Source organism: Paenibacillus illinoisensis NBRC 15959 (genome assembly GCF_004000925.1).
Taxonomy (GTDB): domain Bacteria; phylum Bacillota; class Bacilli; order Paenibacillales; family Paenibacillaceae; genus Paenibacillus; species Paenibacillus illinoisensis.
In genome coordinates, this window is sequence record NZ_BIME01000009.1 from 173,015 (window position 1) to 230,685 (window position 57,671).

48 protein-coding genes (2 of these 48 running past the window's edge) are annotated in these 57,671 nt (G+C 48.9%); 32 read left to right on the plus strand and 16 right to left on the minus strand.

The features are described 5' to 3' along the window. The 4 genes from PIL01S_RS20835 to PIL01S_RS20850 all read left to right on the plus strand — a co-directional run. A protein-coding gene (locus tag PIL01S_RS20835) for a sulfate ABC transporter substrate-binding protein (protein WP_127539182.1) crosses the window boundary here: on the plus strand, nt 1–230 show its end. It extends 850 nt beyond the left edge of the window; the window shows 230 of its 1,080 coding nt (coding positions 851–1,080); the start codon falls outside the window, past its left edge; its stop codon occupies nt 228–230. A gap of 87 nt (nt 231–317) precedes the next feature. Next, nucleotides 318–1,154 (plus strand): sulfate ABC transporter permease subunit CysT, encoded by an 837-nt coding sequence (gene cysT / locus PIL01S_RS20840; RefSeq protein WP_127539183.1) that lies wholly within the window; start codon nt 318–320, stop codon nt 1,152–1,154. 230 nt (nt 1,155–1,384) lie between these two features. Further along, complete coding sequence (gene cysW, locus PIL01S_RS20845; RefSeq protein WP_127539184.1) at nt 1,385–2,260, plus strand: sulfate ABC transporter permease subunit CysW; 876 nt, start codon at nt 1,385–1,387, stop codon at nt 2,258–2,260. A gap of 222 nt (nt 2,261–2,482) precedes the next feature. Next, nucleotides 2,483–2,722: a YezD family protein gene (locus PIL01S_RS20850; protein ID WP_095291770.1), complete on the plus strand. Its 240-nt coding sequence runs from the start codon at nt 2,483–2,485 to the stop codon at nt 2,720–2,722. 134 nt (nt 2,723–2,856) lie between these two features. Here PIL01S_RS20850 and PIL01S_RS20855 read toward each other — a convergent pair whose 3' ends face one another. After that, on the minus strand, nt 2,857–4,410 hold the full coding sequence (locus PIL01S_RS20855) for an extracellular solute-binding protein (RefSeq protein ID WP_307720996.1): 1,554 nt from the start codon (nt 4,408–4,410) through the stop codon (nt 2,857–2,859). A 147-nt stretch (nt 4,411–4,557) separates the two neighbouring features. Beyond that, a complete protein-coding gene (locus PIL01S_RS20860; protein WP_127539186.1) occupies nt 4,558–6,867 on the minus strand; it encodes an AraC family transcriptional regulator in 2,310 nt (769 codons plus the stop codon). Between the two features lie 358 nt (nt 6,868–7,225). Here PIL01S_RS20860 and PIL01S_RS30065 point away from each other — a divergent pair, with 358 nt between their 5' ends. Further along, on the plus strand, nt 7,226–9,937 hold the full coding sequence (locus PIL01S_RS30065; protein ID WP_127539251.1) for an S-layer homology domain-containing protein: 2,712 nt from the start codon (nt 7,226–7,228) through the stop codon (nt 9,935–9,937). Between the two features lie 168 nt (nt 9,938–10,105). Here the strand turns inward: PIL01S_RS30065 and PIL01S_RS20870 are convergent, their stop codons facing one another. Next, nucleotides 10,106–10,993: a hypothetical protein gene (locus tag PIL01S_RS20870; RefSeq protein WP_127539187.1), complete on the minus strand. Its 888-nt coding sequence runs from the start codon at nt 10,991–10,993 to the stop codon at nt 10,106–10,108. A 111-nt stretch (nt 10,994–11,104) separates the two neighbouring features. Here PIL01S_RS20870 and PIL01S_RS20875 point away from each other — a divergent pair, with 111 nt between their 5' ends. From PIL01S_RS20875 to PIL01S_RS20895, 5 genes are all read left to right on the plus strand, one after another. Then, complete coding sequence (locus tag PIL01S_RS20875) at nt 11,105–11,518, plus strand: GNAT family N-acetyltransferase (protein WP_127539188.1); 414 nt, start codon at nt 11,105–11,107, stop codon at nt 11,516–11,518. A gap of 225 nt (nt 11,519–11,743) precedes the next feature. Beyond that, entirely contained in the window at nt 11,744–12,121 is a 378-nt protein-coding gene (locus PIL01S_RS20880; protein ID WP_127539189.1) for a ribbon-helix-helix domain-containing protein, read from the plus strand. Further along, nucleotides 12,102–13,385, plus strand: coding sequence for an MFS transporter (locus tag PIL01S_RS20885; RefSeq protein ID WP_127539190.1), 1,284 nt, complete (start codon nt 12,102–12,104; stop codon nt 13,383–13,385). Before PIL01S_RS20880 ends, PIL01S_RS20885 begins: the two co-directional genes overlap by 20 nt. Before the next feature lie 288 nt (nt 13,386–13,673). After that, complete coding sequence (locus tag PIL01S_RS20890) at nt 13,674–14,306, plus strand: NAD(P)-dependent oxidoreductase (protein ID WP_127539191.1); 633 nt, start codon at nt 13,674–13,676, stop codon at nt 14,304–14,306. A gap of 79 nt (nt 14,307–14,385) precedes the next feature. Beyond that, nucleotides 14,386–16,059: an NAD(P)H-hydrate dehydratase gene (locus PIL01S_RS20895; RefSeq protein WP_127539192.1), complete on the plus strand. Its 1,674-nt coding sequence runs from the start codon at nt 14,386–14,388 to the stop codon at nt 16,057–16,059. 284 nt (nt 16,060–16,343) lie between these two features. On the opposite strand, the gene PIL01S_RS20900 is transcribed toward PIL01S_RS20895, so the two are convergent. Continuing rightward, complete coding sequence (locus PIL01S_RS20900) at nt 16,344–17,954, minus strand: gamma-glutamyltransferase family protein (protein ID WP_127539252.1); 1,611 nt, start codon at nt 17,952–17,954, stop codon at nt 16,344–16,346. A 192-nt stretch (nt 17,955–18,146) separates the two neighbouring features. After that, nucleotides 18,147–19,046: an SDR family oxidoreductase gene (locus PIL01S_RS20905; RefSeq protein WP_127539193.1), complete on the minus strand. Its 900-nt coding sequence runs from the start codon at nt 19,044–19,046 to the stop codon at nt 18,147–18,149. A gap of 155 nt (nt 19,047–19,201) precedes the next feature. On the opposite strand from PIL01S_RS20905, the gene fosB reads away from it, so the two are divergent. Together fosB and PIL01S_RS20915 are read left to right on the plus strand one after the other, a co-directional pair. Beyond that, nucleotides 19,202–19,621, plus strand: coding sequence for a metallothiol transferase FosB (gene fosB, locus PIL01S_RS20910; RefSeq protein WP_127539194.1), 420 nt, complete (start codon nt 19,202–19,204; stop codon nt 19,619–19,621). A 136-nt stretch (nt 19,622–19,757) separates the two neighbouring features. Then, the gene (locus PIL01S_RS20915; RefSeq protein WP_127539195.1) at nt 19,758–21,575 is read left to right on the plus strand and encodes a S9 family peptidase; all 1,818 of its coding nucleotides are present in this window, start codon (nt 19,758–19,760) and stop codon (nt 21,573–21,575) included. A 117-nt stretch (nt 21,576–21,692) separates the two neighbouring features. Here PIL01S_RS20915 and PIL01S_RS20920 read toward each other — a convergent pair whose 3' ends face one another. The 4 genes from PIL01S_RS20920 to PIL01S_RS20935 form a co-directional block, all read right to left on the minus strand. Next, nucleotides 21,693–22,727, minus strand: a complete 1,035-nt coding sequence (locus PIL01S_RS20920) for an aminoglycoside phosphotransferase family protein (protein WP_127539196.1) — start codon at nt 22,725–22,727, stop codon at nt 21,693–21,695. Nucleotides 22,728–22,744: 17 nt separating this feature from the next. After that, entirely contained in the window at nt 22,745–23,716 is a 972-nt protein-coding gene (locus PIL01S_RS20925) for an SMI1/KNR4 family protein (protein WP_127539197.1), read from the minus strand. A gap of 154 nt (nt 23,717–23,870) precedes the next feature. After that, entirely contained in the window at nt 23,871–24,902 is a 1,032-nt protein-coding gene (locus PIL01S_RS20930) for a ribonucleotide-diphosphate reductase subunit beta (RefSeq protein ID WP_095361526.1), read from the minus strand. 371 nt (nt 24,903–25,273) lie between these two features. Continuing rightward, a complete protein-coding gene (locus tag PIL01S_RS20935) occupies nt 25,274–27,607 on the minus strand; it encodes a ribonucleoside-diphosphate reductase subunit alpha (protein WP_127539198.1) in 2,334 nt (777 codons plus the stop codon). Nucleotides 27,608–28,360: 753 nt separating this feature from the next. On the opposite strand from PIL01S_RS20935, the gene PIL01S_RS20940 reads away from it, so the two are divergent. Continuing rightward, nucleotides 28,361–28,687 (plus strand): MTH1187 family thiamine-binding protein, encoded by a 327-nt coding sequence (locus tag PIL01S_RS20940; protein ID WP_095291795.1) that lies wholly within the window; start codon nt 28,361–28,363, stop codon nt 28,685–28,687. An 86-nt stretch (nt 28,688–28,773) separates the two neighbouring features. Here PIL01S_RS20940 and PIL01S_RS20945 read toward each other — a convergent pair whose 3' ends face one another. Then, nucleotides 28,774–29,880 (minus strand): PsbP-related protein, encoded by a 1,107-nt coding sequence (locus PIL01S_RS20945; protein WP_127539199.1) that lies wholly within the window; start codon nt 29,878–29,880, stop codon nt 28,774–28,776. A 47-nt stretch (nt 29,881–29,927) separates the two neighbouring features. Further along, nucleotides 29,928–30,329 (minus strand): helix-turn-helix domain-containing protein, encoded by a 402-nt coding sequence (locus tag PIL01S_RS20950; RefSeq protein WP_127539200.1) that lies wholly within the window; start codon nt 30,327–30,329, stop codon nt 29,928–29,930. 391 nt (nt 30,330–30,720) lie between these two features. Here PIL01S_RS20950 and PIL01S_RS29770 point away from each other — a divergent pair, with 391 nt between their 5' ends. From PIL01S_RS29770 to PIL01S_RS20970, 6 genes are all read left to right on the plus strand, one after another. Continuing rightward, nucleotides 30,721–30,825, plus strand: a complete 105-nt coding sequence (locus tag PIL01S_RS29770; RefSeq protein WP_192262833.1) for a sporulation protein YjcZ — start codon at nt 30,721–30,723, stop codon at nt 30,823–30,825. A 50-nt stretch (nt 30,826–30,875) separates the two neighbouring features. Beyond that, complete coding sequence (locus tag PIL01S_RS29775; RefSeq protein WP_212677023.1) at nt 30,876–30,980, plus strand: YjcZ family sporulation protein; 105 nt, start codon at nt 30,876–30,878, stop codon at nt 30,978–30,980. 233 nt (nt 30,981–31,213) lie between these two features. Further along, on the plus strand, nt 31,214–31,531 hold the full coding sequence (locus PIL01S_RS29915; protein ID WP_246058503.1) for a hypothetical protein: 318 nt from the start codon (nt 31,214–31,216) through the stop codon (nt 31,529–31,531). A gap of 521 nt (nt 31,532–32,052) precedes the next feature. Then, nucleotides 32,053–32,649, plus strand: coding sequence for an RNA polymerase sigma factor (locus PIL01S_RS20960; protein ID WP_127539201.1), 597 nt, complete (start codon nt 32,053–32,055; stop codon nt 32,647–32,649). Beyond that, on the plus strand, nt 32,646–33,584 hold the full coding sequence (locus tag PIL01S_RS20965; RefSeq protein WP_127539254.1) for an anti-sigma factor domain-containing protein: 939 nt from the start codon (nt 32,646–32,648) through the stop codon (nt 33,582–33,584). The genes PIL01S_RS20960 and PIL01S_RS20965 overlap by 4 nt, the downstream gene beginning before the upstream one ends. Nucleotides 33,585–33,815: 231 nt before the next feature. Then, entirely contained in the window at nt 33,816–35,339 is a 1,524-nt protein-coding gene (locus PIL01S_RS20970) for an HD domain-containing phosphohydrolase (protein ID WP_127539202.1), read from the plus strand. Here PIL01S_RS20970 and PIL01S_RS20975 read toward each other — a convergent pair. Continuing rightward, nucleotides 35,332–35,985, minus strand: a complete 654-nt coding sequence (locus PIL01S_RS20975) for a phosphatase PAP2 family protein (protein WP_127539203.1) — start codon at nt 35,983–35,985, stop codon at nt 35,332–35,334. The two genes, PIL01S_RS20970 and PIL01S_RS20975, sit on opposite strands and share 8 nt — an antisense overlap. A 232-nt stretch (nt 35,986–36,217) precedes the next feature. Between PIL01S_RS20975 and PIL01S_RS20980 the strand changes: the two genes are divergently transcribed. The 4 genes from PIL01S_RS20980 to PIL01S_RS20995 all read left to right on the plus strand — a co-directional run bounded on the left by PIL01S_RS20980 (nt 36,218) and on the right by PIL01S_RS20995 (nt 40,152). Further along, the gene (locus PIL01S_RS20980; RefSeq protein ID WP_127539204.1) at nt 36,218–37,633 is read left to right on the plus strand and encodes an ATP-binding protein; all 1,416 of its coding nucleotides are present in this window, start codon (nt 36,218–36,220) and stop codon (nt 37,631–37,633) included. A gap of 205 nt (nt 37,634–37,838) precedes the next feature. Beyond that, nucleotides 37,839–38,999: an MFS transporter gene (locus tag PIL01S_RS20985; protein ID WP_246058507.1), complete on the plus strand. Its 1,161-nt coding sequence runs from the start codon at nt 37,839–37,841 to the stop codon at nt 38,997–38,999. 25 nt (nt 39,000–39,024) lie between these two features. After that, nucleotides 39,025–39,705, plus strand: a complete 681-nt coding sequence (locus PIL01S_RS20990) for an oxidoreductase (RefSeq protein ID WP_127539206.1) — start codon at nt 39,025–39,027, stop codon at nt 39,703–39,705. A 72-nt stretch (nt 39,706–39,777) separates the two neighbouring features. Continuing rightward, complete coding sequence (locus PIL01S_RS20995; protein ID WP_127539207.1) at nt 39,778–40,152, plus strand: RidA family protein; 375 nt, start codon at nt 39,778–39,780, stop codon at nt 40,150–40,152. A 103-nt stretch (nt 40,153–40,255) separates the two neighbouring features. Here the strand turns inward: PIL01S_RS20995 and PIL01S_RS21000 are convergent, their stop codons facing one another. Beyond that, nucleotides 40,256–41,014, minus strand: coding sequence for a tryptophan-rich sensory protein (locus tag PIL01S_RS21000; protein WP_127539208.1), 759 nt, complete (start codon nt 41,012–41,014; stop codon nt 40,256–40,258). Nucleotides 41,015–41,240: 226 nt separating this feature from the next. On the opposite strand from PIL01S_RS21000, the gene PIL01S_RS21005 reads away from it, so the two are divergent. Beyond that, complete coding sequence (locus PIL01S_RS21005) at nt 41,241–42,188, plus strand: arsenic resistance protein (protein ID WP_174818721.1); 948 nt, start codon at nt 41,241–41,243, stop codon at nt 42,186–42,188. 23 nt (nt 42,189–42,211) lie between these two features. Here the strand turns inward: PIL01S_RS21005 and PIL01S_RS21010 are convergent, their stop codons facing one another. The 3 genes from PIL01S_RS21010 to PIL01S_RS21020 are packed head-to-tail and all read right to left on the minus strand — an operon-like array spanning nt 42,212 to nt 46,156. Next, nucleotides 42,212–42,682 carry an AAA family ATPase gene (locus PIL01S_RS21010; protein WP_218029842.1) on the minus strand — a complete coding sequence of 157 codons (471 nt, stop codon included), beginning with the start codon at nt 42,680–42,682 and terminating at the stop codon, nt 42,212–42,214. Nucleotides 42,683–42,686: 4 nt separating this feature from the next. After that, nucleotides 42,687–44,321 carry a response regulator gene (locus PIL01S_RS21015; protein WP_127539210.1) on the minus strand — a complete coding sequence of 545 codons (1,635 nt, stop codon included), beginning with the start codon at nt 44,319–44,321 and terminating at the stop codon, nt 42,687–42,689. A gap of 5 nt (nt 44,322–44,326) precedes the next feature. After that, entirely contained in the window at nt 44,327–46,156 is a 1,830-nt protein-coding gene (locus tag PIL01S_RS21020; protein WP_127539211.1) for a cache domain-containing sensor histidine kinase, read from the minus strand. A gap of 143 nt (nt 46,157–46,299) precedes the next feature. Here PIL01S_RS21020 and PIL01S_RS21025 point away from each other — a divergent pair, with 143 nt between their 5' ends. The 8 genes from PIL01S_RS21025 to PIL01S_RS21060 all read left to right on the plus strand — a co-directional run. Then, nucleotides 46,300–47,181 carry a carbohydrate ABC transporter permease gene (locus tag PIL01S_RS21025; RefSeq protein WP_095361509.1) on the plus strand — a complete coding sequence of 294 codons (882 nt, stop codon included), beginning with the start codon at nt 46,300–46,302 and terminating at the stop codon, nt 47,179–47,181. Beyond that, nucleotides 47,182–48,018 carry a carbohydrate ABC transporter permease gene (locus PIL01S_RS21030; protein ID WP_095291844.1) on the plus strand — a complete coding sequence of 279 codons (837 nt, stop codon included), beginning with the start codon at nt 47,182–47,184 and terminating at the stop codon, nt 48,016–48,018. Nucleotides 48,019–48,328: 310 nt separating this feature from the next. Then, nucleotides 48,329–49,630 (plus strand): ABC transporter substrate-binding protein, encoded by a 1,302-nt coding sequence (locus PIL01S_RS21035; RefSeq protein ID WP_127539212.1) that lies wholly within the window; start codon nt 48,329–48,331, stop codon nt 49,628–49,630. A gap of 407 nt (nt 49,631–50,037) precedes the next feature. After that, nucleotides 50,038–50,658: a TetR/AcrR family transcriptional regulator gene (locus tag PIL01S_RS21040; RefSeq protein ID WP_127539213.1), complete on the plus strand. Its 621-nt coding sequence runs from the start codon at nt 50,038–50,040 to the stop codon at nt 50,656–50,658. A 60-nt stretch (nt 50,659–50,718) separates the two neighbouring features. After that, nucleotides 50,719–52,686: an alpha/beta fold hydrolase gene (locus tag PIL01S_RS21045; protein WP_127539214.1), complete on the plus strand. Its 1,968-nt coding sequence runs from the start codon at nt 50,719–50,721 to the stop codon at nt 52,684–52,686. A gap of 116 nt (nt 52,687–52,802) precedes the next feature. Further along, the gene (locus PIL01S_RS21050; protein WP_127539215.1) at nt 52,803–53,750 is read left to right on the plus strand and encodes an aminopeptidase; all 948 of its coding nucleotides are present in this window, start codon (nt 52,803–52,805) and stop codon (nt 53,748–53,750) included. A gap of 530 nt (nt 53,751–54,280) precedes the next feature. Beyond that, nucleotides 54,281–54,724, plus strand: coding sequence for a chemotaxis protein CheW (locus PIL01S_RS21055; RefSeq protein WP_164764300.1), 444 nt, complete (start codon nt 54,281–54,283; stop codon nt 54,722–54,724). A 219-nt stretch (nt 54,725–54,943) separates the two neighbouring features. Beyond that, nucleotides 54,944–57,671, plus strand: the 5' portion of a protein-coding gene (locus tag PIL01S_RS21060) for a DEAD/DEAH box helicase (protein ID WP_127539217.1). Its footprint extends 473 nt past the window's final position; the window shows 2,728 of its 3,201 coding nt (coding positions 1–2,728); its start codon is at nt 54,944–54,946; the stop codon falls past the right edge of the window.

The window sequence follows — 57,671 nt, forward strand, 5'->3', positions numbered from 1 at the left end:
AGGTCGCAGACGCTTATCTTAAATATCTGTATAGCGAAGAGGGGCAGACCATTGCCGCGGAAAATTACTATCGCCCGACGCTGGATAGCGTGAAGGAGAAATTCAAAGACCAGTTCCCGGATGTTGAATTGTTTACCCTGAATGATGTATTTGGCAATTGGCGGGATACGCAGGCCAAACATTTCAATGACGGCGGGATCTTTGACCAGATCTACGTTCCAGGCAGTTAATGTTGAACACAAAAAGAGCTCACCACCATGTAAGCGGCCAAGCGGCCAACCAGCCCTACCGGCTGAAGGCAGAGAGGATGAACGTCCATGAGCAAGGTGATGGTGGCCCGGAGACGCACACTGCCGGGCTTCGGATTGACAATGGGGTACAGCGTGTTCTACCTGAGCCTGGTTGTCCTTATTCCACTGGCAGCGTTGATCTTTAACTCCACGGGCCTGACCTGGTCCACGTTGATTGAGACAGCAAGTAACCCTCGGGTACTTGCTTCTTTCAAGGTTAGCTTCCTGACTGCAGGAGTGGCTGCCTTGATTAATCTGGTTCTTGGGCTGCTCCTGGCTTGGGTACTGGTCCGATATGAATTCCCAGGCAAGCGCCTGTTTGATGCGGTCATTGACCTGCCATTCGCCCTGCCTACTGCAGTGGCAGGTGTTGCCCTTACGGCCCTGTATGCCGGAAATGGATGGATAGGGCAGCTGGTGGAGCCTTTGGGTATCAAGCTGGCGTATTCGCAGGCAGGTATTACCCTGGCGCTGATGTTTATCGGTATTCCGTTTGTTGTACGTACGGTACAGCCAGTTTTGGAAGAGCTGGAGGCCGAAGTGGAAGAGGCTGCCGCCACGCTGGGAGCAGGAAGATGGCGCATTTTTCGGACGATATTGCTTCCGGACCTGATCCCTCCGCTGCTGACCGGGTTTGCACTTGCTTTTGCCAGAGGCATTGGGGAATATGGATCAGTCGTATTTATCTCAGGCAACATGCCGATGAAAACGGAAATTGCACCTCTGCTGATCATGGCGAAGCTGGAGCAGTTCGATTACGCAGGAGCTACGGCTGTAGCCTTGCTGCTGCTGCTGGTTTCTTTTGTCCTGCTGCTGGTGATCAACTCCCTTCAGCGCTGGAGCAGGAAGGCAGGCCGGGCTTAGGTTACGTAGGCTAACTTATATAAGTTGAACTTGTCATTTACACCATAACGGAGAGGACAGAAAAATCTGGAGAAGCGGAGCGTTCGCCTTTATCCCCGGATTTCTCCCTTTTAGGAGTGGTTCATAAAAAATCTGGGGATAACAGCGATCGGAAGATGTTCTGACCTTGCAGTGGTCCAGTGGAAAAATTATTAGTCCAACTTATATAAACCAAAAGGAGGTACATATGTATGGCGGGTTCCGTTCCAATAACGCCTGCTCCCCAAGTGCGAACCGGTCCGGGGCCAAACCGTGCAACTACGGAAGCTCCATGGGTCAAATGGCTATTGATCGGTCTGGCGAGTCTGGTACTGCTCTGGCTTCTCATTTTGCCATTAATCATTGTGATGATGGAAGCACTGAAGCAAGGGTGGGGTGTCTATATTGCAGCTCTTACCGAACCGGATGCCATGTCAGCCCTGAAGCTGACACTGCTGGTTGCAGCGATTACCGTACCGCTGAATACGATATTTGGTGTAGCTGCAGCCTGGGTCATCACCAAGTTCCAGTTCAAGGGAAAGGGAGTCATGATCACGTTAATTGATCTCCCCTTCTCCATCTCGCCAGTTGTGGGCGGGTTGATCTTTGTACTGGTATTTGGCTCCAATGGCTGGTTTGGTCCGTGGCTGGCAGAGCATGATATCAAAATTATTTTTGCCTTGCCTGGTATCGTAATCGCAACTTTGTTTATTACCTTTCCTTTTGTGGCGAGAGAGCTCATTCCGTTAATGGAGGACCAAGGTACGCGGGAAGAAGAGGCGGCAGTCACGCTTGGCGCTTCCGGATGGCGAATCTTCTGGAATGTTACGCTGCCCAACATTAAGTGGGGGCTGCTGTACGGCATCATTCTGTGTAATGCCCGCGCGATGGGCGAGTTCGGAGCTGTATCCGTGGTGTCGGGACATATTCGCGGAGAGACGAATACACTGCCGCTGCATGTCGAGATTTTGTACAACGAGTACCAGTTCTCGGCATCGTTCGCTGTCGCTTCCTTATTACTGATCCTGGCTCTGGCAACGCTGCTGATCAAGAGCTGGCTGGGACACAGAACCGTTTCAGAGAAGTAGTTGAGGGTCCGAATTTCGGCCCTCTTTCCAGCCTTTTTGGAAGTTCTCGCGAGTTCAATATAATTCATTTATGTTTCTTGAAAATACAGATTGACAGCTAATGGAAGCCCTGATAATGTATAAACCAAGTATATGGGTTGGATAAGAATGAATTATAAGTCGGACGGATGATCACGTTTCAATCATATAGCGGGCAGCAGCCCGGGAAGAGGAGGCGGCTCTATGGCTAAGCCGTTAAAAGTGGATGAGGTATGGATGGATCGAATTGCCGGACAGCTGAATGACATGGAGTTTGGCTCGCTTCACATCGTTGTACATGAAGGCCAGATTGTGCAGATGGAGCGGACTGAACGCAAACGATTTGAGAACACGCCCTCAGGCAGCACCTCCAAATCCGGCAGCACTGCACGAAGCAGCTCCCCCCGCTCATTGCGCGGATCGAACGCAAGTGCGAAGGGGTAGAGACTGAGGCGGCATCAGGGAGTACTAATTGAAGCATAGGCTTAGTGTGAGTTACCCATAAGTTTTCCAAAGAACACGTATTCTTTCGGAAACTCGTGGGTAATTCATGTTTTTAAAGGGATAATGTGGCCAAACTATTTCTTGGAACCCATTTGCCCGTTATACCATTCATTAGCTTCAGTCAGTACCTGCTGCCCGCCTGCTTCCATAAATTCCTCCACGAAGGTATCAAAACTTTCAACAGGCTGATCCCCGGTGATGATGGAGATGTATGCTCTGTCCCTCATATGGATCAACTCAGATGAATATTGAATCAGGGCAGGGGTAGCCACCTCCAGATGATTATAAATACCGTTCTCCGTCAATCCCTCAGATGCAGCCCACTGCTCCCGTTTGCCAGAGGTTGCACCTGGAACGGTCATGCCAATGCTGGAGCCGATCATATTGGTGTAATTCTCCATACGGTTATATGGGGGCAGAATGTGAAATTCCCCTGAAGATGAAGAGCTCCAGTTCCAGTGCTTTCCTGGAAGGCCATATTCCATTTTGATCTGCTCTGCCGGATCGGAGTTTGCACTGACATAATCGAGGATTTCAAGGATTTTTTCCAGTTTACCAGGCTCGTTGACTGTATCGGCCCCGATTGTAATGAAACTCATCAGCAGATTGTAGCCTTTGGAGCCACTAAGTCCATCAGGACCTGTAACAGGAGGACCGAATTTGACGCCTGCGGATGCATTCTTCTGCAGGAGTTCACGGACATTGAACATGGCTCCTACGGGAATTTCCTCGTCCTTTTCATTAAGAATGCTATAATCTCCGTCTTGAGTCCAATGATAATAATTGCCCATGGAGGTCATCCCAATTCTGCTATTAATAAACGCATGCGACAAATGCTTATAGCCACCTTTATTTTCTCCAGTTATGAATTCAGGATCGATAATCCCATCCTGATACCACTTCTGCAGATAAGCCAAGGCTTTCTTCATCTCAGGTTCCAATGCGCCGATCACGAGTCGGTCATTTTTTTGGTTAAAGTACAGCTGCTCGGTAAAAACGGATTGCCCAAAAGCACCAAAAACGACATTCATGCCCTCTTTGGATAACCCGTATGTATCTTTTTTTCCATTTCCGTCAGGGTCACCTTTGGCGAATGCATACATAACCTTCTCAAACTCCTCTAATGTCCGCGGAACATCGAGACCGAGTTTCTCCAGCCAGTCTTCCCGATATACGACAGGGGTCCGGTAGATGTTAGTCTGATTGATGACCGGGATTCCATATAAGGCGCCATTTATTTTTCCGTACTCCAAGTAACGTGAATCATAATCACGGATTCGCTTCACAATATGAGGCGCATGTTTTTCTAATACGTCCTCGGGAATTTCTGCTAACACCCCCTGCATCTGATATTTAAGCAGATCATGTGGCTGCCTGATCCGAAGAAGATCCGGTATGTTCCCTTGAGCGAGCTTCAAGTCCAGCAGGTCCTCATAGCGTCTGTTCTCCAGGTTCCACACCTCCAGATTCACATCAAAAAGATCCTCGATATAGGTAATCATCTCGGCATCCTCAGGAACAGGGGTATTCTGATGCATGGTCCAGGAAATCGTATATGGCGGCTCTGTATCCTTCTCAGACTCATCAGCAGGATTGTGCTGCTGCATTTGAGCGCGTTGTTCCCCCAAAACGGTGCAGCCACTCATACATATGATAAGGATAACGGTTGTGATCAATAGACACAGAGCTCTTGAAAGGTTGAGGTTCATAGCAGCTCCTTCTCATGATTTGATATCTGGATTAATGTCCAAGGTTAGGGGCAACCCTTCGGCCAATCAATTCATCAGACTGCGCATGAAGTTTTTCGGTGTACAGCCGTGAATTTCTTTGAACTTTTTAATGAAGTAGGCAGAGGTACGGTATCCGACCGTGCTCGCAACCTGCTCAATAGTAAATTCCTGTTGTGCGATGAGTTCGCGTGCGCGTTCCATTCTCTGATTCGTGACATACTCCGAATAGGCCATGCCGGTCTCTTCCTTAAAAATCTTACTAAGATACTTGGGACTGATATACACTTGTTCCGCGACATGATCCAGCGTGAGATCGCCCGAAATATGCTCGCGAACGTAGGCTTTGACAGCTGAAATGGTATCCGGGCTCCTGACCTCGCTTCGTTTCTCCATATGTGTGATAAATTCGGTTACCAGATGAGTCATCCATTCCGAATACCGGTTGATATTGTAGAAAGAGGAATACTGCTTGTACAAATTCATGGAGCTCACCTCGGCGGGCTGCCAGCGCACTTGACTGATGCAGTCAGCGTATATGGAAACCATTTTTAATAAAATAATGCGGCTGTATTCGGCTGAATAGAGGCCTTCCTTGATGGTCAATACCACATCCTGAATGGCCTCTACCGTACTGTCCATATCACGGGATTGCAATTTCTTCTCAAAACTCATGAGGTAAGCGTCCGGAAGCTCCAAACTGCTGGTTTCCCTTTGCAGAAGATCAAGGTCTTGAATGGCAGACAGAGCGGGGAAGAAATAGCTGTATTGAATCAAGGCTTTCGCCTCATGATAGCTTGTGTGAATCTCCGTGAAATGCTCTACCCAGCCGCCTAAGGACACTGCAAAATCAAGATCGAACCGGCTTCTCGCCTCAGAATGAATAAAGTTAACAATGTGATCCGAAACAGGCTCTTCGCGTTGGTTCGTACAGATGATCACGGCTATTTTGTGATCCTGCAATTCCTCCGCAAGCAGCTTGGTTTCAGCCATTTCTGCTGTCTCCAGCTGCTGAATCATTGTGTACAACGTATGCTGCAGCTGTCGTGGCTGCAACTCCTTCCACTTCTCGCTGACGGGGTCAATGACGATACAGCGATAGCGGGAATAGGCCACCGACACCTGAACAGACTGCAGCTGTTCCGTAAGTTCCTCGGGCGTAAATCGGTTATTTAACATATTCAGCATGATACTGTGCCTAATCATTTTGTGATTGGCCTGCAGCGTTTCTTCCAGACTATCGACTTTGATGGAAAGGCTGCTGATAGCCGAATCGATGAATCGATATTCATTCTGCTTCAGGCTGCTGGGGCTATCTACCCTGGCCTTGATATTATTCAGGATCCGCTTAAGAGGACTGTAATTGGCTACGGTGAAGCCGAACGACATGGCTATCCCAACCGCTACAGCGAGCAAACCAAGAAGCGCAGAGACCTCCTTTAAGCTATCCAGCTTATAATAGAAGCTTTTATTCGGGGTGGTTGTGTAAATTCTCCATCCATTTTCTTCGAATTGCTCCTGGGAAACAACATAAGCATCATGATTAAAGTTTTGCGTGAAGCTCTCGCCGGAAGAAGGAAAAGAGAGCAGCGACTGAAGCAGATTCTCGTTCGTGGAGCTGCCTAACATTGATTTATCAGCGGCAGATATGACGATTCCGTGCTGATCCACGATGTATGTATTTTCATAGTCGGCAGGGATCATATTACGAATCAGCTGACTGATCGTCGATTCTTTGATATCAATCGCAACCATGACCTTACTGTCTTGTCCAGAGGACTGAAATGGATAACTGTGAACATAGGAGATTAGAGGCATCGTGCTGCTCTGTTCGGGTAATTCGATATAAGTATCCTCAGGAACCATACGAGTCTGCATCCATAAGGAGCTTTTGTCACTCTTTTTCATCGCTTCAATCCAATCGTAGGCAGTATCTACGCTCGAAGGAGTGACTTCATGGAGCTGCAGCCCATATACAGAAGAGATCATGAAATGATTCTCTGTATCGTACACATGAATGGCCTGAATCAGGTCGGAATAATTCTGCACCTGACTTTTGAGCAGTTGCTCAATGTCCAGAATTTTGCTGTGGTTTCCTTGCAGGCTGTCGAGCTGAATGCTGACGGGGCTGCCCAGGGCAAGCGAAAGATAGACTTGGTTCACCTTTTCGATAACGGAGGTCTCAATATAATTGACGGTACTTTGCAGCTGCAATTGTTTGTTGATCCGAATCTCTTTGCTGTATTGATGGGAGAAGAAGAGATATAAGATAGATCCGAAAAGAAGCGCAATAACAAGGACGACAGCAAGATAGGAAAAAATCATCCTGGATCTCACCGATTGGAAGAGCTTGCGCATTCTTTTTCCTCCTTCATAACGGGTTTCTAGACAACTTCATCATTATATAATAGCCCCGGCACTAGAAATCATGTTGATCGAAATTTAACAAACACCCCCAGAACAATTTACGTTCCGTTAATCTAAATTTACAAACAACTGCACGCTAGATGACGATTCTATTATTCACTCTATTTTTTGGAGAATACACCGGCCAAAACGTACGAATTTGATATAAAACGGAATTTGTTCTATAGATGCCAGGCTCCCTCAAGTGCTAAAGTAACCCCAGATCAGACACGGAATGAATGGAGACGATCCTACACATTCGCTGATGAAATCGAAAAATTACGATTATGGGAGCGTGTATTTGCAGGCCATGAAAAAACCACTTAAAAAATCACTGGCATTTCTTCTAATGTTGTCTATGGTAAGCCCAACGTTTGCAGATCGGAGCTTTGCAGCCGACCAGAAGATTCAGTTCTCTGATATTAAGGGACACTGGGCGGAAGCGAACATTCAAGCATGGGGTGATGAAGGACTGATTCGGGGCTATTTGGATCGTTCATTCAAACCAAACAACGAGATTACGAGAGCAGAATTTATGAATCTGGTGAATGGTGCTTTTGGATATGCAGGACAAGCTGCCATTAACTTTAATGATGTTTCTGAAGATGCATGGTATTATCAGGCCGTTTCTACAGCTAGTGCGGCTGGATATATGGATGGTTATGCGGATCAAACGATGAAACCTCAACATCCGATCACACGTCAGGAAGCGGCCAAAATCATCGCTGGCATTCTGAATCTGGACCTGAATGAGGGAGTAGCGAATGCATTTAGCGATGCTTCGTCCATAGCGGATTGGAGCAAAGGAGCTGTAGGTGGAACTGCAGCAGCCAAAATTATATCCGGATATTCAGATGGAAGCTTCAAACCACTGCAATCGATCACTCGGGCAGAAGCGGTAATTGCACTTTTTAATGCTTTGGAAATAGACTCGAGCGCAGATGCTAAACCATTCAAGCCAAAGGGCACGGCTAATGTGCTGAATGTGGAACCCCCTGCCGAAGAAGCTCGTCTGTCTGCAGTCGAACATGGAGCCAATGCGGACGACGGCACGTTGAAAAATATTGCGGCAACGAATCCATTTATTGATATTTTGGACGGTTTCGAACAAGTCTGGTCCATGAACCAATCGGATTGGAGAGATGGAACAGCAGCGACCAAACCGGGAGTGAAGGGAGAGGTTGCAAAGTATGGCGATGGACCGACCCCATATTATGATGGCTTTAAAAATGATCAAAAGACAGCAGTCGCAGACCAAAAAACATTTGCGAACGAAGAAATTCGAAATCAAGCGACTTGGGTTGCTAACATCAAATATGTAGAAGATGTGACGCAAAATCGTACCGATGAAGAGGCGTTAGCCGCCTATTACGATGACCAGAGAGATAAGATCTACAGTATGATGGAAGCTTTTGGGCCACTGGCTAACACGTATGTAGACATCGTTAAGCCAACGACAAGCGTCGAAAGAGAGATCAGCGACATGGATGTTGTCTTGACAGAAGAAACGGCAGAAGACCAAAGCCAGGGAATGGGAAGTGAATGGGCTAAGACGGAGCTTGCAGACATGGTAGCCCTGGTGGATCTGGTTCGATTCAAGACTCCTTCATCCTCCAACCCTTCGAAATACTTCTACTCTTCCCCAAGACCATGGAGAATGAATTCGAACGGAGAAGTGAAAGAGGTTGTCGATGAGAATGGTTTGGCCGTGTGGGAAACCTTGGGTAAAGGTGAAGTGACAGAAGAACCTTTGGCTTCAGGAGGAACCAAAACAACGGGAGAAAAGCATTTCCAACAATACGAAAGCAACGTGGAAATCATTCCTGCATTGAGCTATGTAAGAAGAATAGCGGAAGATGGACGAGGTAAGGATGGAGCATTCCCGAGCGGTCATACCAGTGCTTCGTATCTGTCTGTTCTTCCTTTTGCCTACGCCACGCCAGAACGATTCTCTGAATTTTTAACAAGAGCTGCTCAAATGGGTGAAAACCGCATTGTGACCGGGATGCACTCGCCGCTTGATGTTATTGGTGCAAGGATTCAAGCGACAGCCATGGCAGCATATGCATTCAACAAGGAAGAGAACCAGGAATTGATGGAAAAGGCATATAACAATACAGGAGAAGTATTTGGAGCATTGGCAGAAAAAGAAAATATGAGTTTGTACGAATATGCACACACGGTAACAGAGGACTATACCTTCAAAAGTGCTTATGATGAAAAGAAATGGGAAGATCATGACGCTAACAAAGCCTTCTACAGAGAAAAACTCACGTATGGTCTGCCACAAACAGGAATCAAAGGTTTGGCTCCCGAAGTGCCGCAAGGTGCAGAAGCTCTATTAAAGACACGTCAGCCTTATTTGACGGATGAGCAGCGTAGAGAAGTATTGTATACGACATCCATTGATTCCGGTTATCCGGTACTGGACGAATCAAAGGGTTGGGGCAGATTGGATTTGGTGACAGCTGCGGATGGCTACGGTGCATTCTTGAACAACGTAACCGTGGATATGGATGCTTCCAAAGGGCGTTTCAATGCAGAGGATTGGTGGAGAAATGATATCTCCGGCAGTGGGATGCTGACGAAAAAGGGAACAGGTACACTTACCATGACAGGCAATAACAGTTACACAGGCGGAACGCTGCTGCAGGCAGGAACGCTGGTGGCTGAATCTGCAACTTCCTTTGGTCTCGGTGATCTGTATGTGGAGAATGGAAAAGTCATCGTTCATGCGGATGGAGCATTAAAATTAAACAGAAACTTTACCATGGACAATGGAACGTTGGAATTGGTTATGGACGATGATAACAGTCAGGTTAATGTTGGTAAAAAGCTGTATCTGGATGGAGGAAACCTCAATCTGGACTTGTCCAACTATAAGATCGAAGGTTCCAAGGATATTACTTTAATGACGGCTGGCGTAATTAAAGGTGAATTCGACCAAGTCACAGCGGATGGTTATGACGTTCAGGTTACTTACGAAAAGGATCGCATCATTGCACATGTTGTAGCGAAATAAGCTAACGCATTTTATCAAAGCAATACTATTCTTATATGGAAAAGGACTGAACTACGTTGTAGTTCAGTCCTTTTTCCATCTTGAGCAACACGCAGGATTCAGTAGTGAGAGTTCTGCTTTACCCATTTGATTATCATAGATTACATGAAAAAAAGGGAATGGTCCTCACTATTCGCCCGTGTAGGCACCAGCTTTACGTGCTGCACTCACTTCGATTTCAGTAGGTGGCTCATTCGTTGGCTCCAGCTCGGTATGACCTACATAAGGGCGATCACTCCGTGGGCGAGTTCCAGTAAACCCGAAACCTGAAGTGAACAGGACCAGCTGTAATCCCAAGGCATAAGGAGCAGCAGCAGGCCCAATCAGATGGAGCAGCGAGCATAGCACGATCAGCAAGAAGAGTATTTTGTTCACTGTACCTGATGGTTCACGGCGCAGGCTGGCCCAGAGCAGATAACCATACATTATGGCAATCATTAAGGAAACTGCACGCAACCACGGGAGGACGCTCTCCCATGAATCTACGGAAACGTCCAACAGTCGCTGGCGGAACACAAGATCAGCAACCAGAAACAGGGTAGCTGCCAGTGCAGCTGGTTCGGCCAGAGGCCGAAAAATTGTCCAGATGGCCTCGCCCCAATGATCTGTTCGGTTATCTTGACCGAGTTCATCTGATAATGCGGTGCATTCTCGTTCCAATGCTCTGTGCATCAGCGCGAGTCTGGCAGGATCATGCTCCTTGATGCAATCGCGGATCTGATCCTGTAACGTAGAGGAGAGGTCAGATGCCGATTTGCAGGCCAGCATGGCCATGAACAGATCCTGTTGTTCATTTTCTGAGAATGAATACTTTTTATGTTCCAGAATGGTGAGTTTTCCCAATAGGTTTGTGCTTATGTATAATGTATCTTGTATCCTTCGCATTCGCCTTTCGTGGCTGCGGCGAACTTCAGTGGCAGACCATATATATATCCAGAGCAGCAGAGCTATGACTCCAAACAGCACAGCCTCAGCGCCGGGGCGCGATAGTAGCTCTTCGATCCAGGGTTGAAACACACGTTTTCCTCCTTTGCATAAACTTGACGTATCTTGAAACACGCTTCACGTAAGCTTTCTCTCACTATTACACAGGAAGTAGATGAATTCAAGCAGAAAGGGGCACAATTCATGGACCAGATCAACATGGAACAAATTCCACCCACAGCAGCAGAGTATCTTGCCTTGCGACAAATTGCGGGTCTCAGTGCGATGAGCAAGGAGGGAGCAGAAATTGGACTGCCGAACAGTCTTTTTGCCGTATGTTTACGCGATGGAGATGCACTCGTAGGCATGGGCAGGGTTATTGGGGATGGCGGTTGTTTCTTTCAGGTGGTGGATATTGCGGTTCACCCGGATGTTCAAGGCAGGGGATATGGCAAGTTGATTATGAGCGAGATCATGAAATACTTGCGTGAACATGTGCCTGCTCGAGGCTTGGTGAGTCTTCTTGCGGATGTACCTGCAGATCGCCTGTACTCCCAATTTGGTTTCACCTATACCAGCCCGAAATCGGAAGGCATGTGGTGGAGGCAGGGAGAATAGAAGGTAAGAAATCTGGGTCAAACCTATTTAAATAGAGCAAGTCTTGGGTATGTGAAATAACCTCACCAAACTCCATCTACTATTTAACTCTTCAACCTTTGGTCTCTCAAAGGTTGTTTTTTTGCTTTACATCCATTAATTTACAGGTATAATGTAATTCAAATACAATTTACAATTTACGATTTACAAAATCTCAATACAAGCAACAGAATGGAGGAGATGAAGTTGGACAAAGACCAGCGGACTCAATTGAATCGAATGGTAGAACGATCCATGGATCAAGCAAGCAAGAATCTTTCGGGAACTAAAGGGGTTGTCTCCGTGAGATTAAGTCAGGAAGAAATTGATATTATTGATCAGCTTGTCTTCCTTGAACTGGCCAAAAACCGTTCAGATGCAACGGCGATGTTAATCAGGGAAGGAATTCGGGCACATCAATCGTTATTGAGCGAGATTCAAGAGTATACCGCAGAGCTTGAGCGGGTAAAGGCCAAAATTCAACAGTCCATTCGTAATTCAGGGTTGTTGACACGTCTGCAAAGTGAAACGGGAAGCGAGATGAAGGGGAAAAGAGAGGGAACGGATGAAACAAACGAAAAATGAAATCCATAACGACAGTTACGGATCCATTCTGCGCATTCCATCCTTTTGTGTACTTCTTGTAGGCAGACTGCTATCCGGTGCAGGCCAGATTTTATTTTCTATGGCTACGATGTGGTATATTCTTCAGCTGACCGAGTCTGCACTCGCAGCAGCGCTGATTCCTATGTTACCTTACTTTATCTATGCTTTCCTGGGTATACCTCTAGCAACGATCAGTGATCGGCTGCCCAAGAAGCAGCTCTTGATCTGGACAGATATACTGAGAGCCTGCGTGGCTTGCATATTGGCGCTTTTATTCATGAGTGGTCAGATGGTACCGTGGCATATCTATGCTGCCAATTTGCTCATTGCCATTCTTGGATTTTTGTTCAATCCGGCAACCCAGACCGTCATCCCCGCCATTCTGCCCAACCCATCGAAACAGCTGGCACCAGCCAATGCACTCCTTAACTCATCTTCCAAAACGATTGAATTGCTTGGATATGCTATAGGTGGCATACTCGTAGCGTTCATCTCTGTTCAGTCGATCCTGTTCATCTACGCGCTCACCTTTCTGGTCTCTTCTCTCTCCATTGTCTTTATTCATATCCCGGTGACCAAAGTAGTGAAGCAAAAAGGAATCTCTGGCTTTATGAGGGACAGCATGCAAGGGATTATCTTTTTGTTTTCGCGTAAAATTCTGGCCTGCTGCATCATTTTTGGTGCTATTATCAACTTCGCTGGCGCGCCTCTGCACATCTTTACTCCGATCTTTGCCAACATGGTGCTTCATGCCGGACCCCAAGGGTACGGTCTTCTCCAATCCGCTTTTGCTGCCGGCGGTATTGCAGGCTCTCTGCTCAGTGGGAAGTATGCCAAACGGCTTTCGCTCGCCCAATGGTTTCTGATCAGTTATCTGATCTCGGGAGCAAGCTTGTTACTTATGCCCATGTTTCCTAATCTGTACATCGCTATTGCCTGTTCGTTCCTGTTAATGCTGGGGCTTACCCTCGTTAATGTACCTTTGGTTACCTCGATTCTTCTATCCACACCGGAGGAAAAGAGAGGGCGTGTCATGAACAGCATGGGGGTCTTAATGAGCGGACTCAGCAATCCACTCGGTTTATTGCTTGGAGGGTGGTTCATTGAAACGTATAATCCATCCTGGGTGTACATGGGGATCGGTGTATTTGTAGTGATTATGGGCTTAACCAGCCTGTTCATACATCCTTTTCGAGAGGAGCAGGGTACACATAGCAGGACACAGAAAGCGGTCGATTTATGACCTTTGCCAAGGTGGGTCAAGTCAAAAAAAGAAGTAAGCTGCTAAAGCTGCGTATGCGGTTTTTTGGGTGGTTCGCGTTTCTTTTACTGAACGGAAAAGGAGTTGTGATTACTTATTTGAATACAGCATGTACAGGGGAATGGGCTGTTGAGCCAGACTCGTGGTTTACAAGTGAGTACAGACGGTTTAAGATGGCGTGAGCCGTTTAAGGTATATAACAATAGGATTAAGTATTACAATATAACGGTATGTTGACTAGATGATATCTAATGAAAAGAGGGATAAGATATGAAAGTTGCGATTTTTGGAGCGACTGGAACGATTGGAAAGACAATACTGTGGGAGCTTATGGACCGTGGTCATGAAGTGACTGCGATTGTGCGTGATCCGTCCAAAGTGGAAATGGTTCATGAACGTCTGCGTGTGGAAAAGGGAGATTTGTTGAACCCGGATCAGGTAGCCGATTATACAGCAGGCCAGGAAGCTGTCGTAAGTGCCTATGGTCCGAAATTCGGAGAAGAAGAGGAGCTGCTGGAAGTTACACGTTCACTGATTGAGGGTGTTCGCCGCGGCAAAGCCAGCCGTCTGGTTGTCGTTGGCGGAGCTGGCAGCTTGCTGACCGATTCCGGTGAGATGCTGATGGATACCCCTGGATTTCCGGAGGAAGTTAGAACCCTGGCTAAGGCACATGTGGATGCTTATGGCTTAATCGAGGAATCGGATATCCACTGGACGTATATGAGCCCAGCGGCAACAATCACATCCGGACCGCGGACAGGCCATTTCCGGATCGGGATGAATCGTTTGGTCACCGATGATCTGGGAGAGAGCACGATCTCGGTTGGCGACTTTGCTGCGGCATTGGTGGATGAGCTTGATGATCCGCAGTTTATTGGTTCCCGTTTTACGGTAGCTTATTAAGGGAAAGTGTGCCGGGAGCTAGTAGAATCGAATGATGCCAAACGCAGAATGAGAAGTTACTCACCGGGAGGGATGAACCTTGTTTATCGTCACCGCTGAACAGATGCGAGCTGTAGATGAGCACACCATCCATAAGCTGGGCATTCCTGCTGCGAGTCTAATGGAGAACGCGGGCAGAGCCATAGCGGAGGAAGTTATCACCTTGTGCCGGGAAGAGGTTGCGGGCAGTAGGGTTGTTGAGCACAAAAGGCGCCGGGAGCAGGGAGAGGCACAGCGGGCACACACCGGGCCCGGTGATCGCCAAGGTTCCGGGGGCGACATCATCGCCGATCCGGCGCTGGTGATGGCGCACCCCGCTGATCAGCATTGGTACATGCTGATCGGTAAGGGCAATAATGGCGGGGACGGGCTGGTTGCGGCCCGCCATCTGCTTGAAGCGGGGCTCGGCGTGACCTTGATCTACGCCGATGCGCCCGAGTCACTGCGGGGCGAAGCCGCCGTGCAGCGGGATGCCGCTGCGCAGCTCGGCATCCCTGCCCTTGTCCACGGCCGTGAAGCCGTGGACTTCAGCCGGTGCACAGGCATCGTGGATGCACTGCTGGGCACCGGCTCGCAAGGGGCGCCGCGGGGAGCTTACGCGGCGCTGATTGAGGCGGCGAACGACAGCGGCAAGCCGGTCGTGTCCGCCGATGTGCCAAGCGGGCTGAATGCCGACACCGGGGAGGTATACGAGCCTTGCATTCAAGCCCGGGTGACTGTATGCCTCGCGCTGCTGAAGCGCGGACTTGTACAGTATCCGGGCGCGACGGCCGCAGGGCGCATCGTGGTGCGCGCCATCGGCATTCCGGCACTGCTTGCGCCGGAGCACGGTCCTTCCGTTCGTCTGTTGACGAAGGAAGTGATGCGCGGTGCCCTGAAGGTGGATACGGATCGTCTGCGGGCACCTGACGGGCACAAGGGTACCTACGGCCACGTACTGCTGGCCGCAGGCAGTCTGCCGATGAGCGGCGCAGGTCTGCTCTCGGCCAAGGCTGCGCTGCGCGCTGGCTGCGGACTCGCCACATGGGCGCTACCGGCGGCACTGCTGCCGCATGTCATCGGCAGTGTGCCTGAGCTCATGCTCGCAGCCGCCGCAGATGGCGACAGCGGCGAGTGGAACGCGGCTTCCGCCGAAGCCGTGCTTCGTCTTGCGGAGAGCAGCGACGTGATTGCAGCCGGGCCAGGCCTCGGCCGCTTCGAGGGCGACACCGGCTGGCTGCGCCGCCTGTGGCAGCAGACGGATCGCCCGCTCGTCATCGACGCGGACGCCCTCAACATGCTTGCAGACGCGGGCCCATCCGGGCCTCGCGACTGGGGCCAGCGAAGTGCGGCGACCATTCTGACGCCGCACCCCGGAGAGATGGGCCGCCTGCTGGGCATGCCGACCCTCGAAGTGCAGCGTGACCGAATTGGTCACGCTGCACGGTACGCCCGCGAGCAGGGCGTGACCCTGGTGCTCAAAGGAGCACGAACGGTCATCGCAACGCCTTCCGGCGAGGCGTACATTAACACCACCGGGCACGCCGGTATGGCAACGGGCGGCGCCGGGGACGTATTGACCGGCATCATCGCCGGTCTGCTCGCTCAAGGACTCAGCGCGGAGCAGGCAGCCGCTTTTGGTGTATACCTGCACGGCCAGGCCGCCGAGCAGGCTGCTCAGCGGCGCGGCGACCCGGCGTCTCTGCTGGCAGGAGACATCATTGACGCCCTGTGATACTCTTCGCTGAGAGAGCCTTAACCTGCGTGAACTGAATAATATACTCGAAATTCATCTGTGCAATAGACTAACCCGAAAAGGCAAAGAAAAGATCAGTGAGATGATCTCTTCTTTGCCTTTTTATCTGGTTATCTTGTGCAGTAAGGATGATAGCGTTTATAGATGATCAGCCATCCTCTATATATCAACGGTTTCTCCTGCCGCCGAAGCAAATGGTCAGCTTACGGTTGCTTCTGCCTACGATACTGCTCACCAAAAATTCTGTTTTAAGCTGAGCTGTATTACCATGCAGCCACCGATCCGTCTGTCCGGCTTTCGGTGCCAGCGCATAGTACCCCGCTGCCTGGGTCACGCCATATAATCTGGCCGCGTCCAAACATGGTAGGGTCGAGAGCAATCTGAATATCATGCCCTTTACGGGCAAGTGCTTGTGCAATATGCTGCGGAAAGCCGGTCTCCACCAGTATCGTTTTGCCTTTTGTCCACTGCCACCTTGGAGAATCCAGGGCTGCCTGCGGATTCAAGTGGAAGTCTACTGTGTTCATGACAACCTGCACGTGGCCCTGAGGCTGCATGAAACCGCCCATGACCCCGAATGGGCCAACTGCTTCATCGCCGCGCGTAAGGAACCCTGGAATGATCGTATGATACGTACGTTTGCCTGGCTCCAGTGCGTTGGCATGATCCGGATCGAGTGAGAAGTTATGACCCCGATTCTGCAGGGCGATACCTGTTCCCGGTACGACCAGCCCGGAGCCGAAGCCCATATAATTGCTCTGAATGAAGGAAACCATGTTGCCTTCCCCATCAGCCGCAGCGAGGTATACCGTACCGCTTCCTTTTGGATCGCCTGCTTCAGGCATGCGTGCCACGTCCCCAATGAGTTTGCGCCGCTCTTCCGCATACGCTTCGGATAGGAGCTCCTTCACCGTCACGCCCATCTTCCGCTCCTCGGTAATATATTTCTCTCCATCGGCGAATGCGAGTTTCATCGCTTCTAGCTGTCTGTGGTACCCGAGCACGGATTCTTTTTCTTCAAAATCGAACCCTTTGAGCAGATTGAGCGCTGAGAGGGCAATCAGTCCCTGACCGTTTGGCGGGATCTCCCAGACATCGTAGCCACGATAGGAAACCGAGATGGGATCGACCCATTCAGGCTGAAAGGCCGCCAGGTCGTCTTTGGTCAGGTAGCCGCCATGCTCTGCCATAAACGAATGAATGCGCTCCGCCAGTTCTCCTTCGTAAAAGTCACGTGCGTTGCTCTCGCCGATTCGGCGAAGTGTAGCCGCGTGATCCGGCGAACGCCACATCTCGCCCGCGGCCGGAACACGCCCGCCTGGAGCGAATGTCTCAAACCAAGCACGCCCGGCTGCCGCATCGCCCTGGCGTGCATAAATGTCCGCTGCCCGTGCCCAGTGACGGGCCAGCCCAGGCGCAAGCGGGTAACCTTCTTCCGCGTAGCGGATAGCCGGTTCCAGCGCTTCCGCTAGCGTAAGCCGCCCGAAGCGGCGGCTCAGCTCAGCCCAGCCTGCCGGTGCGCCAGGCACCGTCACCGGGATGACCCCAAGCTTCGGCATCTCCGAATGGCCTGCCGCCTTGAGCGCCTCAATGGATATGCCCTGAGGCGCAGGACCGCTGGCATTCAGGCCGTGCAGCTTGCCCTCGGTCCAGACGAGGGCAAAAGCATCGCCCCCAATGCCATTGGACGTTGGCTCCAGCACGGTGAGCGCAGCAGCCGTTGCGATTGCGGCATCAATGGCGTTGCCGCCTTTTTTTAACACATCCAGACCTGCTTGTGCTGCAAGAGGCTGCGAAGTGGCGACGATGCCTTTGTTGGCATAGACGGGCACACGAAAAGAGGGGTACGGTTGATAGAGTGGATCATAGTTCATCAGACGGTTCAGCTCCTTGTCCCAAGATGTCAGGTTCCGGTATACCGGATGCTTAACTCCTAACCCACTTCGGAACAAGCTCATGATTCTCCTGCTGAATTGCCAAATTCAACCTGACATGGACGATAAATCGGTTAAGTAAGTACACCATATTTTTGCTTAATACCTATTGGTTTTCACTAACACTTGACCTTAGGTGGTCACCATATCGCCGCCGTTGATATGGATGCACTCACCGGTTACGTACGAAGAATCACGCGATGCGAGATAGACATAGGCCGCTGCCAGTTCATATGGCTGGCCAGCACGACCCATCGGCGTTTCAGTTCCAAATACCTGCACATCTTCAGCAGAGAAGCTGGAGGGAATGAGAGGGGTCCAGATTGGACCTGGAGCCACACAATTGACCCGAATTCCCTGAGAAGCCAGCGATTTGGCGAGTACGCGTGTCAGAGAGACAACAGCCCCTTTGGTGGAGGAGTAATCAATCAGCTGCACATTGCCTTTATAGGCTGTAATGGAAGCGGTGTTGATGATGGAAGCCCCTTTGCACATGTGCGGGAGGGCGGCCTGAATCAGAAAAAAATAGGAGAACACATTGGTTTGAAATGTGTGGTAGAGCTGTTCTTCCGTAATGTCGACAATGCTCGGCTGCACATACTGCACCGCGTGATTGTTGACCAGAATGTCTATTTTCCCGAAGGTTTCCATTGTAGAACGAATGACAGCATCACAGTTTTTCTTCAGCCGAAGGTCGATCTCAATGAGCAGACAGCGCTGGCCCAGCTCTACAATACGATCCCGAGTCCACTCGGCATCCGTCCGTTCATACAGGTAAACAATGACAATATCTGCACCTTCCTTGGCATAAGCAATGGCTGCGGCTCTGCCGATTCCACTGTCCCCACCCGTAATGATGGCCACTTTGCCATCCAGTTTGCAGCTGCCGATATATGCCGGATCCTCGCTAATGGGCTCAGGTACCATGAGTGTTTCCAGACCTGGCTGCCGGTCTTGGTGCTGGGGTGGAAATGCCAATTTTTGCTCTTTGCAGACCGTCTTCTCACCATAAAAAGGGTAGACAGGATTCATTCGCTTTGCATCCTCCTCGAGCTTTCATTGATATGCCTAAGCTATGCGTTCGCCCAGAAGAAGGTGCGGTGAGAGAAGAAGTCATTTGTTTTTTGAAGGAGAAATATACCATAATAAGGATGTAGTAATCAAAATAGTGGAGGTGTCAGGAGCGAGTGAATATACAGGGAATTAATCATCTGTGCTTTTCCGTATCCAATCTGGAACGATCCATTACCTTTTATGAGCAGGCTCTCGGTGCCCGAATTCAAGTGAAGGGCAACAAGCTGGCCTATTTTGACCTGGCTGGTCTCTGGATCGCTTTGAATCAGGAGGATGTTATTCGCAATTATACGGAACGAACCTATACACATATTGCCTTCACTGTGAAAGAAGAGGAGTTTGATAAGTCTGTGCAAGAGCTAAAGGCAGCAGGGGCTGATATTCTTCCTGGCAGAGCGCGCGATCCCAGAGATGCAAGGTCTGTTTATTTTACCGATCCCGATGGTCATCTGTTCGAACTGCACACAGGCACCATGAAACAAAGACTGGATTATTATCGTGAAGATAAACCACATATGACTTTTTATACGTAAAAATGGATCAGAGAATCCATGAAGAGGAATAACTTACATGAGTATTGTGTAAACAATGGAATTTCCTGTAATATGGACAAATATACCTTAATTTACCACCGTTAAATACTTTTGTTCATTCCCAAGGAGGTTTGTCATGCTTCAGTTTCCCAAACCGGATGTAGAGCAGTATTTCCAGACGTATCGCATTTCGCACTTTGCCGTATCGGCTGACGAGAAACGTTTGTTTTTTGACAGCAATCTAAACGGTGAGCCGAATATTTGGGCGATGGATCTGCCGGGTGGTTACCCGTATCCCTTGACGTATTTGAACCAGAGCAGTCAGTTTATCAAGCCTGATCCGCTTGGACGCCATATTCTCACGGGGTTTGATCGGGACGGCGATGAGAACTACCATCTATATGCGCTTAAACCGGAGGGTGGCGTGCCGCTGCCCATTGTGCCTGCAGAGCCGAATGACCGCTGTTATTTCTCGGAGTTGTCCGAGGATGGACAGCGACTGTATTACGTGACGAGTGCGGGAAACCCGAATTATCTCAATTCACGTCGACGCGACCTGGAGACAGGCGAGGATGTGCTGTTGTACAGCGGGGAAGAGGCGACGAGCTATTTGGTTGCGATAAGTCCCGACGAGAAGAGCTTCGTCATTGTGAAAATGTATTCCAATACGTATCAGACAGCGCACCTGCACTTGGAAGGGGAGATTATATCCATTCTGCCCGATTCGGAGAGACAGAGCCAGGTATCCGAAATTCTATTTGCAGATGACCATCGCCTTTTGCTCGTCACCAATGATAAGGAAGAATATTCTTATGTGGCTGAATTTAGACTGGATACCCGCGAGTTCCGACCTTTGTGCAAAATTGAAGGGGAGGACGTGGAGATGATTCGCTGGCATAAGGCATCGGAGACATTGTACTTCTGGACGCTTACAGGTACAGAAAACCGAATGTACATCCTGGGCAAAGATGCTGAGCAGCCGCGTCGCCTCGACATGCCTTTGGATACGGTAGAACAGACGCGCGTAACCAAAGCGGGCAATGTGTACATTCTTGGCCGGGGTGCGATTCAGCCGCATAATATCTACCGTTTGCCTGCGGGGAGTGATTCTTGGGAATCACTAACGGCCAACCGGGTGACAGGACTTGATCCGGATGATCTGGTCTATCCTGATCTGGTTCGGTACAACTCCTATGATGGGCTGGAGATTGAGGCACTTTTCTTTAAAGCCAAGCCGGAGCAGGCCAACGGTTATTCGGTGTTCTGGCCGCATGGTGGACCACAGGCCTCGGAAGCCAAGTTTTTTCGGCCGATGTTCCAGCTGATGCTGGCACAGGGCTATCATATTTTTGCGCCAAACTTCCGTGGAAGCACCGGGTATGGTGCCGAGTTTGTGAAGATGGTAGAGAGGGACTGGGGCGAGGGGCCAAGGCTTGACTGTGTTGCCGGCATAAATTGGCTGTTTGACCAAGGCATCTCCTCACCGGATCGCCTGTTTGTGGTTGGAGGCAGTTATGGCGGGTACATGACGCTGCTGCTTGCGGGTCGCCATCCCGAGCTGTTCCGGGCAGCAGTCGATATCTTTGGACCAAGCAACCTGTTTACGTTCCTGGAATCCGTCCCTGAGGATTGGAAACCGATGATGGATAACTGGCTCGGTGACCCCGTTCGCGACCGTGAGCGGTTAACGAAGGACTCGCCTATCACTTACCTTGACCAGATGGTAAACCCGATGCTGGTCATTCAAGGCGCGAATGATCCAAGGGTTGTGAAGGCCGAATCGGATCAGATCGTGGCGGCTCTCCAGGATAAGGGCGTAGACGTGGAGTATATCGTATTGGACGATGAGGGTCATGGCTTCTCCCGAAAGACGAATGAGATCCTTGTGTATCGACGGATGCTGGAGTTTCTGCAGAAGCATCAGGAAGCGCCTGTAACGCAGGCCCAAGCTTAACTTATCGTTTAACAATTTAGTTAGCAAGACAGGATAAAAAACGACCGAAGCAGGGGCAGTCCCTGATTTCGGCCGTTTTTTTGGTTTATTCTTATTCGTTGCATCAGATCGGTTGCTCTAATCAATCAATCTAAGCACAGAATCGATATAGTGCTGCGCCCAGACTGCAAAAGGCAGATCTGCATCCCATGTGACCCGATTGGTTGCTTTGGCTTCTCCCCATACGAGAATACGCTGATACAGCAGATGAATCCCTAAGCGAACGGCAAAGTGTTTGCATCGCTCTTCGTCATCAGCGCAGACAAATTCCCGGTAAGTGTACAGAAAGCGCTTGGCAAGCTCGGGCTGATTTTTATGTATATACATGGCTGTCATTTTGGTCAGATCTGCCGTACCGTCCCCGAAATAGGAGGTGGTAAAATCAAACAGGCCACTAATGCGCCAGTCGGAAGCATGGTCGCCAATCTTCTGGATGACAAAGTTCTCCACCTTGAAATCGCCCATGACAAATCCCGGAACGGACATGGCCTCAAATGCAGCCTCTGCAAGCCTAAGCTGTTCGTCCACCCAAGCTATATCTGCATCCGTAATGACAGAGTACTTCTGCGCATCCAGCAGCCAGTGACGGATGGTTCCATACAGCCAGTCGAGATAAGTCCCCGCAAAGGGAACGATTCGTTCGGCTATGGGGTCATACTCGCCTGCATCCGGTACTTTCCATCGATGCAGTTCGATCAGGCTATGTGCGAGCATGGAGGCAATCTCTTCTTGCTCATCCTGTCCGAGTGCGGCCTGGAGTGAAGAATCATACAGGTGTTTTCCCGGTAAACGAGGCATGATCGCGTAACTCCAGCCCAGTAAGTCCGTGTTTTTTTGCAGCAGGTAGGGGACGGGCACAGGAATGGCCGTGTGCTCAGCTAACTGCTGGGCGAAAAACTGTTCTTCTTGCAGCTGTCCAACATACAACGGGTTGCCTTTCAAAATATACTCCCCTTGAGAGGTACGGACGAGCAGTGTCTGGCCCATGACTCCCTTTTCGGTTTGTTTGTATTCTTCAAGGATTCCCAGGTTGAATTCATGGAGTGCTTCTTGAAGTGAAGAGAATGCAACATCGCCAATTTTGTGGGTAGCAAAATAAATTCGGGTTGTCATAAGGGCCTCCTGCCGGTTTAGTCCTCGTCCTCTTCGACCAGATCGAACGTTTCCTCATCCACCAGTCCACGAACAAATGCTTCAAAGCTCGGTGCCAGGTAAGTGATTTCATAGTCATCTTCCTGGTCTACATGTACAACGCAGGGCTCACCTTGCGGACCGCAGAAACGATAATCCAGCATCACGACATCATGACCGGCAGATGGACAGTCGCAGATCACAATGCCCAGATCAGGGTATCCCCAGTCCTCAATCATGAAGCGACTTCCCAATTCTCCGGTAAGGGAATAGGACTTGGTATGCCCAATGCCCATGATGCTGGAAATGGCGATATGATCTTCCGCCCAGGATGTGGCTTCTTCTGTAGGGAAAACAGTACGTGCAGGAACTCCGCCGTTTTGAGTGTTCATTAATTGAATATAGGAAGCAGGCAGTTTGTAGCCCAGTTCCTGCTCGGTAGAGATGATTTGGCTTTCATCAAAAGGAGAAGAAACATAGCTGCTCTGTGCATAGTCGCTCTGCTCCCAAAACGTGGAGGGATCATAGGAGCCTGAGGCCGCTCTAAGATGGTTCTGGATCCCGCTTTGTTCCCATTCAGCCAGCTTCTCTTGATGATGCTGCCGGTCCCGCTGCATTTTTACAACTTTGGAACGGGTTGAATTCAGGAATTCGAGTGTCGAATCATCATAGGGCTGAAGCCGGTCAGCCTGTTCAAATGCTTGCAATGCCTGATCATATAAGGCCATATGGTAATAGGCATAACCCAGACGGAATTGCCAGAGTGGATCCCATTTGCCTTGCTCTTCAACGGACTTAAGCTGATGAATGGCTTCACGGTATTGTGCGCTATTGTTATATGCTCTCGCTAGATGACCTGTTAGGTCATAATTCCGATCGGGTACAGGGATCTGTTCAATGCGTTTGATAATGAGACCAAACAGGTCCTGTTCGTGCCAGGTATTCAATTGATCAAGCAGTTCTCGTTCCATCCTTTAGCCTCATTTCAAATAGGAGATTCAAACCTTCTCCATTATATCCCAGAATTTTCATCCATGGGGAGAAGGGTACAAATCGTAACAAAAACACTCCCATAGAGGGAGTGTTTTATGGATATATTGTGTCTTCTGTATGTTATATCTGAACTTACAAATCGTCGAATCCGTTGTCGTCGCCGACTTTACCATAGTTACGGGATTTCGCCTCGAAGAAGTCTGTTTTTGTGGCATTGAGTGCTTCATCAGAGAACGGCTTGATCCAAGGCATGCAGTTTACATCCACGCCTTCGTAAGCTTTATCCATGCCCATGAGACGCAGACGTTTGTTGGCGATATATTTGATGTAATCTTCCAACTCGTTCAGGTCAATTCCACGAACATTGCTGAGCGTGTAGTGTGCCCAGTTGGTTTCCAGCTCGACAGCACGGTTGATTGTTTTATAGACATAGTCCATGTTCTCAGGCGTGTTCAGTTCAGGGAAATCAACAAGCAGCTGCTTGAACACTTCAGCGAAGAAGTAGCAGTGCTGATTCTCATCACGCTGAATGTAAGAGATCATCTGGCTGGTTGCCATCATCTTCTGGTCACGAGCCAGGTTGTAGAAGAAGGCGAAAGTACTGTAGAAGAAAATACCTTCAAGTACTAAGTCAGCTACCATGGCTTGGAAGAATGTCTGTGGAGACGGCTCGTCTCGGAAGCTCTGATAGATATCGGCGATAAACCGGTTGCGGTCGAGCAGTACAGGATCATGTTTCCAATATTCAAAAATCTCTTTTTGCTCCCGATCAGACACGATGGAGGACAGCACGTAAGAATACGATTGGTTGTGAACGACTTCCTGTTGTCCGATAATGGCCGAGATCGCTTCGAGCGAAGAATCAGTGAAGTAGCGTTTAACGTCACCTACAAACATCGTTTGCATGGAATCGAGAACAGCCAGCAGGGAAATGTTGATTTTGAATGTACGCTGTTCTTCCGGATCCAGTTGGGCGAATTGGGATGCATCCTTGGACATTGGAATTTCGTCAGCGATCCAGTGGTTGAGCAGCAGCACTTTGTACAGCTTGTACATATGAGGCATACGAATGTCGTTCCAGTTCAGAATCCCGGAGCATTCACCTTCAATAATTCGCGTGGATTGGTTAGGTGCTTCTGTATTGAAAATTTTCTGTACTTGCATAATCCGTTCACTCCTTGAATGAATTTACACTGTATAACTACAATGACAGAACAACCTTCCGATCGCTGTTATCCCCTGATTTTCTGATTCCCTCTTTCAAAGGGTAAAATCCCGCGATAGCGTATGCTTCCGAAGTAGCTTTCTTTCAGAAAGCTTTTAGGCGAGCGCTTCGCTTCTCCAGCTTTGTTCTGTCCTCTTCGTTATGGTGTAATATTTAGTTCATTTATACATCAGGGTTCTATATGTGGCATCTATATCAACATCGCTGGGATGCTGTGATCGTAATTTGGGCAAAAAAGTACCAGGGCAGCGCCATTTTGCAATCAAAACAGGATGCCCTGGTGGTCATCGTGAATCTAATAATCTATCGATCAGCTTGCGCAGGAGTCACATTCTTCAATCGTCAATGCACGGCTGCGAACATAATAGGTCGATTTCAGACCCGCTCTCCAGGCATGCAGGTGCAGTTCAAGGAACTCCGTTGCTTTGATATCAGGGCGGACATACAGGTTGAAGCTTTGTCCCTGATCGACGTGACGTTGACGGGCAGAAGCCATGTTGATGGAAGCATGCTGATCCACCAGGAAGGCCGTTTTATAGTACCAGATGGTTTTGTCGGACAGGTCTGGTGCCGGGTTGGCAATCTTGTACGTTGTTTTCTCTTCATAGGACAACAGCTCATAGAGCGGGTCGATACTGGCAGTAGATCCGGCAATGATGGATGTTGAACCATTAGGTGCGATCGCGAACAACCATGCGTTACGTACACCGTTTTGCTGAACTTCAGCCTGCAGCTCTTTCCATTGTTCGGTCGTTACGAATTCGCCTACGCGCTCACCCGTTGTGTAATCACGCTGCTCGAAGTATTTGCCGCTCTCCCAGTCGGAACCTTTGAATTTCGGATAGTGTCCTTTTTCCTTGGACAGTTCCATGCTGGCTTTGACGAGCAGGTAGTTGATTTTTTCGTACAGGTTATCGTTGTAGGTTACAGCCTCATCGGATTCCCAACGGATGCCCTCAAGAGCAAGCAGGTGGTGAAGTCCGAATGTACCCAAACCTACGGCACGGTATTGGCTGTTAGTATATTGGGCTTGCAGTACTTCAATGTTGTTAATGTCAATGACGTTATCCAGCATGCGAACCTGAATCGGTACCAGACGCTCCAGTACGTTATGAGGCACGGCACGTGCCAAGTGAATGGAGTTCAGGTTGCAGACCACGAAGTCGCCAGGCACTTTGGAAATCACGATGCGTGTCTGACCATCCTTGGTTACAAGCTCTTCTTTTTCTACTACCGTTGCAGACTGGTTCTGCATGATTTCGGTACAGAGGTTGGAAGAGTATACCATGCCATGGGCACTGTTCGGGTTGGAACGGTTAACCGTATCGCGATAGAACATATAAGGTGTACCTGTTTCAAGCTGTGACTTCATCACGCGTTTCATAATATCGATGGCTTGTACCGTAATACGGGACAACAGCGGGTGGTTTACCGCTTCTTCATACTTTTCGCGGAATGTGCCTTCGCCGAAGGACTCGTCATAGAAATCTTCTAAGCCGAGTGCGCGGCCGTTTTCGTCTTTCCAGCCCATGATCTTTTTCGTTTCATGTGGGCAGAACAGGCTCCACTCACCGCGGCTGGCTACACGTTCCATGAACAGGTCAGGCAGACATACGCCATGGAATACGTCATGTGCACGCATCCGCTCGTCACCGTTGTTCAGCTTCAGATCCAGGAACGCCAGAATGTCTTTATGGAAGACGTCCAGGTAAACGGCAATTGCACCTTTGCGTGTTCCCAGCTGATCTACGCTAACTGCTGTATTATTCAATTGGCGAATCCAAGGGATTACGCCAGAGCTTGTGTTTTTGTGACCACGGATGTCCGAACCACGGGCTCTGACTTTACCGAGGTACACACCGATACCGCCGCCCATTTTGCTAAGTCTAGCTACATCCGTATTGGAATCGAAGATGCCTTCAAGGGAGTCGTCGACTGTATCGATGAAGCAGCTGGAGAGTTGTCCGGCCACTTTTTTACCTGCATTGGACATGGTCGGCGTGGCAGCCGTCATATACATGTTGCTCATCGCCCAATAAGCTTCCTTAACCAGATGCATGCGGTTCTCTGCAGGCTCCTGGTGCATCAGGTACATGGCGATAACCATGTAGCGCTCTTGAGGCAGCTCCATTACTTTGCCGTCAAAGTCGTGTGCGAGATAGCGTTCTGCCAGTGTGAGCAAGCCAATGTAGTCAAAGAGCAAATCGTTGCGGTAATCAATGCATTCCGCCAATTCGTCAATTTGTTCTTTGGTGTAGCATTCCAATAGTTCTTCACGGTAGATGCCTTTTTTTACAAGGTCTACAAGGAGAGGATGGAATGCACCGTAGGGCTCGTCCGGATAAGATTTATATCTACGGTTGGTAGCCGCTTTTTTGTAAAGGGAAGTAAGCAGCGAGCGTGCCGCAGCGAATTTCCAGTTCGGCTCCTCTTTGGTTACCAGTTCCAGTGCGCTCATCATAAAAGCGTTACTGATCTCGTCTCCGGTTACTTCGTCACGACGAAGTTTGCTGTTAACCCCGCGTACCAAACGTTCCTTGTCCAGCATGTCCAGTCCTTCCAGGATACGGTCGGCATATACCGAGATACGCATATCGTCAAAGGCAAGCTGGCGGTTGTTCGGCTTGATCACAACTTGTGGCATGAATATTCCTCGCTTTCGCATGATTAAGAGATAAATTGGAGAAATTCTTATATAAAGAATTGAGTGTCTTCTTACGGTGAGAAAAAATAGATACATCAGGGTGGACTGCGGTGGTGACAGTTTGCGCATGCAAAGACCCCGTAACATAGGAGCAGCTTCAGAACATGATCATATAAAAAGCACTCCCCGCCTGACGGCCTGAAAATGCCCATGAATGCACTGGCTTCCTGACAGTCGCAAATGGTATGTCGACCGCAAGGTGCTATTATGTAAGGTTATGTCCATATCTAGTTGCGACTGTCATAGAGGCAACCGGGTGCAGTCCAAACAGCCCCGTTAACCTCGGCGTCAGTTCTGTTTCGAGAAATCGATTTTCACCTACAGGGACGTGCCTTTGAAGGTGATTCCATCCTGTTTTTCGCGAGATTGCAGAAGATGACTTTCAGAAGTGGGGAAACGCTTTGTCACTACATTTTGTTGCTGTTATCCTACTCTAACCCAACATCTTGTGTTTGTAAACAGGTTCAGCACACTAAAACGTAATTCCGAGTATACCATTTTCGGCATGAATCCGCAAAGGAAAAGGACTGGAAGATTTGAAGATTATTCAAAAAAAAATTTTGTCCAAATGGAATGACGTCTTCACGTCAGTTTGAATTGTGATGCCTTCAACTGTTAAAATAAAAATAGTCAAAATTGCGCTAAATATAGCGACAACGGTAATCTACGAAGCTAAAAGGGAGGCGGGGCAGGATGGCAATAGCAGAAGTGACCGTAATTCCAATTGGAACAGGAACGACCAGTCTAAGCAGTTATGTGGCCGATATGCAGGCCGTATTGGAAAACCAGCGTGGCATTACATATCAGCTGACTTCAATGAGCACTATTATCGAAGGACCGCTGAACGAGGTCTTCACAGCCATAGCGGCTCTGCATGAAGCTCCGTTTCTATCGGGGGCCCAACGGGTCTCTACATCCGTCAAGATTGACGATCGGCGGGATAAACCGGATGCCTCCAGCATACAGAAGCTGCAATCTGTTCAGGACAAGCTGGCATCCCGTGAGGTACGTCCGAATTAGGGGTTAGGATGGGATTAGAGTGACTTGATACTTTTTGAACGGAAAGAACTCAACCTTCTAGGTTGAGTTCTTATTTGTGCAAGGAATTATTCAGCGATTACCAGTGAAGCTCCAATCAACGTGGAATTGGTAAAACCGCCTCCGACATTTTGGAATGAGTAGTTGGCAATAGGTGCACCGATTACGGTAGCGTAATCTCCATCAAGTAAATCTCCAGTTGTTGCTGGGTATAGTGCTGTAACATAGTTACCGTTATCATCCATAACAAGAACAATGGAAAAAGTTGATCCGAGAGAGTTATCCTCTTCAACCTGAATGACTTGTCCGCTCACACTGACGAAATCCTCATAATAGTTAGCCACGTTTTTATTCAGATGTCTGGTTGTAACTTTGGAGTCAACAAGACCTTTTGCCTTTTTGCGAAGATCCGCTGTACTTGCAGGGAACAAGTCGCTATTGCCGGCAATGAAATCGTAAGAAGCCTGATCTAATACAGCTGTGTTATCTGTGATAAAAGGTGTTAGATCATTGAAGAAATTTGCAGCTGTGCTTTCAGCAACCGTGCTCCCAGCAGTCTGTTCCAAAGGAGCAGAGATACTTAGGGAATTAATGATTTCGTTAACGGTATCCTGATTATAAGAATCTTTGGAAGAGGTTATCGTCATGGTGTAGAGTTCACTATTAGTCGGGATCATGTACTGGACGAGAACTATATCGGTGCCGGAAGTGTGTGTATAGTTCCCTTCCAAAACACCTGCGTTATATTCCTTGTAGGGCTTATTGGTATAACTAACCTTCTTATAATTGGAAATGCCAATGGATTCACCATTTTGTGTGTAATAGTCTACAACATTATTGGCGAACTCTTCAGGGTTAATTGAACCCGATGGGCTGGATTCGATGGTGAAATTAATGTTATCTGCAAATTGTGATGATGTTGACTGGTCTGAAAATGCTGCTTTGACTGCTGCATTCATTTGACTTGTATCTACGCTTTTCCAGTGATCTGGATAAGAAAATGAGAAGCTTTCCCCACTGTATGTAGTGTATTTGGTAGTCTTAGCCTCGGCTGAGACAGTTTCCGTTGCACTTGTTGTTTCTGTAGTTGGTGTGTCTGCTGTTTTGGTTGTTTCTGAATTACCGCAAGCACTAAGCAATGCAGTTAATGCCAGAATCGTAATAAGTTTTTTCATGATCTCTAATATCCCCTAATGTGCTTCTCATCGGATGAGATTTTTTCTTAAGTCATCGTGTGTTTACGGTGCTCCAGAGTTGAGTTCTCGTAGTTACTCATAATAAAGTTGAAAAATTGCAGGGTTTCGTTTTTAAGCTGATCAGGTGCATTAAGAAAACTCTTTAAGAAGGTCCCATGTACAGGATGATCCAGATATGAAGTGAATTCTTGATCTAGATTCCTAATCGGGGGTGCTAATGACGACTCGGGACTTAGACCGATAAGATAATCTGCACTGGTGTCCAAAGTCTTTACTAAACGACATAAAGCTTCAGGATCAGGTTTTCTGTGATTGGTTTCATACCGGGACAATTGGACTATGGTGAGATCCGTTTTTTCTGACAATACCTTCTGTGAATAACCCTTCATTTCTCTTAGATATTTAATGCGCTCACCCAAAGTAGGCATAAAGACTCCTTTCCACTTGAATAGTAAAATAATAACATTACTAAATAAAAGAGAATATAAAATTACCAAAAAGGTAATTTTGGAACAATTAATCAACAGATCAACCTATAAATAATACCATTATGGTAATATTTGTGCATCCATTTTTAATGGAGTTATGCAGTTAGCGCCACTATATAAACAATTAAGCTCAAACATGTGCATCTATCCAAAGAACTATTGGTTGTTGAAATATGCAATATAGAGAACAGGAATCCGTATCTAAGTAGTTGTTAAATAAATTAGGATGCTTATACGGTCGTGGACACCAGCCCATTTTTGTCTAGAGCCCGGTCTGGGAAAGGACTTCTGCATATAGTGAACTGTACCTCAAATCAAAGGAGGGTTTTACATGAGTGGAGTTGTAGGTGGATACGGCGGAGCATGGACATCGACTGGTGCCATTTTGGTTCTCTTCATCCTGTTGGTCATCATCACTAAATCTTTCTGGGTATAATAGCATTTATTAGCCCCAAACACGAATTCTCTGGTAAAGGGGGGTTCTCCATGAGCGAAGTCGGAGGCGTAGGATACGGCGGCTGGACATCGACTGGAGCCATCTTGGTTCTGTTCATTCTCCTCGTCATCATCACTAAATCTTTCTGGGTGTAATATAGCGAACTCTGCCGGTTAACCGGCAGGGTTTTTTTAGGCTGTGGACAAGCTGGACGGGTGGCTGGGATAGGAGAAGCATACAGAAATCAGATTAAAAAACACAGGTAAATATCCACGCCAGTCCAAGGCGAAAAGTGCCCATTTTATCCAAATGAGGGCCATAGCCCGGTCCAGCCGTAGGCAAAATACATAGCTTAGGGGTGTAGGCAAATGCTAAGGAGGAATGAACAATGAGCGAAGTTAAACCGAATTCACCGAACGGACAGGGACACGTATACGGACATATGGGAGGTCATGAACACATGCAGGGTTACCCATACACAGGTCACGAAATGTACGGTTACGGCTGCGGAACAATGCCGCTTGGATACGGATACGGATACGGGTACGGACACCATGCGAACCAGGCTCCAATGGTGCACGGTTATGGTTACAGCAAAGGCTGTGGAACTTCTTATGGTCACGGTGGGGGAAGCTGGGGATCCATGGGTACCATTCTGGTGCTGTTCATCCTGCTCGTCATTATCTCCAAAACCATGTTCATCTAAGTAAGAACTTGTCGACAAAGATCGGATAATTAAATTTAAAAATATGTAATCAGACATGGAAAAGCACCCGGAACCCAATTCCGGGTGCTTGGTTTGTGTATGTTTTCAATCTTCTCAAGAATAAGTGACTTCCAAAACAACAAAAGCCCTACCTCTCTTTTGTCCTTGCGGCTCCGATGACCGCGCCAGTGTGAATGGGAAAATCTTGTGAAACTCTGTTATACCGGGTTAATGTGATTCAGGTTCTTCAATCTCCATAGGTTGGTTGTACATATTCGCTGCGGTCGCAGCATGAAGAAAATATTCCGGGGTTAAAAGAAGATAGAAAATCAGTTGAGGTTTAATACCAACTTTAAGAGTATACCACAGTCTGTAATTTTTTGCAAGATAAAGGAAGGGTGAAGTGTGTTGCGAGGAAAATTCATGAAAGGTTTTCAGATTTTTTCTTCCATAAGGTAATCCTCTTCAAATGTTTTTTCGTAGGTTATAATGTTGAGGGAGATCAAGAAAGGGGCCCTCGCATGACTGAATCAATGGAGGACAGCAGGTTAATGCAACAGATCGCAGAGAGGGATGCATCTGCACTGGAGCTTTTATATGACCGCTATGAGCGGGCAGTGTATTCGTTTGCTTACCGGATCGTAGGTGATCCAATGACGGCAGAAGAAACGGTACAGGAACTGTTCCTGCGAGTCTGGAATAACGCAGAACGATACGAGGCCTCCCAGGGGAAGCTAACCACATGGATGTTTGCCATAACGCGAAACATTGCAGTGGATATGCTGAGGCGCAAATCGAAAGGTGCCGCCACAACGGCGGTAGAGAATGAATCTCTGGCAGCGTATGCCGACGAACAAACCAATACGGAACAAGAAGTGGAGCGTAAGTGGGAAGGAACCCGAATCAGGGAAGCCTTATCTCAATTGAATAGCGATCAGCAGCAGGTTATTGAATCCATATATTACGGGGGATTAACGCAGCAGGAAGTATCCAGCCGATACGGGATACCGCTGGGTACGGTCAAGAGCCGGGTCAGGCTAGCAATGAAGCAGCTTCAGAAGCTGCTAGCCGATGCTGAATTGCAGCCAGACGCGGGAAGGGAGGGCATACATCCATGATAGAGCGACATGAAGAGTGGTCTGATCTGGCACCGATGTATGTGCTGGGCGGACTGGAAGCCAAGGAAGTGGAAGCATTTGAGGCACATATGGCTACGTGTGAAGCATGCCGTCAGGAAGTGAAGGAATTGCAGGAAGTCACCGGCTCCCTGCCACTCGCGGCGGAACCAGTTGCGCCGCCGCCGGGTATGCGGGCACGTGTGCTGGGCAACGTGCTCGGCAGCGCGCAGGAGAGCGCCGAGGCGAAGCCGGCGGCTGCTCCTGCGGAGCCTGAAGCACCCGAAGTGCTTCAGGCAACCCCGGGGCCGCAGCACGCAGATGCAGCCCGGGCAGAAGAGGCTGCACAGGCACAGCCGTGGCAGCCGCAAGGGCGCGCACGTGCACGCAGCAGCCGCGCCTGGCGTGCAGCCAGCGCCGGCCTTGCTGCGGCGGCGCTGGTGCTCGGCATCTACGCTGCGCAGCTGCAGAGCCGAATCGATGCACTCACGCAGCAAGCGGCCGGCTCATCAGCTGCACAGGAGCAGCTCGCACAGGTACAGGCGCAGAATGAAGAGCTGCAGCAGCAGCTTGCGGCTGTGCAGGAGCCATCGCGCTCCGTGCGCATGGGCGAAGCCGTGAAGCTTAGCCCTGCAGCACAGGACATCGTGGCGAATGGACTGGCGACCATCGTCATTGACGATAAGGGTACACATCTGGTTGTGCAGGCAGAGAATTTGCCTGATTTGGAAGGGAACGAAGCATTCCAGGTATGGCTGATCAAGGGGGATACACCTCAGAATGCCGGAACGTTCCTTAGCCATGATGGCACGGGTGCGGTGTACTACACATTGGATTCAGTCAATGACTATGACACAGTTGCCATTACTCTGGAACCGGATGCGATGGGTGACCAGCCTCGGGGGACGATGATTCTGGCTGCCAAGATTGAAGGATAAGTAGAATAAGTGATGATACGAGGCTGTTTCCTGCGGGAAACAGTCTTTTTTTAGCTTGGAGCATGACTACAAATGGAGATATGCACATAGTGTAATATGCCAGAGATGAATGATTGTGAAGATCATTAATTTTTTGACGCGGCTTGACCGATAAAAAATAAAGGCAATACCCTGAATCTCCCCTTACATTAATCGGGAGAACTGGTTGCACATAGAGAGTGAGGGGTTTGGGTGGAGATATACCGTTCATTTATCTTTCGTCTGGTGCGCAATTATCTGGTAGGCTCACTCGCAGCCGTATTTGTTGTTGGTACTGTGGTGATGGTCTCTACCTTGCAAATACCAACTACTGAGCTTGTATATTTGATTATGATTGTGTTTATTTCCCTTCTGTTTATGTTCGTTGCAGAAGGTATAGCTTTACGAATTCAGCTTAGACCAATCAGGCAGTTTTTTGCTCAGGAGCGTTACGAGCGGGCAGAATTGAGCCGAATGTATGAGGTGATACACCGTTTTCCGGGGCGGACCATCTACAGGGTCATGGGGCCCCATCTGCTGGGATTTTCATTGCCAGCTGCAGGGTTAACTCTATGGATGCTTACAGTGGGTTGGTTGGACTTTCCGACAAACTATGTTGCCGTGGCAGCGGCTTGTGCCATTTTGATTGCCATCATGCATGCGTTAATTGAATATTTCCTGACGGTTCGGGCGATTAGACCGCTTCTGATGGAGGCCCGCCGGCGAGGTAAACAGCAATATGGCACCGAGCCGTCATTGGGAGGACGTGTACTCGTATCCATTCAGCGGAAATTTCAGCTGAGCACGGCCCTCATTGGATTATTTCCGCTATTTCTGTTTTTCCTGGCTACATTTATCAGGCTTCAGTATATGGATCAGGAGTTTGCGAAAGAGTATATCCTGTGGGGGATCATCGTTGTTGTGCTGGGGGCTGGCTTTGCCTTGGTAGGCAGCTGGCTGCTGATCCGGGATGTGCGTGATCCAGTTGCAGAATTAACAAAAGAGATGAACCGAATTCAGGAAGGGGATCTGGGCAGAAGAGCGCCTGATCTGTATGCAGATGAATTTTCGGCTCTTATTTCCGGGTTTAATATGATGATTAATCGGCTGGAGATGAGGCAGGAACGTAATCGGCAGCTGCTGCAGAGCTATTTTTCCACGCTGGCTGCTGCACTTGATGCGAGGGATAAGTATACGGCCGGACATTCCATGCGGGTGGCCGAGTATTCACTCATGATCGGCAAACTGAGTGGTATGAGTGAGGAGCAAGCCGATTTGCTGTACAAATCCGCGCTTCTTCATGATATTGGTAAAATCGGAGTGCCAGATGAGGTTTTGCTCAAGGACGGGAAACTGAGTGAGGAAGAATTCGCAATCATTCAGACCCACCCGGTACTGGGCGAGAGCATTTTATTACAGATTGAGCCGATGGATGCAATGGCTGATTTTTTGCCGGGTGTGCGGTCTCATCATGAACGTTACGATGGAAAAGGGTATCCGGATGGCAAAGCGGGCCTCGAAATTCCACTCTTCGGGCGGATTATTGCCGTTGCGGATGCCTTTGATGCCATGACCTCGGATCGTCCATATCGAAACGGCATGAGTCATGAGAAAGCGCTATCTATCCTGGAACAAGGAAAAGGGACCCAATGGGACCCTTATTTTGCAGGCTTGTTTATAGAAGAGTGGAGAAGGAAAGAGCATCTCCACGGTTCGTCGGAGCGAGGGGTCAGTTGATCCCCTCGGTCCACTTTGACCCTTTCCGGCGCCGCCGGTGTAAGGACAGTCCGGTAATAATGGTGAAGATGCACTCACCAAGGACGATTGCACCCAGAGCATCATAGATCACATGCTGCTTAATCAGCAGGGTGGACAGCACAATCAGCGTTGCGCCAGCGGCTACCAGCCATTTGACATAACGGCGAATACTCTGTACCGAAAGAACCGCTCGCATAACGAGATAGGAATGTAGTGCATGAATGCTTGGAAAGCAATTATAAGGGCGATCCTGGCTATAGAGCCATCCCAGGACGGATGCGCCTAGACCTGTACCTGTAATTTCTGGTCTAGGAACACTGGTCTGAAAGTTGAAATAAATCAGATAACAGATCCAGACACAGATGTTCATGGACAGCAGTACGCGATAATAGGTAAGTCTGTCTTTGGCACAGAGGTATGCCAATACACCGAACACAAATGGGTACCAGCCCAAATAAGGAAGGGACATTCCGGGTACGAAAGGAATGAGCCGATCGATCGGTGAGTTGAGCACGGCGAATCCGCGCTCAGGGTTGTTAAGAACATCATATAACAGTCCCATGACAGCCAGAGAAAGCATCAAGCTTAATGACAGCCAGTAGGATTTGCTTTTTAACGTTTGCACTACAACGTTTCTCCTTTCAATCCAAATCCGTCAAGGAAGTGGATCACAGCGATAAATTAAACAACACTATATTCTACTATGTTTCGAGCACAAATTGAATCCGGATTTGTGTATTTTTGTGTATTTTTTTGATGTGCCAAGAATGTCGAAGGCTGTATGGGCATGATATGATAGAAGTACATACGGACAATGGTGTGTCTACGAACAAAATCGGGACAACAGGAGTGAGTGAATGCAATTTTCTAAGATGTTCGTATTAAATATGGGGATGCTCATCACCATAGCCTATCTGGCTAGTGTGTTCTATAAATACATTGTGATACGTGCATCCTCCAGATTTAAACAATGGAGCTCTGTACTGGTTCTTATTTTCGCAGGTTGGATTAGTACGGTATTTGGCTTTCAATTAACCGATGAAGTGATTTTTGACCTCCGGTTTGTTCCATTAATCATTGCAGTTCTGACTTTCAGGCAGTCCTATAGTTTAATTATTATTGGTGTCGGGATCGGCTTGACCCGATTGACCTTTGGTATTAATGAAGCTACGCTCGCGGCGCTGGGTATCATGACCATCCTTGGTGTGGTATGTGCTGGGTTAAATATATGGATGAGACGTAGTGACTACAGACTCATTATCAAGGGTGTGCTGGTTATTGTGATCGTCAATGTCGTCAACAGCATCAATATTGCCCTGCTTGGCGTCGTTCCTCCAACGTATTTTTTCTCCCATATTATGCCCTACACGCTTCCTACCGGTATTTTACTTAGTCTTATTTTTGCTTTTATCCTGCGGGACTTCCAGAATGAACAGAATCGGATTCTGCTGATCCAAAGTACCAACCGCTTATTGTCTGAGCAGAAGGAAGAGCTGCAGAGGGCCAAAATTGTACTGGAAGAGCGAGCCAAGCAGTTGATGCTGGCTTCGCAGTACAAGTCCGAATTTCTCGCCAACATGTCGCATGAGCTGCGAACACCGCTCAACAGTGTGATTAACTTTGCCCAGATGATTAGTGAAAACAGCGATACGATGGACCAGGAGGATATTGCTCGGTTTGCAGCGATGATAGACCATTCCGGCCAAGAACTGCTTACGTTGATTAACGATATTCTGGATTTGTCAAAAGTCGAGGCTGGGCGGCTTGATATCGTTTATGAGGATTTTAGTGTATCGCAGCTCGTTGAAGATGTAATGAGTCACTTCCAGTTGGTGGCTGAGAAAAAAGGAATTCAGCTGCTGATGGAGAAATCGCCTGACGTACCGGAGACCATGTGGTCTGACCCACAGCGTGTGCAGCAAATTCTGCGTAATCTGATGTCCAATGCCATCAAATTTACGCATAAGGGAGCCGTACAATTGACGGTAAGCACCGAACAAGTGGACGAGCCTGAACGTTCGGGGAAATGGCTGGTTTTCTCGGTCAAAGACACGGGAATCGGCATTCCTGCAGATAAGCACCACTCCATTTTCGAAGCTTTCCAACAAGCCGATGGATCGATCAGCCGCAAATTTGGCGGCACAGGACTTGGCCTGTCCATCAGCCGGGATTTGGCGCGTTTGCTGGACGGATCAATTCGGCTTGAAAGTGTTGAAGGCGAGGGAAGTACCTTCCGGCTTTACCTTCCCTTAAGCCATGAAAAAATGAGTTGACAACCCTCTTGCTGGGAGTAGAATTTGTGGTGATAACTAGCATCGACCGGTAGTCACAGCCCGGTCTAAGGAGTGTATCCCCATACAGAAGATGGTCAAGGTTAACCCTCCCTCGTTTGCAGGCAAACGTCGCAAGGGTTCGACACAACGTATCAACTTATCGATCGCAACATGGGAGGGTGTACCGGCAATTATATTGCAAACATTGCTGGGTGGACCATTCTTAACGGGATTTCTGCTGTACCTTGGGGCCGGGTCAAGACACATCGGTTTTGTACTCGCCATAACCACGTTTGTGAATATCGCCCAGATTGGAGCAGCCTTCTGGATGCAGCGTATTCGCAGCCGGAAACGCATGCTGCTGTTATTCGTTGGAGTACATCGCATCTTGTGGAGCGCCACTGGATTAATTCCCTTTCTCTTCCCGAAAGAGTGGTGGGTAGGCGTTTATATTGGAATGTACACGGTTGCGTTCATATCCAATACCATCGGGGGCATGATCTGGACCTCTCTCATTGGGGACATCGTACATGCCAAAGTGAGGGGACGTTATTTCGGCATTCGGAATACGATCCTGAATGCACTTGGAAGCGTATGCTTGTTTGTGGGAGGTATCGTTTTGGACCGTTTTCCGGGCGAGATGGGCTTCCTGATTCTATTTATTCCGGTATGGATCTGTGCGATAGCGAATATCGTGATCTATTTCTTTTATCCGGATGTCCCCTTTGAACGTTCGACCGAGACGGTTTTCTGGCGGATGCTGAAGAAGCCGTTTCAGGATCGGTCTTTTCTGAAGGCTACCCTATTTCTGGCGGTTTGGTTATGGATTCAGACTCTGATCGTTCCGCTGTATTCATATGTAATGCTTGACTTGCTTAACATTAATTATCAGATGGTTTCTCTCATTACGGTGGTACAGACCATCGTCATGATGGCCGGATTCTATATTTGGGGTAATCTGAACGCACGATTCAGCAACAAAACCTTATTATTTTGGACATTGCCAATCATTGCACTCTCTTGTCTGTCCTGGGGTTTGATGTCGTTTATGCCTGTTTTGATCGCGCTCTTTTTGTCTCATATCTTTCTTGGTATCGGTGTCGGAGGATTTAACCAGCTGGCCTTCAACTTTACGATCGGAGATACACCGAAAAGTGAGAGACCGATGTTCGTCGCTGTTTACTCAGCCTTAACGGGCGTAACGTCGTTCCTCGGACCGCTGATTGGCGGTTGGTTGTATGAGAAAATGGAAGAGTGGCCGGAGACGCTAACCTGGATGGCTACCTATGGGTTTCAGGTAGGTATTGGTGTTACCATGCTGATTCTTGCTTTTACGCTGGGACGCCGGGTACTTCTAAGATCGTAATCACAGATGAAATGGAGGGATGAGTATGGAAATTAGCGGGCGAAAGGCCCTTGTAATCGGGGCCACGGGTCTGGTGGGCAGCCTGCTCGTCCATAGTTTGCTTCAGCAACCCGAATATGGATTAGTTCGTATTTTGGTCAGGAAGCGACTGGACCTCGATCATCCCAAGCTTGAACAGTACGTGGTGGATTGGGATCAACTGGGAGACGCCAAGAATTTGTTTTACCCCATGGATGACTTATACTGCTGTCTGGGCACGACGATCAAAAAAGCAGGCAGTCAGGAAAATTTCCGCAAGGTCGATCTTCACTATCCGATAGAGGCAGCCAAACTTGCGAATGAGCAAGGGGTGTCCCAGATGCTGGTGATTTCCTCCATGGGGGCGAATGCTGGCTCGGGAGTGTTTTACAGTCGAACCAAAGGGGAGATGGAGGAAGCTCTATCCTCGGTTGGTTTCCGCTCTTTGCATATATTTAGACCCTCTCTGATTTTGGGTGACCGCGGAGAAAAGCGTGTTGGAGAACAGCTTGCCGCCCGCCTGATGAAGTTCATGGATCGCTGGATGAAGGGGAAAGCTGCCAAGTACCGTGCAATACATGGTTCAACCATCGCCAGGGCTATGATTAATATTGCGCTTGTCAGGGCCAAAGGCAACCATGTCTACTCCAATGAAGTGATTCATGCACTTGGAACAGAGAATTCCTGAGATGTTTCTTGGCAGGAGAGGATCATGGTATAATAAGCTTCAAAACTTGAGAACATGAAGGAGAACCAGCCCATGAAAAAACCAATTTCTACAGATCAGGCTCCAGGTGCTATCGGTCCATACAGCCAGGCTGTTGCTGCAGGTGATTTCGTCTACACATCCGGTCAGCTTGGCCTGAATCCCCAAACGGGAGAGTTCGGCGCAAATGTTCAGGAACAGACCCGCTTGTCCTTAAGTAACGTAAAAGCAATATTGGAAGCGGCAGGCACAAGCATGGATAAAGTCGTAAAAACGACGGTATTCCTGAAAGACATGAATGATTTTGTTCCTGTGAATGAAGTATACAGCACATTTTTCGAACAGCCTTACCCGGCACGCAGTGCGGTTGAAGTAGCTCGTTTGCCGAAGGATGCGCTTGTGGAGATCGAAGTTATCGCCCTGAAATAGAACGGGAGCACCCTTTTCTGGTTACAATACATAAAAAGCCGATTCCGAATGAGTTGACCGGAATCGGCTTTTTTCAACGACATTTACAATGGACTCTTTCCGCTTAATCACGGTCTTGGTTACGGGCAAAGAAGAGATATACGGCATAGATCGCAAGCACGATTGCAAGGATAATTGCCGTATAATAAACGGAGGAAACGTCTTTCTGCTTAAGTGCGATGGCAATATATGCCCAGGTAAACACAAGCGGGTAGATGCTGTCCCGATAAGGGAAGCTCACGAATACAGCCAGCACAAGACCTACAATCAGCATAATAATTGTCCAGGTAGGTTCGCTGATACCGAAACCATCCCAGCCGATTTTGTATAGTAGAACAGCCGCGTTAATAATGGTTGCCACGCTGACCCATCCGAGATAGATGCTGAACGGCAGCTTAACCAGCCAAATCTCCGCCGTTGTCGGGAGGGTGATGGCACGCGTTTTGAGATACAGCATGATCAGGCACAGCAGAAGCAATACAATAATAAGCAGGGCGAGGCCTGTCTGAAGATTTTGAAAAGCGAAGATCCAAGCTACGTTAAAGACGCAGCTTGCCAGAAACCAGTAACCTAGACGGGTGATGGAATCTCTTTTCCACGATGAAGGAAGAAACTGATAGATCACGAAGCCTGCAAGCAGCAGATAGATCAATCCCCAGATGGAGAAGGCGTACCCTGAAGGTGTAAGCAGCACGGGATACATATCGGATACTTCCTTGTTGGTTCTCCCGCCGATGGGTAGAGAATTCGACAGGTAATTCACAACGATAACTGCGATAAAGCCAATCGCATTTAACCATTTGTACGGATTGTTACGAGACATTGTACATCCTCCTTGGTTTATAAAAGAATAAATGAACCACGGGTCAGTCTACAATGAATATACCCAATTCTTCCACATTCTAATAAGGAGCCGCAAAAAATTCACAGGATGCATGATGGATGACCCGTATTTACTGCGCCTTGATCCATGCTCTGTCCAATGTACGCGTAATGAAAGAAGAATATGCCCCAAATAAGGAGGATAAAGTGTGCTTACAAGAGAGACCATGGAGAAGCAACAAACCTGGTTCTATATCGTTGCACTGCTTATTGGTGCAGCCATTGGCTTGGGAAACGCTGAATGGGGATCGGCTTTGCATGACACTGTTTCACCCGTGCTGGCCATTTTGCTATACAGTATGTTTACACAGATTCCTTTTTTGCAGTTGAAACAATCGTTATCCAATCTCAGGTTTATCGGTGCTGTTCTAACGGCCAATTTTGTCGTTGTACCTGTAATCGTATCGCTGCTAACGTGGATATTCCCGCAGTCGCCTGCGGTTCTCATCGGCGTGTACCTGGTGCTGCTAACCCCATGCATCGATTATGTCATTGTTTTTACCCAGCTAGGACGCGGGAATGAAAAGCTTATGCTGGCTGTAACGCCAATCTTGTTCGTGGTGCAAATGGTATTGCTGCCTTTGTATTTGTGGTTACTGACCGGGGAAGAGGCAGCCCAGCTGATGAAAGTGGGGCCGTTTGCAGAAGCATTCCTGGTTCTCATTGTTATACCATTAGTCCTGGCAATCCTTACTCAAGTGTGGTCGAAGGGGAGAGCGGTTGGGGAAAAGCTGATGGATACAGCAGCCTGGCTGCCAGTTCCGATGATGGCACTGGCGTTAATTGTGGTGGTTGCCTCGCAGATTGGCAAGGTGTACTCAGACTTTGATATTGTCTTGAATGCCATACCTGTTTATGTGTCTTTTTTGATATTGATGCCATTTCTGTCCCGCTTGGTGGCAATTCTGTTCCGATTGGACATCGGTGCTGGACGTGCGCTGATCTTCAGCTCGGCGACCCGGAATTCACTCGTTGTGCTGCCGCTGGCGCTTGCACTCCCGGAAGAATGGGCTACAATAGCTGCAGCAGCCATCGTAACCCAAACCATTGTCGAATTAGCGGGAGAGTTAATCTACATCCGTTTGGTGCCTTCATTTTTCATAAGAGATAAATGAGGTATGATTCAGGATATCCTCCGTTAATATGGAGAGGTGGCTATCTCTTCAAGTTCGCGAGCCACTTCCTCGATGGATTTGCGCGTGTCGATCTCAAACGTCGATCCGGCACGCAGCAGCGGCTCTACCGTATGCACATAATGAATAATCTCTTCCCGTTCAGCCTGAGTCTTTCCGTAAGGATTGTTGTGACGGGAAGATACTCGTTCCAAAATAACATCAAGTGGTGCACTTAATAAGACAATTGCATCAAACATGGGATAAAACTTCCCCTGATTGGAGACTGTACCCGAAATAAACAGAGCTCCTTCGGTATGCCCCGTAAGAAGTGCCATGATCCGTTCTTCGTTCCATAACCAACCAGTGCCGTCTGCGTTCTCGCTCCACTCCCCGTAATCGGTATCCACTACACGATGTCCTTTCCGGGCCAGTTCGGCCAAGGCTGTTGACTTACCGGTACCCGACATTCCTGTAATCAAAATTACTCTTCTCATATGGCTAGGAATTCGCCTCCGTTAAGGTTTTACGGTATTCACCAGGTGAGATGCCCTCCATTTTTTTAAACACTTTGCTGAAGTACTTCTCGTCCTGGTATCCAACCATTTCCGAAATTTTAACGATTCGTAGTGAAGGATTCTGCAGGAGCAGTTTGGCATTGTTGATTCGCAGTTTCCCCAGATATTCGGACCAGTTCAAACCGAACTGCTGTTTGAATTTGCGAGATATATACTCTCGGCTGAGATAGAACCGTGCAGCGATCTGCTGCAGGGACAGATCCTCTTGATAATGGGCATCAGTGTAGCGCGCAATATCGGTCATCGGATCAGAATGGGTATTAGGGTGAAAAGTAAGAGCTTTCCCCGCTGCCAGCAGTCGCTGTTCCAGCAGAGACCGAAGCAGAGGCAAGGACAGCAGCCCTTCGGAGTCCAGTGGTAATTCGGCAAAGGGGATAGACTGTTCCTCTACTGCATCCTCATCGCTTGCTGGCGGAGAGTCTGCCGCATCATCAAGCCACCGCCCAAGGATCCATTCCATTTCTTCCATCCACTGATGAACCTGTTCGGCGGAGATGATCTGAAGCTGCGTTATGGGCTCGATCCACTCTGCCACAGCATGGGCTACACTGGAAGCACGCCCACTAATCGAGGCAAGCCGCATGGATTCTTCATAAGCATTTAAACGTAACCCTTTTGTATTCCCTGAGGAAGTCTCTAGAGAATCGTGGAATCTTTGACCGTTCTGGAGCGTATTGCGCCTCCATAACCGGAGGCTGGCTTCCTGATAGGCAGCCGCGATTCCGGAAGGATAGGATTCGCACGCGGAGACACCAAAGTGAAGCCGGCGCTGGATGGTTTGCTGCAATCCAGCGTTTATCTTCTCAAGCAAGGGGCCAAGAGCGGTAGAACTTCCCCAATGCAATAATACGATCTCATCAGGCTGATCCAAGTGGCGGAATGCTACGCCTTCCTCAGGTGTGGATAACATCTCGGCGCAAATATTCAGAACGGAGAATACAAGCAGATCGGGATGGCTGCGGTATTTGGCCAGACATTCTGCATCCAGATGGGACAGGCTGGTGACAGCAATATTGCAATTTCCAGCCTTAACCGGGAGATTCAGCTCATCCCGCAGCCGCTGAATCTGAGCATGCCCATTGCCGCGTCCGGCGACAAGTTCTGTCAGCAGCCTGTCATGATAATGGGGACGCATGCGGTTGACCACAATGGACTGGCGTGCTGCCTGCAAACGGGCGGATTCTTCTTCCTGCCAAGCACTCACGGCCTTGGATAGGGAGGCATTCAACTCATCCGCTTCTACGGGCTTGAGCAGATAATCCATGCCCCCGTAGCGAATCGCATGCCGGACAAGCTCAAAATCGTCATACCCACTGATAACCAGTACCTTGCTCTGCGGAGCGTGAACTGATATCCATTCCAGCAGGGCCATGCCATCCTGACCGGGCATGCGCATGTCACTGAGGACAATCTCCGGCTGGTGGGAAGAGATGGCTGCTGCGGCTTCATGACCGTCTGCGGCTTCAAGGAGGGTATCTATCCCCAGGTCATCCCAATGCCCAAGCAGTCTGATTGCGTCGCGGACGTGCTTTTCATCATCAACAATAAGTGCTTTCATGTTGTTCACTCCCCCGCGTAAATGTTGAGCTTAATTATGACACCGTTTGGTTCCAGGTTGCTGATCTCCAGCATAGCCGTATGCTCCGGCGGAGAGTTCAGTTGGAGCCTGCGCATCACATTCCGTAGGCCGATGGATTCCGATGGGTCGGAATCCTGAGCGGCAAGTCCGGAAGAGGTGTGAATCAGACTTAGCCATCCCTGAATCTCGGACAACTTCTCCTCTGGTATGGGAGGTCCGTTATTCTCCAGTTGAATTTCAATCCAGTGGTCAGATGTCCTGCGACTGCTTATACGAATGAATCCTTTACCTGGCTGGACATCCGCCCCATGCTTGAAATAATTTTCAATCAATGGCTGCAGGGTCATTCTCGGCAGTTCGGTGCGTAACGTATCTTCGGCAAAATCAAGCTGTACCTCAAGGCGGTCGCCAAACCGCTCCTGTTGAAGCTCCAGATACAACCTTGCATGCTCGGCTTCCTCTCGCAAGGTGACACGAGTTTGGTCCCGCATGCTGTAACGCAGCATTTTGGAGAGGGAAGAGAGGAGCACGTACACCCGCTGCCCTTGATGCTGGAGGGCAAGTGTGCCTATGGATTGCAATGTATTGTATAGAAAATGTGGATGGATCTGCGCCTGTAATGCTTTGAGCTGGTTGGTTTTGTTGGCAATCTCCAGTCGGTATTCTCGCAAAATCAGGTTATTTACCGTATCCATCATATCCCGGAAATGACGCGCAAGTACTCCAATCTCATCCTGGCTCTTAAGCCGAATGTCTACATGCAGACGTCCTGCCTGAATCTGATTCATATATCGCATTAATTGCTTGAGTGGTCCGGTTATGCGGATCGAGATAAACAAGGTAGCCACGATAACGAGCAGAAGCGCAGCAATGGCAATCATGGCATTATTCCATGTCAGTGTGGTAGCCCTGGCATATAGCGTCTCATTCGGAATTTGTTTGATGATCGTCCAGTCGGCAAAGGTGCTGCCCATTTGTTGATAGACATACATGGAATGCTCTTGTTCAAAATGTCCTGCAGCGGTGCTGCTTGTTCCCGTTCCGGTCCGTGCTGCATCAAGCTCCCTGGATGCTTCCTGCCTTAATTGATCTGTTCCACTGATCTCAGAACGACCTTGGTATATGATCTGATTCTGACCATCCACGACATAGATTTGTTCCTTCTCCGGATCGTACAGCCTGCTGCAGATGGCCGCTATGGTATCCATGTTCAAGTCTATGGCGAGCACCCCCAGGCGCTCGGTTGACGGAACATCCTTGATTACACGATGTAATGTAATTACTGTTCGTGCAGGATCATCGGCGGAAGCTGCCTTGAAGCCGTAAGTATGACTCATATGTGCTGATTCTACCCATATATCCGGGCTCTCACCACCTGTTTTTCCATGGAGGGCGTCGGAATAGGCCTGTTTGCGTTCCTCCCGCTTTGGAAAAGGGCTCATAATTAAGGTAGATTGATTGGCTGCAAACGAGTGCAAATAGAGCTGGAACACATCCGGTACAGCCGAGCGAATGGTCTGCAGCGTTGTATACACCTCTGCTACAGCGCGATAATCCCCAGGGATTTTTGCCAGATTACGTAGGAAATTAGGGTCACTATATACGGCAAGTGATGCTCGCGCCACATTATCCACATAGTTGTTGAGGTTGGTGGATGCCTGATAGATGAGACGTTTGTTCTCGGCAACGGCCTGCTCGCGCAGGGCTGTTTTGGTCTGGATGAATGTCATGCTGATGGAAGCCAGCAGGGGAAGTGTGGTGGCTATGAGCATGAAAGCGATTAACTTGGTGCGAATGCTGTAGTATTTTGACATTGGGACACCCCTTCTGGTTGCAGGATAAGAGAGGACAATATTTTACACCCAACTGTTCACGAGGGTCAGTGTTTCCAACCGGAATATTGGGGTTTAATAGAAAAAGAGACCAATTCCATCCATCTATAGAAGGGGAGAACGATATGAAGCATCGCAAATCTTCGCAGCTGTTACAGCAGCTGGTGTTCGTGGGTCCCTCCATCGTGTTCTTTATTCTCATTATCGTGGTCCCTTTCCTGCTGGGAATGTATTACTCCTTTACAGATTGGAACGGGGTGTCAGAGAATATCAATTGGGTAGGGTTCGACAACTTTCTTCATATTTTTGCGAATGATCCCAAGTTCCAAACAGCGTTCTGGTTCACGGTACGTTTTACGGTGGTCGGTGTAGTATTAACCAATATCATCGGTTTTTTCCTGGCTTACTTCCTGACCAAACCGCTTAAGACGAGAAACATTCTGCGCACGATCTTTTTTATGCCTAACGTGATTGGTGGACTGTTGCTCGGCTTTATCTGGCAGTTCATATTTGTGAAAGGGTTTTCAGCAGTTGGCGACGTGACCGGCTGGTCCTTCTTCAACCTCCCTTGGCTGGGAGACGAGCCGACCGCCTTCTGGGGAATCGTCATTGTATTTGTCTGGCAGACCGCAGGCTATCTGATGGTCATCTACATCTCGTCCCTGACCAATGTGTCGCCGGATCTGCTGGAAGCCGCTGAAATTGATGGAGCAAGCCGCTGGCAGGTACTGCGGAGCATCATTCTACCGCTCATTATGCCTGGGGTAACGATCTGTCTGTTCCTGGCGATCTCCTGGTCATTCAAAATGTTTGATCTCAATCTGTCACTGACCAAAGGTGGACCGTTTGGATCAACGGAGTCCGTTGCACTCAACATTTACAACGAGGCATTCGTGAACAACCGTTACGGCATTGGTACGGCAAAAGCACTCATTTTCTTCGTGATCGTTGCGATCATTACGATGATTCAGGTCCGTCTGACGAAGAGCAAGGAGGTAGAGGCATAGATGGAAACGACGAAAAACTACCGCTTCAGTACGATCATAACCGAGATCATCATGGTACTGATTGGACTTCTGTTCCTAGTTCCGTTCTACTTCCTGTTTGTCAATTCGGTCAAAACATTTGGTGACCTGCTTACCAATTCGGCAGCATGGCCGGAAGTCTTCCAATGGGGGAACTATGCAAACGCCTGGGAGAAAATCAAATTCCCTTCGGCACTGATGAACTCGCTTATCGTTACAGTGGTCAGCAACCTGCTGCTTGTATTGATCAGCTCCATGGCTGCATACCGGATGGTTCGCAGTGATACCCGGTTCAACCGAATTCTGTTTGGCATGTTCATTGCCGCCATGGTGATTCCGTTCCAGTCTATCATGATTCCACTCGTTACGGTAACCAGTAATCTTGGCCTGATCGACAGTCTGGGCGGATTAATTATCTGTTATCTCGGATTTGGTGCACCCATGTCGGTGTTCCTGTTCCATGGGTTCGTTAAATCGGTCCCGGTTGAGATTGAAGAAGCGGCTCGGGTGGATGGCAGCTCCGTATACGGGGTATTCTTCCGAATTGTCTTCCCGCTCATGAAGCCGATGTATGTCACGGTCATTATCCTAAACACCCTCTGGATCTGGAATGACTATCTGCTGCCATCCCTGATCTTGCAGAGTTCCAACCTGCGTACGATCCCGATTGCGACCTTTGCGCTGTTCGGTCAATATACGAAGCAATGGGATCTGGCACTGCCTGCCTTGGTGCTGGGCATCATGCCAATCATTATCTTCTTCTTGCTGATGCAGAAGTACATTATTCAGGGCATTACCGCTGGATCAGTTAAGGGGTAGGAGCGAAGGTGAGGTGCTCCGGGATCATGTTGCGCTTTCGATCGCTGTTGCTCCCCGGTGGCCAGAATGAATTGAGGTAAGGAAGCCACCGGGTATCAAAGGCGAACGCTTCGCTTCTCCATCGCATCATGCTCCCTCCGCTCCACCTCGCATGGAGGTGTAGGAGGAGAAGGCGCCCCATGGCTTGGGCACCTTCTCGGAGGCAAGCGTAAGTAAGAAAAGCTAGAAAGACAAGGGTCGAGAAGAGAAGATTATGAAATGAAGAGTAAGGAAGCTGCCAAACAGAAACTACTATAGGGAGAGTGTATGTATGAAAAGAATGACAAAGTTGACGTTGCTCATGCTGATTGCTTTTTCGGTAATGCTCGCAGGTTGTGGCAACGGGGACAAGAGCGGCAGTCCGGTCAATACGGATGCTCAAACGGGCGGAGGAGAGGCTGCTGCAGGGGACAAAACCATCAAAATCTTTCAATTCAAAGTCGAAATTGCGGAAGCGCTTAACCGCCTTAAGGCAGAGTATGAATCCTCGCATCCAGGCATCAAGCTGGACATTCAGACGGTTGGAGGCGGCAGTGACTACGGTGCAGCACTGAAAGCCAAGTTTGCCGCAGGCGAACAGCCGGACATTTTCAACGTTGGCGGATACCGCGAACTGGACACTTGGCTTGAATATCTGGAAGACCTGTCAGGTGAAGCTTGGGCCAAGGATGTGCTTGAAGTGGCCAAAGAGCCAATGACCAAAGATGGTAAGCTCTATGGACAGCCGCTGGCACTGGAAGGCTACGGATTCATTTATAACAAAGACCTTTTTGAAAAGGCAAGCATTACTGAAATTCCAACAACATTGGAACAGTTGGATCAGGCCGCTCAAAAACTTCAGGCAGCCGGCATTACACCGTTTTCGAACGGATATCAGGAGTGGTGGGTGCTTGGCAATCATAACGTAAACGTTGCATTTGCAAATCAGGCAGATCCGGTAAAATTCATTCAAGGCCTAAATGAAGGTACAGAGAAAATTCCGGGCAACCAAGTGTTCACAGACTGGATGAACCTGCTTGATTTAACGCTGAAATACAGCAACAAAAACCCGCTTACTACCGACTACAATACACAGGTAACCCTGTTTGCAAGCGGAGAAGCAGCGATGATGCAGCAAGGGAACTGGACTCAAGTGCAGATTGATGGAATCAACCCCGACCTGAATCTCGGTATTCTGCCGATGCCAATTACGAATGAACCGAATGATAAATTGTTTGTCGGCGTACCTAACTATTGGGTTGTAAACAAAAACTCGCAAGTGAAGCCAGAAGCGAAGGAATTCCTGGAATGGCTCGTAACATCCGATATCGGGAAACAGTACATGACCAAAGAGTTCAAATTTATCCCGGCGTTTAGCTCCATTCAGGCCTCGGAAGAGGATTTGGGCGATCTGGCGACAGAGATCATGAAGTACAGTCAGGAAAACAAAACGTTAAGCTGGAACTTCAACCGCTTCCCGGAAGGTGTTCCACAGGAGTACGGCAGCACCATCCAGGCATATGTGGCAGGCAAATCGGATAAAGCCGGATTGCTTGATGCCTTGCAGCAAAACTGGGACAGTCTGAAAAAGTAAAAATTTCAGAATGACGTTTATACGTAAGTGGAGATAGGAGATGGACCAGTATCACTAAATGTTATCCACAGAAAACAATATCCACAGGCCATCTAATTCCGTTCGACAATCCACTACCATGACTCATTCAATAGGTCAGCCAGAATATCGTTCTGGTTGGCCTATTTTTTTATTTTGAGAACCATCCGGAAAGGATAAAATGGCTATCTGTATTTCGATTGTGGATAACAACAATGAATATAAATAGGTAAGCTAAAACTTTAGCCTAGTACTTGATACTATATGTGGATATCCTTTGTGCATAAGTGTCTACATATGGATGAGAGCTGTGTATAAGTCATGGCTCGTGTCCTATTCTGCAAAAAGAAAACTTGCAATGAAGTATTTAGTACTATATAGTTCTAAATATGACAAATCAAACATCAAGCTCAGGTTCTGCCAAACCGAGAAATGCCAATCCGGTCAACCGGACCAAGGCGGTCGAAGTGGCAGCGCAGTTATTTTTGCGTCAGGGATACAGCTATGTCAGCATGGATGAAGTTGTGCGAGCGAGCGGGGTGTCCAAGTCCAATATTTATTATCATTTTAAAAATAAGGAGGAACTGCTTCAGGCAGTGGTACAGTACTGGATCGCCCAGTATGAGTCACAAGTCTATATATTGCTCAGTCAGCGGGAAAGAAGCGTCGAAGAGCGCGTTAACTCGTTTATAGCCACGTTATCGGCAGGCATTAAAGGGCGCAATTTCGAAGGCAGCTGTCCTTTTATAACGCTCTATATGCAGACACCCGCTAGTGCCCCCGACGTGAAGGCCAGTATCTCCCGATTCTTCCGGGAATTGCAGCCCATGATCGAGAAGCTGTTTCAGCAGGGGGTGGACAGTGGAGAATTCCGTGAAGGCATGGATGCAGGGGCGGTTTCTTCGCTGTTTGTCGCCGCACTGGAAGGATCTCTGGTTCTGGCTGAGACCGCGCGGGATACCGGGATTATAGAACAAACGGCACGTACATTTTGTCAGATGCTTCGTTAAGCGAAGCTCTTTTTTTGGATTTGATTAGTACTAAGTAGTTCTAATTAGGAGGAGAGAATAATGAACGTGAATTCTACATACTTAAAAACAACTGACCAGGTACATACCCATAAGGTGGACTCAAGGGCTGCATCCATTATTTTTATGACAGGTAGCACCGGATTTATTGGCAAGGAGGCAGTGAAGCAGCTGGTCGATGAAAATCTGCATTTGCTACTGCTTGTCCGTTCAGAATCCAAAGCCAGACAAGGCCTGACTTCATACGGAATATCGGATTTCAGCAGAATTACGTTTGTACAAGGAGACTTATCGGTGAAGGGACTCGGTCTTAGTGCAGCGGATCATAGGCGCGTGCTGGAAGCAGACGTCATTATTCATGCTGGAGGAACGATGGATGTCACCCTGGGGCGCAAAGTGGCGGAACAGATATTCATGAATGGAGCACGAGAGGTTGCCGGGCTGGCTGAAGAGATTCAGCAGATTAAAGGTCTGAGGCATTTCATTCACGTCGTTGGATTCATGAGTCCCTATGGCCTGCGTAATGAGAAAGGTGAAGACATCCCCACTGGCAAGGTGGCCCCGAATGAAAGTGCATATGAAGAAATGAAGTTCCACGCCGATCTGTACCTCCGTGAGCATGCTGTAAAAAATCAATATCCACTTTCTGTTGTTAACCCAAGCACAGTCGTTGGACCGCGCCCCACAGGTGAGACTGAGCAAACAGGCGGTATCGGGCTGCTCATTCAGGCGATGCAAAAAAGACTTATGCCGGTTGTACCTGGAGGTTCGTCTTATTGGTTACCGTTAGTGGAAAATGATGTGGTTGGTCGGACTCTGGTCTTCCTGGCCAATGAGGCGTTCCCAACAGGCGGGACCTATCCGCTTCTGGCACGCAAGGAAACCAGTCCCAATATGAAGGAACTTCTTCATCTTCTTGCGAAGCAGCTGGACGTGCCGAAGCCCAGATGGGCTGTGCCCTTATCCTGGATGCAATTCGCAATGAGATCAGGAGGGGCACGGATCAGCGGTGTCCCTGCAGAATCGGTTTCCTTTATTACAGAGAGAATATGGCATGTGGAAGAGACGGAAGATTTATTTAAACGCATGGGTCAAACATGGCCCGATATCCGGGAGCAGCTTCCATCGGTTACGGCGGATCTGGATTATCGCCTGAGCCTTCAACCTTACGAAAATCTCTCTTCCGGTTGGACTCGAACCCGGATAGGGAACCTGGCAGCGCTTGGCTGGGAGGGCGAAGGTGAGCCGTGGCTGATCGTGCATGGAATGCTGAATTGTGCAGATGAAATGCTTCCTTTGGGAGAAGAGCTCCATCAGCTGACTGGAAATCCGGTTTGGCTTGTCGACCTGGCAGGGTTCGGACGTTCGGCTGTACATCAAGGGGAGGAGGCCTTTGACGGCCAGGTGGATGAACTGGTTACGGCCATTGGCAAGTTTGAAGGTCCGATGAAGCTGGTAGGCCATTCCATAGGTGCGGCGATTGCATCTGCGGCGATGCAGCGCAGCGGACGAATGGATATCCGTCTTGGTTTGCTTCAGCCTGTCGCTCACAATACGAATCCAAACATGCTGCGGTGGATCTCCCGTTTGCCCAGAGGAATGATGCGTACCCTCCTCAGCCGAAGGTCGGAAAAAAGCTGGCGGCACATGTTAAATCCAAACAGCACTCAAGCTGAAGGAAGCATTACGGTATCTGCACTGGCAGGAAGAATCAGGTCCAGTCTGCAGTCCCCCCGAATAGCGGGAGCACATGCCGACTTGCTACGATGGATTTACTCCGGCAAAATAAAAGGCAGCACCTTCACTTCTGGGGGAAGCACGTGGAATCGGGCAGACATTGCCAATAGTACATTGGTGGTATGGGCTGGCGAAGATACGGACTATCACTACCCTGAGGAGTTGAATCCACAGTGTAAACGAATCGACGTCCCTTATGGACACTACTTTCCGGTCTTTCAATACCAGGAAACGGCAGCAATTCTCGTCAAATGGGCGGATCCGAAACATTGATTTCAACTTTCAGTACGAGGTGGGAATGTGCAGGATTCCCCTACAGATTGCCAAAGGCTTCATTCAAGCGTCTAGAACTATAAAGGGTTTTACCAATGACAGGAGAGATTAGTGAAATGAATCAGCAGCGTGTGGAGATCAGTAAAAATGTATTAATCGAATGCTTGGGACTGCGTGAGGGAGAGAATCTCGTGGTTGTGGCAGACGATGCCAAAAGGGAACTTGCAGAATCCATTTATGAAGCGGGGAAAGCACTTGGAGCGGAATCCGTGCTGATGATTATGGCGGAACGCAGCAGATCTGGGGAAGAACCGCCAGCACCAATTGCACAAGCTATGATCCAAGCCGATGTAGCCGTATGCGTAACAAGATACTCCTTAACCCATACACAGGCCCGGAAACAGGCCGCTGCATCAGGTACACGTGTCGCCACCATGCCAGGCATGACAGAGGATATGTTCATGAATGGTGCCATTACAGCCGAATATCCACAGGTGAAGGCACTGACCGAGAAGGTTACGGCTTTATTAACTGAGGGCAGCCAGGTCCGGATTGAAAAGGAAGGGCATAGTCTGTCATTCTCCATCAAGGATCGAAGCGGAGTACCCAGCACAGGGATGTATTTGAACCCAGGTGAATCGGGCAATTTGCCTTCAGGGGAGGCCTACATTGCACCGGTTGAAGGAATAGGTGAAGGCAGCATTGTCGTAGATGGATCTGTTGCGGGAATTGGAGCAGTCCGTGAACCGATGACTTTGAAGGTAGAAGAAGGCCGGCTGGTTTCGGCGGAGGGTCCGGATGGACAACAGCTGCTGACGATGCTGGGCGAAGGGGATGGCCGTTATCTCGGCGAATTTGGTATTGGCACCAACAATAAGGCGCGAATTACGGGAGTCGTTCTGGAAGATGAGAAGGTGTATGGAACGATCCACGTTGCCTTTGGCAGTAACAACACATTCGGAGGGACGATTGCGGCAGGAGTGCATATCGATGCAGTAGTGCAGAAGCCTGATGTCTATATTGATGACAAGTTGATTATGAGACGAGGCGAACTGGTTAATTAATCAGATAAAGACAGCTGCAATCCACAGTGTGTCCACAATGAGGGATAAATGAAGTAGATGTTTAAGGTTTTACGTGAGATTTACAAACAAGTACACAACATGTCCACATCAAATTGTTGTATATCCACATACTTATGCTCATTTATCCACAAACTGTGTGCAATATGTGCACAACTTATCCACATATAGGGTATAACTTGATCATTTTGGCGTGAATTTCACTCTCTTCAGCCAATATGGATAGTTATCCACAGTGTCACGTGCAAAAAAGACCAGAGATTTGGCATATAGCCAATCTCTGGTCTTTTTGATGTAGTTTACATTCGTTAGTTTACTTTATATCGATCTTATTTATCTTCCGTATTAAAACGACTGACTGGGCACTATTTTTCATGGCAAGCAGGGGCTTGATGGTTTAAAGAGCAAAGAAATAGGCGAGAGCCGCCAAAATCAGTGAAGCTCTAAATATTTCGTGGAAAATAGCCGATACACCAAGTAACCTTTAAAAGTGAGAGGGTATGGGGACAACTATGAATGAGGAAGCTCAAGTTCAATACATTAATTTTACAGTTGGAGATCAGTTTTTCGCGCTTCGCATTGAGGAAGTACATGAGATTATCAGAATGATTCCCGTGACAACGGTTCCGTTCGGCAGTCCGGAGATCAGAGGCTTTGGCTCTCTGTACGGCAAGGTGGTTTCCGTCGTTAGTCTGCGGGTTCTGCTGGGCATGCCGGATAAAGAAGACGATGCTTCTACGCGTATTATTGTCGTGCCGTATAAAGGAGGATATGTGCCTCTAATTGTGGACACGGTGGATTCTGTGGTGACCTACGATCGGTTTGAAGAACCTGCAGAAGAGCATAAGCGTTTCATGACAGGTGTATTCAAAGAGATTGGACATGCCCCGGATCATACAGCGGGAATTTTGAACCTGGAAGTATTGTTGGGTATGCTGACAAGTTTAGGTGAATAAATCGTTTGGTGTCATTTAAGTAGCAGGTGAAGACCTGCACAAAATCTTAATGTTCCTAATCCCATGCAGGGGAGAAGGAACATTTTTTTATGCGAATTGAAGTGATCAGGAGCGTATCAGGAGATGAATAAAGCAATTTTTGTGCGTAAAGGTTTTTAAATCCGGGCATTTTCGTATATGATGGAGAGTAACAATGCGAAGGGATGACGGGAGACTGTAATGATGCAATCGCTGTATGGAGTATGGCTTGGTGACGTATTTTTTTGTTTTTCCGGTGAAACATCGGAGCCGCGTGTGGATGCGTGGACTCACGTGGTAAGGAGGCTGAATTTTGGCGACGGAGGTCGTCTGTTTCAGCCTGCCGCTCTTCGCCTTGCGGAGCTGCGCTGGCCCAATCCGATGCGTAATGCTGCGGAAGCCAAGAGTACGAAGCGGCGCCAATTGCTTGGACGGACGCTGGAAGGGCTTGCGATCTCGCCCAAAGATACATTTAAACTGCTGCTTCATTGGGATGACAGCATATTGAAGGCCGCAGGGATTCAGGCAGGTGAGGAGATTCGCTACTGGATAAAAGCAGCACAGTTCACACAGGAGCTGCTGCTGCGCGGAGAGATTGCTCCTTCTGCCGAATTTGCTGCCAAGACTGGGGCGCGGCGACGGACGGGACAAGAAACGCTGACAGGGGTATGGCGACCTCGTCTGTCTCAGGAAGCAGATGTGGAACGTTTCCGCGAACTGGCGGAAGCCATGCCGCCAATCGGTTTGTCTGCACCTGGTGCATATGCTTCCTCCGAGCCGGAATCCCGGGAGGAGGCAGGTGCTGCTGTCCTGTTTTCATTCATGAGCGGCATGATTCATGCTGTCGTGACAGGAGAACTGGAAGGGATGGACAGTGACTTGTCAAGATACCGCACCCCGTTTCGGCGCGGATCTTCTCCTGCAGCCGAACTGTGGTGGAACAGCCTGATCTCGATGTTCCGTCCCGTGACTGTACAGGGGCCAACGGAGGAAATGGCAGAGCTGATCGAGACATTGCGAGAAGCAGGGGGCACAGGGATGCCGGTAATCGGCAGTGAGGAAACTGCCCCTGCTGAAGGGGAACTGAAGCTGGTGCTTCGGCTTGAACCGCCTATTGGCGAGCATGAAACGTTGTGGGGCATCACCTTTTGGGCAGATAGTGCACAGGAGGCTGGGCTGAGATTGCCTGCACGAACCATTTGGGCTCATCCGGACCGGGACCTGGATCGGGGAAAGGTGCGCTACGTATCTGCAGCAGAGCAGCTACTCATGGCCCTCGGTTATGCCAGTGAGCTGGCACCTGAACTGGAAATAGCCCTGCTTCAACCCCGTCCGGAAGGGATAAAATTGGAGCAGCAGTCCTTTTTTGAGTTTTTAACTCATGCGGTACCACGTCTACAGAAGGCAGGAATAACCGTACTTATGCCATCCCGCTGGAGTCGTGCGGGTCGGCGTAGAGCCGGGCTGCGTTTACAGATGCTCAATCGTGGCACGGAACGGGCGCCTGGCGCTCCGAATGCACTGGGGATGGAACAACTGGTTGCCTTCAAGGCGGAACCGATGCTGGACGGCAAACCTGTTACAGCGGAGGAGCTTGCTGCGTTAGCAGAAGCTTCGGTACCTTATGTGATGTTCCGCGGCGAATGGATCGAAGTCGACACGAAGGAGATTCGCCAGGTTCTGCGTTATATGAAAAAAGAAGAAGAACAATACATGCCTTTATCCGAATGGCTTCATCTGGCTGCAGAGGAAGGCGAGGATGCAGCCTGGAAGGGATTATCCGTCTTTGGTGCGGAATCCGAAGGTCTGCTCTCCTTCCTGCTGGACGGACAGGTGCTTCGCAGTATCGAACCGCGTCAAGTGCCCGCGGAGCTGCATGGGGAACTCCGGCCATATCAGGAGCGCGGCTATCAATGGTTGTCTGCGATGCGTGAGCTTGGCTTCGGAGTTTGCCTCGCGGATGATATGGGTCTCGGGAAGACGATTCAGGTGATCACGTGCCTGCTCGACTTGAAACATGAGGAACAGCAGGCAGCGGTGGAAGAAGCACGTGAAAATGAAATGTATGGTTCAGGTGATCCATCGGAGTCTGGCGAGATTGTACCTGCAGAGGCCGCCAACTTGCCAGCACTCATCGTCTGTCCCACCTCTCTGCTTGGCAACTGGCAGCGTGAGCTCAAACGATTCGCGCCAAATCTGTCTCTGTACATCCATCATGGGGGACAGCGGCTTCATGGCAGTGCGTTTCAGGCCGAGGCACAGGCACATGATATCGTGCTGACGACCTATCATTTGGCTGGCCGGGACGGACCTGACCTTGCATCATTGCACTGGTCAACCGTGGTCCTTGATGAAGCGCAGTATATCAAAAACTATCGTACCAAGCAGGCACAAAGTGTGATGCGCTTATCGGCGCCTCACCGAATTGCGATGACCGGTACACCGGTCGAAAACCGTTTGAGTGAGCTGTGGTCCATTTTCCAATTCCTCAATCCTGGATATCTTGGAACGGCTTCATCGTTCCGCCAGCGATACACCGGAATGGGGACATCCGAAGAAAACAGCACGTCCCTGCGGGAGCTTCACCGGCTTGTTTCGCCGTTCATGCTGCGTAGGCTCAAAAGCGATCCGGACATCCGCAAGGATCTGCCGGAGAAGCTGGAGCTGAAATCATACTGCTCACTTACACCGGAGCAGACGATTCTGTATCAACGTGTGGTGGATGACCTGATGGGTGGACTGGATGGCAGAAACGGCATTGCCCGCAAAGGGATAGTATTGTCGTCACTCACCAAACTGAAGCAAATCTGCGACCATCCGGTACTGGCAGACAGCAGCCGCAAGGATCATGCAAAAGTGGAGGCATCCGGCAAAATGGAACGCTTGCTGGAATTGGTTGATGCGATCCGTGACAACGGGGAATCGGCAC

Excerpts from the sequence above, each read along its gene's own strand:
- cysT (WP_127539183.1), top strand. The coding sequence starts at position 318 with ATGAGCAAGGTGATGGTGGCCCGGAGACGCACACTGCCGGGCTTCGGA.
- cysW (WP_127539184.1), top strand. The coding sequence starts at position 1,385 with ATGGCGGGTTCCGTTCCAATAACGCCTGCTCCCCAAGTGCGAACCGGT.
- PIL01S_RS20850 (WP_095291770.1), top strand. The coding sequence starts at position 2,483 with ATGGCTAAGCCGTTAAAAGTGGATGAGGTATGGATGGATCGAATTGCC.
- PIL01S_RS20860 (WP_127539186.1), bottom strand. The coding sequence starts at position 6,867 with ATGCGCAAGCTCTTCCAATCGGTGAGATCCAGGATGATTTTTTCCTAT.
- PIL01S_RS30065 (WP_127539251.1), top strand. The coding sequence starts at position 7,226 with ATGAAAAAACCACTTAAAAAATCACTGGCATTTCTTCTAATGTTGTCT.
- PIL01S_RS20875 (WP_127539188.1), top strand. The coding sequence starts at position 11,105 with ATGGACCAGATCAACATGGAACAAATTCCACCCACAGCAGCAGAGTAT.
- PIL01S_RS20885 (WP_127539190.1), top strand. The coding sequence starts at position 12,102 with ATGAAACAAACGAAAAATGAAATCCATAACGACAGTTACGGATCCATT.
- PIL01S_RS20890 (WP_127539191.1), top strand. The coding sequence starts at position 13,674 with ATGAAAGTTGCGATTTTTGGAGCGACTGGAACGATTGGAAAGACAATA.
- PIL01S_RS20900 (WP_127539252.1), bottom strand. The coding sequence starts at position 17,954 with ATGAACTATGATCCACTCTATCAACCGTACCCCTCTTTTCGTGTGCCC.
- PIL01S_RS20905 (WP_127539193.1), bottom strand. The coding sequence starts at position 19,046 with ATGAATCCTGTCTACCCTTTTTATGGTGAGAAGACGGTCTGCAAAGAG.
- PIL01S_RS20915 (WP_127539195.1), top strand. The coding sequence starts at position 19,758 with ATGCTTCAGTTTCCCAAACCGGATGTAGAGCAGTATTTCCAGACGTAT.
- PIL01S_RS20920 (WP_127539196.1), bottom strand. The coding sequence starts at position 22,727 with ATGACAACCCGAATTTATTTTGCTACCCACAAAATTGGCGATGTTGCA.
- PIL01S_RS20925 (WP_127539197.1), bottom strand. The coding sequence starts at position 23,716 with ATGGAACGAGAACTGCTTGATCAATTGAATACCTGGCACGAACAGGAC.
- PIL01S_RS20930 (WP_095361526.1), bottom strand. The coding sequence starts at position 24,902 with ATGCAAGTACAGAAAATTTTCAATACAGAAGCACCTAACCAATCCACG.
- PIL01S_RS20935 (WP_127539198.1), bottom strand. The coding sequence starts at position 27,607 with ATGCCACAAGTTGTGATCAAGCCGAACAACCGCCAGCTTGCCTTTGAC.
- PIL01S_RS20940 (WP_095291795.1), top strand. The coding sequence starts at position 28,361 with ATGGCAATAGCAGAAGTGACCGTAATTCCAATTGGAACAGGAACGACC.
- PIL01S_RS20945 (WP_127539199.1), bottom strand. The coding sequence starts at position 29,880 with ATGAAAAAACTTATTACGATTCTGGCATTAACTGCATTGCTTAGTGCT.
- PIL01S_RS20950 (WP_127539200.1), bottom strand. The coding sequence starts at position 30,329 with ATGCCTACTTTGGGTGAGCGCATTAAATATCTAAGAGAAATGAAGGGT.
- PIL01S_RS29770 (WP_192262833.1), top strand. The coding sequence starts at position 30,721 with ATGAGTGGAGTTGTAGGTGGATACGGCGGAGCATGGACATCGACTGGT.
- PIL01S_RS29775 (WP_212677023.1), top strand. The coding sequence starts at position 30,876 with ATGAGCGAAGTCGGAGGCGTAGGATACGGCGGCTGGACATCGACTGGA.
- PIL01S_RS29915 (WP_246058503.1), top strand. The coding sequence starts at position 31,214 with ATGAGCGAAGTTAAACCGAATTCACCGAACGGACAGGGACACGTATAC.
- PIL01S_RS20960 (WP_127539201.1), top strand. The coding sequence starts at position 32,053 with ATGACTGAATCAATGGAGGACAGCAGGTTAATGCAACAGATCGCAGAG.
- PIL01S_RS20965 (WP_127539254.1), top strand. The coding sequence starts at position 32,646 with ATGATAGAGCGACATGAAGAGTGGTCTGATCTGGCACCGATGTATGTG.
- PIL01S_RS20980 (WP_127539204.1), top strand. The coding sequence starts at position 36,218 with ATGCAATTTTCTAAGATGTTCGTATTAAATATGGGGATGCTCATCACC.
- PIL01S_RS20990 (WP_127539206.1), top strand. The coding sequence starts at position 39,025 with ATGGAAATTAGCGGGCGAAAGGCCCTTGTAATCGGGGCCACGGGTCTG.
- PIL01S_RS20995 (WP_127539207.1), top strand. The coding sequence starts at position 39,778 with ATGAAAAAACCAATTTCTACAGATCAGGCTCCAGGTGCTATCGGTCCA.
- PIL01S_RS21000 (WP_127539208.1), bottom strand. The coding sequence starts at position 41,014 with ATGTCTCGTAACAATCCGTACAAATGGTTAAATGCGATTGGCTTTATC.
- PIL01S_RS21005 (WP_174818721.1), top strand. The coding sequence starts at position 41,241 with ATGGAGAAGCAACAAACCTGGTTCTATATCGTTGCACTGCTTATTGGT.
- PIL01S_RS21010 (WP_218029842.1), bottom strand. The coding sequence starts at position 42,682 with ATGAGAAGAGTAATTTTGATTACAGGAATGTCGGGTACCGGTAAGTCA.
- PIL01S_RS21015 (WP_127539210.1), bottom strand. The coding sequence starts at position 44,321 with ATGAAAGCACTTATTGTTGATGATGAAAAGCACGTCCGCGACGCAATC.
- PIL01S_RS21020 (WP_127539211.1), bottom strand. The coding sequence starts at position 46,156 with ATGTCAAAATACTACAGCATTCGCACCAAGTTAATCGCTTTCATGCTC.
- PIL01S_RS21025 (WP_095361509.1), top strand. The coding sequence starts at position 46,300 with ATGAAGCATCGCAAATCTTCGCAGCTGTTACAGCAGCTGGTGTTCGTG.
- PIL01S_RS21030 (WP_095291844.1), top strand. The coding sequence starts at position 47,182 with ATGGAAACGACGAAAAACTACCGCTTCAGTACGATCATAACCGAGATC.
- PIL01S_RS21035 (WP_127539212.1), top strand. The coding sequence starts at position 48,329 with ATGAAAAGAATGACAAAGTTGACGTTGCTCATGCTGATTGCTTTTTCG.
- PIL01S_RS21040 (WP_127539213.1), top strand. The coding sequence starts at position 50,038 with ATGACAAATCAAACATCAAGCTCAGGTTCTGCCAAACCGAGAAATGCC.
- PIL01S_RS21045 (WP_127539214.1), top strand. The coding sequence starts at position 50,719 with ATGAACGTGAATTCTACATACTTAAAAACAACTGACCAGGTACATACC.
- PIL01S_RS21050 (WP_127539215.1), top strand. The coding sequence starts at position 52,803 with ATGAATCAGCAGCGTGTGGAGATCAGTAAAAATGTATTAATCGAATGC.
- PIL01S_RS21055 (WP_164764300.1), top strand. The coding sequence starts at position 54,281 with ATGAATGAGGAAGCTCAAGTTCAATACATTAATTTTACAGTTGGAGAT.